The following is a 57,671-nucleotide window of genomic DNA, read 5'->3' on the forward strand; positions in this document are numbered from 1 at the left end:
TAATTTACCAGAAACAAAAGAGTCACGTCATAAAAAAGGTTGGGGCAATGGCTACATTGTAGATATAGACGGCGAACGTATTTATATATCTGGAGATACCGAAGACATTCCAGAAATGCGCCATTTAAAAAATATAGATATTGCTTTTGTATGTATGAATTTACCTTACACTATGACTATTGAACAAGCAGCTAGTGCAGTATTAGATTTTAAACCAGATAACGTTTACCCTTTCCATTTTAGAGGAAAGAATGGATTTAGTGATGTGGCTGAATTTAAACAAACGGTAGAAAGTAAAAACCCCGAGATTAAGATTATTATAAAAGACTGGTATCCAGAAACAGATAGAAACTAAAAAAACATTCAAATGAACATTTTAAAAATTACCATTTTGTCTTGTATCACAGCATTGAGTCTTGTATCGTGCACAAGACATTCAGAAGATAAGAAAATGAAACATAATAACGAAGATATATTGAAAATTGAACAGCTACGTGTAGATGCTTTACTAAATAATGATATAGAAACATTAACAAAAATAATGCATCCAGATGCAGTACACATCTCATCTAATGGTAGTAGAAAAACAACATCAGAATGGTTAGAAGGACGTAAAAATAGCACTGTTCCTTTTGAAACTTTTACACTTAATGATGATCAAACTATTCGATTTTATAAAAATATGGCATTTGTAGATGGTTCTTATACAAATTCAAGACGTATAAAGGATTCAGTTGCACCTTTAAAACATGCGCGTTATACCAGGGTTTATAAAAAAGTACCAAAACAACCAGAACCAACTAGAAAAGGCAATAGATATAAATGGCAATTAATTACACACCAAGCAACAGAAATACAATAACAACTAAAAATAAAACAACATGAGGAAAATAATCATTACAACAATTTTAATAGTTGCTACATTACAAGCATGTAAAGCGCAACACACTCACTCACATAACGGTACTACACATACACATGAAGAAGTACCTACTGCCTCTAAAAGTGCAGCTCAAATGACAGTAGCAGGTACATCTTTTATCAATAGTTTAAGTGAGGAACAAAAAAAGTCACTCATTTATAATTTTGAAGATGATAATGCACGTACTTATTGGACAAATGCACCAACACATAGTCAAAGTAGGAATGGGTTACCTATTGGTAGATTTAGTATAAAGCAACGAGAACTGTTCCATAAATTATTGATTGCTTCTACCAGTTCTCAAGGTTATTATAAAATTTGGGCAGCTGTACAAGGAGATGATGAGCTCAAATTAGAGGGTGAAAATAGAGAGTTGACCAGTGAAAAATTCTACGGGAAGAATCAGAGTCTAGGAGCAATAGGTTATTATATATCTTTTTACGGAAACCCAGTAACAGATAGTAAGTGGGGATATATGATTACGGGACATCATTTAGCAGCTAATTTTACTGTAATAGATGGGAAAACAACCTTTGTACCTATGTTTTATGGTTCCGATCCTGCGCATATTAGTCACGGAAAACATGCAGGATATACCTTTTTACCTCAAGAACGTAACCGTGGTTGGGAACTATTTAATAGCTTGAATGATAAACAAAAGACTAAAACCGTTATTGCAGCCGAATACCCATCAAATAAATTTGGCCCAATAGATTTTAAAGGGCCAGGTAGTAAAGATCGAAAAATAGAAAACCGAGGTATTCGTGGTGATGAATTAACTTCATCTCAACAAAAACTATTATGGGTACTTATTGAAGAATATGTACACAACGCTGATTTTGATGTAGCAGAAGATTGGCTGGCAAAAATAAAAAAAGACGGAATCCAAAACCTCTATTTTATGTGGATGGGACCAACAGATGGAAGCGAAAAAATATTCTTTAGAGTAAATGGTCCATCTATTTTAATCGATTTTGCGGATCAGCGTACAGGTTTCGATTGGAATACACATCCACATACCATTGTTCGTGATCCATCAAATGATTATGGTGAAAATTGGATGCAACGCCATATAGAAGAGTTTCATAAAAACTAGATTTAGTTTTTTAGTTGTTTTGTTTGAATAGTGAATTGGGGACTGACTGATAGTAAAAGTCCCCAATCCTAAAACAAAAATCCATTTAGCATATCTAACTATTGATTTTCAATTGATTAGCAATTGAGAACAGGGTTTTTTATGGCTAGAATAAAATAAAGCCTATGTGAAATCTACATAAAATTATAAAATAGATGAATACAGATTTTGAATTAGCGATTGTAATTCCATGTTATAATGAAGCCAAAAGACTTAAAATAGAACGTTACAAAAGTTTTCTTAATAGTTACAATAAAGTGCTGTTGTGTTTTGTTAATGATGGCTCTAGAGATAATACTATTGAGGTAATAGAACAGTTAAAAACAAACTACCCATTACAGGTTCACTTAATGAGCCTAGAAGAAAATAAAGGAAAAGCCGAAGCCGTACGAACTGGTGTTCTTGAATGTTTAAAGGGGTTCTATTTTAAAAATATAGCCTATTTAGATGCAGATCTCTCTACGTCACTTGAAGAATGTGTATCTATCAGTGAGCAGGTAAACGTTACCACAAGTTTTGCTTTTGGTTCTAGAATTTCAAAGTTAGATACTACTATAGACCGAAAACGCTATCGTTTTTTTATCGGAAGATGTATTGCTACACTCATTTCAAGACAATTAGATTTAAAGGTATATGACACGCAATGTGGATGCAAGGTTTTTAAAAGAGGATTAGCCTCATCCGTTTTTCAGGAAGAGTTTGTATCCACATGGTTATTTGACGTGGAATTATTTCATCGCCTAATAGCCATGTATGGAAAAAATCAATTGAAGTATATCGCCAAAGAAATTCCACTACAATCTTGGTATGATACTGAAGACTCTAGAGTACCCTTGAGTTTCTTCTTTAAGTTATGGTATGACTTATATAAAATTGGAAAAGATTATAAAACACCTATCAAATTTTTAAAGCCAATAAATGAAAGAGTATTTGAGTAGATATTCATTTTTTAGTTATGCTGTTCTTGGGCTGTTGCTTTTAAGAGGCTTCTTAAATGCTGTAATTCCATTAATGGATAAAACGGAAGCACGTTATGCAGAGGTTGCTAGAATAATGGCAGAAACTAATAGTTGGATAACGCCCCAAATAGATTATGGAATTCCGTTTTGGGCAAAACCACCTTTGTCAACTTGGTTATCAGCAATGAGTTTTGAGGTATTTGGAGTTAATGAATTTGCAGCAAGATTGCCCTATCTACTATTAGCAATAGTATTAGTATTCTTAACTGGTAAATATGCAAAAAGAGAACATTTGCCCTTTTTTCTACCAGGCTTTATTTTACTAACTCTTCCAGAATTTTTATTACATGCAGGAGTGGTTTCGACTGATACGACTTTGGCTTTTTCAATTGCACTCGTGATGCTTTCCTTTTGGGAGATGTTTCAAAACAATGCCAAATTTTATTGGAAGTACCTCGTTTTTGTTGGTTTCGGATTGGGCTTTTTAGCCAAAGGTCCCATTGTTGTTATTCTAACATTACCACCTATAGTAATTTGGGTTCTCTTATGTGAAAATTACAAAACAATATTTAAAAGAATACCTTGGATAGTAGGAATAATTATTACGATAGCAGTAGCACTTCCTTGGTATATTTTGGCAGAACAAAGAACGCCAGGATTTATAGACTATTTTGTTGTAGGTGAACATTTTAAACGGTTTTTCGATAGTAGTTGGGCTGATGATAAATATGGGTTTCCAAAATCACAGCCTTTAGGGATGATTTGGATATTCTTACTATTATTTGCTTTGCCTTGGATTCAGGTTTTACTTCTAAAACTATGGAAAAACCGAACAAGTTTAACAAAAAATAAATGGGTTGTTTTCCTGTTGTTATGGCTTCTATGGACTCCTTTATTCTTTACTATATCAAAAAGTTTAATTCATCCGTATATAATGCCAGTTATGGTGCCTTTGGCTTTACTTATAACACACTGGTGGAAAAGCATAAAACAACAAAAAGCACTTATTCGGTTAAGTCTATTTGTACCTGTACTTATAATAGGGGTTTACGCTTACGGAAGCATCAGTAAGCAACTTCAATTTTATAGTAATACCGATAAATATTTTATAGAAAAAACTAACACCCAATTTGATAACATTTATCATTTAGGAAGTAAAAGTTACTCCAGTCAATTTTATTCAAAAGGAAAGATTAAAAAAATGACAATAGGTGGTTTGGAAGAAAAAATCAGAAAAAAAGAGGAATCATTTATTATCATAATAAAAAACAGAGATTTCAAGAGAATACCTTTTGAACAGAGAAACTGCTTAAAGCCGCTTGATAAAAACAATAATAAGAGAATCTATAAGTATGCCAGATATTAGAATAGCAATAGTCATGTCGATGTTATTACCAAGTTTAATATTCTCACAAGAATCAAATATTTCAGAGACGAGTAGTAATAGTCAAAATATAGTACATGATATAGATAGTTTATCTAACCATAAAACAAGATTTAATTATTCCTCATTGATAGTCCCATCTGTATTTTTAACATATGGACTTCTTGCTGTGCAAAATGATGGTTTAGAGTTTTTAAATAGAAGAGTTCAAGAAGAAGTTTTAGAAAATATTGATAATAAAACAACGATTGATGATTTTACTCAGTATACACCCTTTGTTTCAGTATATGCTTTAAATCTTATGGGAATAAATGGAAAAAATAACTTTAAAGATAGGACCATAATTTTAGGTACAGCATATTTAACCATGGGGATTTCTGTGAATAGCCTCAAGTATTTAACAAATGAAAAAAGACCTGATGGTTCTACAAATAATACGTTTCCTTCTGGTCATACAGCTACAGCCTTTATGGGAGCAGAATTTTTATATTAAGAATATAAAGATAAATCTATTTGGATTGGACTTTCAGGTTACGCTATAGCAACCTTAACAGGGTATTATAGAATTGTAAATAATAGGCATTGGTTGAGTGATGTTATTGGAGGAGCTGGTATAGGGATTTTAAGTACAAAATTAGCGTATTGGATACATCCATTTTTGAAAAAAAAAATATTTAAAAGAAAGGAAAATACAAATGGAATGCTGATGCCATTCTATGATGGCAAAGCATATGGATTAAATGCAACTATTTCTTTTTAGAGAGTGGTTTATTAAAAAAACAAATAATTTATTATGAAAGCAAAAATAAAAATACTTTTAACTCTTTTAACGATTGTTTGCCAAACAACTTTTGCACAAGAAATTAAAGTGAGTGGTAAGGTGTTGGATAAATTAAATAGCGAGCCTTTAGAGTATGCTACTATTATTTTTATTGCTGTAGAAGATGCTAGTAAGATTTCTGGTGGTATCACTAATGAAAAAGGAGGTTTTAATATAACCATAGCAAAAGGATCTTATGATATTAAAGTTGAATATATTGGATACACACCTTATGAAATCAAAAACAAAACATTAACAGAAAATACTTCGTTAGGTACTATTTCTTTATCTGAAGATGCTCAAGCCTTATCAGAAGTAGTGATAACTTCTGAAAAAAAATTAGTCAGTACCAAGTTCGACAAGAAGATTTATAATGTTAGTAAAGATTTAACCACACAAGGAAGTAATGCTCTTGAAGCCTTAAATAATGTTCCCTCTGTAAATGTATCTACAAATGGAGGCATTACTTTAAGAGGTAGTGGTAATATTAGGATTCTAGTAAATGGTAAACCATCTGGTTTGGTAGGGATTAGCAATACTCAAGCCTTGGAACGTTTACAAGCAAATTCCATTGAATCTATTGAAGTAATAACCAATCCTTCGGCACGATACGACGCCGAAGGTGCATCGGGAATCATTAATATCATACTTAAAAAAGGGCGTGTACAAGGTTTTAATGGTTCTGTTCAGGCAGTTGTTGGAAATCCTACCAATTATGGCATATCAGCAAACATTAATTATAGAAAAGAGAAATTCAATGTTTTTGCAAATGGTTCTTATGCCTATGTAAAAACACCTGGAGATGGGTTCGCAAATACAGTTTATAAAGATGAAAATAATATAACTACAGGTTTTTTAAACGAACGAAGCACACAAAAAAGAGGTGGGCATAATTTTATGTTCGCTTTTGGTAGTGATTTCTATTTTAACGATAATAATACCCTAACCTTTATGGGGCTTGTCACCAAGGAAGATAATGATAATGTTGGTGATATTATATTCGACACCTATGGTTCGGATAGCAATTTATTACACACACGATTAAGGACAGACAATGAAAATGAACAGGATGCCAGTAACGAGTTCTCCTTGACTTATGAATCGTTTTTTGATGAAGAAAAAGAACATGTTTTAACCGTTGCAGCCAAATACGATTCTAATAAAGAAGATGAGCACTCCTTTTATAACGATACTTTTATTTTTGGAACAGGAGCAGATGCAAAAGATAGAGCAACCACTCTCGAAACTCAAAGCAATCTATTATTTCAAGCAGATTATATTTTTCCTTTTACAGAAAATGGAATGATAGAAGCAGGCTATAAAAGTAATTTTAGAGATGTTAGTTACAATTTTACAGTAGAGGAATTTGATAGCAATGCCAATATATGGAATACCAATACGGACCTTTCTAACCAATTAGATTATATAGAAAATATTCATGCCATATATGGGCAATATGCCAACAAGTTTGGTAAGTTTAATATATTGGTAGGAGCGCGAATAGAAGTATCTGACATTGATATAAATTATTTTACAACCAATACTTTTCTAAAGAAAAACTATACCAATATATTCCCAACATTACATTTAGGTTATGAGTTATCAGAAAACGATGAATTAAAAGCGAGTTATAGTAAGCGTATAAAACGACCAGGTTTTTGGGAACTCAATCCGTTTTCGAGTTTTACCAATGATCTTAACCTAGAATCCGGAAACCCTGACTTAAATCCTATGTTTACTAATTCTTATGAATTAGGGTATTTAAAAAATTGGGAACAAGTAAACTTAAATGCGACAACTTATTTTCAGCATTCTACAGGTTTAATGCAAACTGTTACTACCCAAACAGGACGTTTTACAGAAGACGATATTCCTATTTTAATAAGTAAACCCTTAAATATTGGTACTGAAAATCGCTATGGGTTAGAAATTTCAACTACCTATAAGCCCAATTCATGGTTGCAAATTAATGCCGATGCCAATGTTTTCGGATATCAGCAAAAAGGGAATTTCCTAAATAAAGTAGAAGACCCTAACAATCAAGGCAGTTTTATTGATGTTCCCGAAACAATTGATTTTTCATCATCAAGTTGGTTTGCTAGAGTTGCGCCTAAATTTCAATTACCTAAAGATTTTGATATACAATTGAGGATGATTTACAACGGTGATTTTAAAGAAAGTACCTCATATAGAAAATCTGTTTTTGTTACCAATATAGCCGTAAACAAAGAATTGTTTGATGGCAAAGGCAGTTTGAATTTAAGTGTATCAGATTTGTTCAACAGCAGAATTAGTAGAATAGAAAATTATAATACCAGTTTTTCATCGTATGGTAAATATCAAAACGCTAAAAGACAAGTAAACCTCACATTTACTTACCGTTTCAGAAACTTTAAAGAAAAATCAATTGATGAAGAAGAAGATGACGATGATGAATAAAATAAATGTACTTATGACTTAATAAAAACAGCCCTCAAATAATAAATAACCCTTGAAGTAAAGTATTGGGTTATTTTTTTTAATCTATTAATTATAATTAGTCTAAATAAAAATAAATACAATGAGATCATTACCAATCATCATACTGCTACTAATAAGCAGCATGGCAATTGCCCAAGAAAAAACAACTGTAAAAAAAGATACCACTAAAACAAATTATTTAAAAGAGGTGGTAGTTACTGCAACTAGGACAAAAAAGAAAATTGAAGATTTACCAGTTCCTATAACATTAATAAAACAAAAAGATATTGAGAAAACAAATAATAACCGAATAAGTGAGGTGTTGGAAGAGTATGCTGGCATTTCTACCCAAGAAGGAGGTGGAGGTACTCATGATATACAATTACAAGGACTTAATGGAGAATACGTTTTGTTTTTAATTGATGGTGAACCCATAGTAGGACGAAACTCTGGAGGAATAAATATTGATAGATTAAGTGCTAGCAATATTAAACGCATAGAAGTTGTAAAAGGAGCGGCATCTAGTTTATACGGTTCTGAAGCCATAGGTGGTGTAATTAATATTATTACAAAGAAAACCAAATCTGGATTTCATGGTAATGCTGTTTATAGAGTTGGTAGTTTTTCCACACACGATGCCAATTTTAATTTAGGGTATAAAAAAGATAAATTTAGAATTTCAGGTTATGTAAATAGATATAGTACAGAAGGTTATGATTTAACACCGAATTCATTTGACTTAACCAGAGGTCCTTTTTCAAATTACACTTTAGGAGCAAAATTAGTTATAAAATAACGCCAAATACAGATGCTTCATATACAGCCAGATACTATACGTCTAACAGAGATAGTAGAGTTAATAAAGGAGGAGATAATAAATTAGGAAAAGACAATGTTGATGAACTATCCAATTTCTTTAAAATATCTCATAAGTTCAATAATTATTGGAAAGCAGAAGGGCAATTGTACATTTCTGATTACAAGAGTAAAAGCATAGAACATATTTTTGAAACAGGAGAGTTGGATAGTGAAGGTTTTTTAAATCATAATTTTTTACGACCAGAATTTAAGATTTATTTTACCCCAAATAAAAACCATACAGCTATTTTAGGTTTTGGTACAACAAGCGAAAAAATAAATCGTGATGATACAGGCAACAATAGTCTTAATGCCCAATTTGTCTACGGACAATATGATGCAACATTTGGTAAACTAAATGTGATTTTAGGAGCAAGATATGACAATACTAAAGATTTTTCTTCTCAATTTAGTCCTAAACTCGCAGCCAGTTATCAAATTTCTAATGAAGTAAAAATTCAAGGATCTATAGGAAGGGGGTTTAAAGCGCCAGATGTAAGACAATTGTTTTTTGATTGGCCTAGAAGCAATGACCATATCTTAGGTTACAATGCAGTATTAGGTGCTTTTGAACAATATCAAAACGATATTGCTCAAGTTTTTGTTCCTGCTTCAGAATTTACAGGGACTTTAAAACCAGAACGTTCAGTTAGTTATAATTTAGGGTTAACCTACAATCCAAACCGTCGTTTTAGTGCAGATATTAACTTTTTTAGAAATAATATAAAAGATATGATAGTTAGTCAAGTTGTAGCTGTATTGAATGATGGTTATAGATTAAGAGCATCAAACAATGTAAGTTCGGCATACACACAAGGAGTAGAAGTTAATACTAGAATCAAGGTATCTAATAATCTTCGATTTAATCTTGGATATCAATATTTAGATGCTGTAGATAATGACGCCTTAAATGCGTTTAAAAATGGAGAAGTCACCACTATAGTAAATGGTGAGGAAATTACTTTAACAGAAAGAGATTATAAAGGCATGTTTGATCGTTCAAAACACATGTTCACTGCCAAATTGTTTTATGAACTCCCACAATATGGTTTAGATATGAACATAAGAGCCTCTTTAAAAAGCGATTACGGTTATGAAGATAACGACACCAACGAAAATGGATACTATGATGCTTACGATGTATCCATTAATGGTTTAGGATTAGTAGATTATGCCATTAACAAAAAACTTGGTAAATCATTTGTTCTTGGTGCTGGTGTTGATAATATCTTTGATTATACAGACCCTCTAAACAACCAATTTGTCGGCGGTAGAATTTTCTATACCAAACTAAACTATTCATTTTAATTATTTGAACTAATAGGGGCAGGAATTTTTTCCTGTTCCTATTTTAAAACAAAACTTATGAAAACAATTAATAAGATGCTACAACATATAAAGAAACTTTTAGAATTCAAATACCTTTTATGGCCTCTATTAGCACTACCGCTTATAGACTTTGGGATGCAAATATTTGAAACACCATATGATGAAGAACAATTTGGACGTTTAATGCATGAAACAGGGATTTTAGCCACTCAACTTCTAATTCTAAGCCTTGCGATAACTCCTGTACGATTTATTTTTAAAAAAGGAATACTGATTCCATTCTTATTAAGAAATAGGAGATATATAGGTGTAGCCGCCTTTATTTATAGTGTATTTCATTTTATTGTTTACTTGTTGTATAAAGACATGGCTACAATTGGGGTTGAACTAACTACAATTAGATACACTTTTGGCTGGATAGCATTTTTGATAATGATACCATTAGCGTTTACAAGTGTAGATACAATTATTATAAAAATGGGCTATCCTAAATGGAAAAAATTACAGAAATGGGCTTATGGGGCTGGTCTTTTTACACTCTTACATTATGCGTTATTAGAAGGTGAATTTGAAGATGCTTTAACCCTTTTTACTCCATTAGTCATATTACAAATAATTAGGGTAATACTAGAGTATAAAGATAACCAAAAGAAAAGAAGGCGAAAGGAACGACGATTAAAAAAGAAACTAGCAACTGCTACCAATGTATGACTTTTATGAAAATATAATAAGAAACTTAGAGGATGCTTTAGAAACCCTAGAATCAGAAAACGAAGACATCATCTATATTGCCGTGCAAGGGATTAAACTGTCAAAACAAGCCTTAAATAAATTTAGGAATAAAGTATTGGAAGATGGTTTTAATTCTAGAACTGAAGAGATAAGTTTTTTTAAAAGTGTTAAACCACAAGTATATAGTAAACTTATATACTATGCTACATTATTCAATTTAGAAAGTAGGCGACCTAGAGGAAGTTATAAATCGCAAATCAAATATTTTTACAAATATATAGATAAGTTAGACTCTTATTTTAATGAGAATTTAGAATTTTATCACTACTATCGTAGAGGAGCTTCTATGTTTGATGAGTATTATTTTTTAAGGGGAAAAGAAGATATTCATTTATTTCTAAATACGTATCACTTTTATGCAGATGAACAATTTTCTACAAGCCATGATAGTACTGTTGCTACTATTTTAGCTTATGATTTACTAATTATACATTTAAAGAAAGAGATTGATAAGTTAGAGGGTAATGGAAATCAAAATCGAGTAAATCAAAGTCAAGTAAGTATTGCTTGGACAGGACATAAAATTGATTTAATTGAACTTATTTATGCGCTTTATAGTAGTGATGCAATAAATAATGGTAACGCAGAAATAAAAGATATAGCCCGCATTGTGGAGCGCATTTTCAAAATTAATCTAGGTAATTATTATCATAAATTCATCGAAATTAAGTCTCGTAAGATTAATCAAACGAAATATATTGATAAGCTTAAAGAATCATTATTAAATTATATAGAGAAATCTGACGAATAATTTTCAATAGCTATACCCAACTTAGGTGTTTTTAATTTCACACTATTACCATAAATTTTGACGGCATTTGTTATAAACACCTCTGAATTAAAGGTCTAAATGAATTCAAAATCCTTCACAAAAAATAAACATAAAAATAACCCACTGTAGGTGCAACTATTGAACAAATCCCAGTAATCTGCTTCAACTTTGTAGAACGAAAGTCAAATCATGGCAAAACCGCCTAAAGTCTTTTTGATGGAGGGCGGTTTTGTTTTAAATCGTTTACAAATGAGCGCAACAATTATTACAACCGAAGACCTTTTGGAGTTCAAAATGGAACTACTAGAAGACATTAAACACTTATTACAAAACCAAACAGGACAACCAGTTAAGAAATGGCTTAAATCCCCTGAAGTGAGAGAGCTTTTAGGAATTTCACCAGGTACATTACAAAATCTCAGGATTAACGGCACACTACCATATACCAAGGTTGGCGGTGTATTGTATTATGATTATAAGGAAATCATGAAAGTGCTAGAGCAAAACAGGGTTCATAACAAATTTTAAATCTGTTTTGGAAGACATCAACTACATCAAACACCTCAATGGGGTGTTTCTTCAATTTTCAAAAGATAGCCGTTTGAATCCAACCCATATTAGTTTGTATGTGGCCTTGTTTCAATTGTGGAATACTAATTTCTTTAAAGATGAATTTTACATTAACCGAGAGGAGGTTATGGGCTTTTCTAAGATAGGCTCAAAATCAACCTATCATCGTTGTATTAAAGAATTGAGCCATTGGAAATATTTACTCTATACACCATCCCATAATCCATTTAAGGGAAGTAGAATCAAGATGTTCGATTTTGGGACAAGTACCGAACAAGCTCTGTACCCAAGTCGCACCAATATCGAGACAAGCAATGGACAAGCATTGGTACCTATAAACAAACATATACAAACTATAGAAAACAGTAAAAACTTAAACAAACGACAAAATTTTAAAAAATCAAATTTTAAGAATCCTGAAACTAAAGAAAAACAAAATTCAACTGTACCATATCAGGACAACTTAAAGACCAGTTCAGATAAAAACTATGATGAACCTTTATGAGCAATTCAAAACCACATATCATAACCGAAGGTGTTACGCAATATCGTTTGGGTGAACTAAATGGTAACTGTATTTCGTATGATTTTGATAAAATATTGGTTTATCTGGATGCTAAAGGGAAATTACTTTTTGGAAAGAAATTCAAAATTTACAAAGATGATCGGGAGATATTATACAAGCTTTGCAATTATTTCATACGCAACCGTGAGGTCTGCGAAAAATTTAACATTGATGTAAATAAAGGCTTGTTACTTAGTGGACCAGTTGGTTGTGGTAAAACAAGTTTAATGAAATTATTTCGATACATTGTACCTCACCAAAAGCCGTATAAGATTATACCAACACGTAACATTGTTTTCTCTTTTAATCATATAGGCTATAAAACCATAGAAGATTATGGTAATGGTCAGTATTTCTGTTTTGATGATTTAGGTGTTGAACCTACAGGAAGGCATTTCGGGAAGGATTGTAATGTGATTGGGGAAGTTATACTTTCTAGATATGAACTGTTCGTTAATCACAAAGTGAAGACACATGCTACTACAAATTTAAATGCAGCAGAATTAGAAGAACTTTATGGTAATCGTGTTCGTTCTAGAATGCGTCAACTTTTTAATTTAGTAGCTTTTGATAATAGGAGTAAGGATAAAAGAACATAATCTAAAAAGTGGTTATTTAATTACGGAAATACGTAAGAAATTATGTTAAAATTTTAATATATTTATAGACGATTACACAGGGAATAATGTTTGAGAGAGCTAATGAGTATTCATTGGCTTTTTTGTTGTCTAAATACTTAAGAATGTACGTATCAAAACTAGAAATTGAAAACTATAGAAATTTTAAAGAATTTTCCATTGACTTAAAACCACTTACACAAATTATGGGTGAGAATAATATTGGGAAATCAAATTTGCTTGATTCTCTAGGGCTCATTTTCAGCCAAGAAGTTTCCTTTTTCAAAAGGCGAACTTTAGAAATTTCTGATTTCAACTATGATAGTATCATAGCTCTTAAAAAGGAAATCATTGATACAAGTATAGTTGCAGATAAAATATCGTATCCTACAATTAAAATTAAAGCTACCCTAACCGATTTTGATGAAAAGCAAGAAGCAGTTGTTACAGAATGGACAAGCAATGATGAATTTACAGAAGCAACCCTGACATACTCTTTCGCTCCAATATCTTCTTTTAATTCAGTTGAAGAGATAGAGCTGCAGAGAAAATTTTTAAAAGAGTATGAAGAAGAAATCGGCTCTGATGCATATATGAAAATCCCAGAAAGTGAAATACTAAATCTCTTAAATTTTCCCATTTCTAAATATCATTATCGTATATATGGTGGAAATCAAAATGAGACATTAGCGAATACATATCACCTCAATCAATTGAAATTTGAACTTTTAGATGCACTTAGAGACGCTAAAACCGAATTATCTGCAAGCCGCAATAGTGGATTACTTTTTAGAGTACTTAACGCCAATGAGGAAACAGATTATCAAGATTTAAAAAAACAACTAGTTGGATTGCAAAAAGCAATTGAAGATAACAAAGCAATTTCTGGAATCAAAACTAGAATTTCAGAACAGTTGGATAAAATATCCTTAAGTACAGAAAACTCTAACAATATAGTAGACCTTATTTTTGCTTTACCTAATGTAGATGATTTACTACGCAAGTTAAGCCTTATTTATAATGATAATCCAATCAAGATAGAAAGAAATGGAACAGGTAGAAATAATCTTTTGTTTATCTCTTTAATGCTTTCTTTTATTGAGGACCCAAAGCGACTTCAATCCACTTATTTTAGAATTGTTGGTCTTGAAGAACCTGAGGCACATTTACATGCCAATCTTCAAAATCATCTCGCTCAAAACCTAGAAACCCTTATTAAAAATGGTGATGGAAAGTATAGAAAAGATATACAACTTATAATCACTTCACATTCAAATCATATTACAACCAAAATTGATTTTGAAAATACTGTAGTATTACATTATAAAGAGAATAAAGTACAACCTCATTATATACTTGAAGGGTTTGGTAATACTGCCGAGGAAAAGAAGCAAATTAGTTATCTAAAAAAGTACTTAGATTCTGAAAATATAAATTTATTTTATTCAAGAAAGGTAGTTTTAGTAGAAGGTATTTCAGAAAAATTACTATTTCCGGTATTTTATAAAATTCATACAAAAGAGACTATCGAGCAATCTTCTTGCGCTGTTATAAATGTAAATGGACTTGCATTCAAAAATTTCCTTGGGATTATTAAAAACGGATTCCACTCTAAATGTTTAGTATTAACAGATAGAGATACAGGAACAGCGAGTGAAAATCGAGGAGAAGCATTAAGGGAAGTTTATAAATCAGTACCTGAAATAGAAGTTAAAATCACCACTTTATCAACCTTTGAGAAAGATTTGATAGCTGCAAACAGTACTGAAAAAGGTAAAGCTATTTTATGCTCAGTTATAAAAATAGTGAGACCAATTGCTGGAAAAGCATTGGTTGAAGGAATAGCGGAAAACCCTATAGATATAGAATCTTTTTTTGCTTTGATAGAAGGGTATAAAAGCGAATTTGCGCTGCAACTTGCATTGCATATTAATAATGATAATATAGGTTTTAAAATACCAGAATACATAACAGAAGGCATAGATACTATTCACCCACCAAAACCAATACTAAATGCCAGCAGTTAATCCAACTCTAGTGATAGCAGGACCTGGTGCAGGGAAAACTCACGGAATGGTAGATGAGATAATAAAAGCTCTTCCAAATCTTGAGAATCACCGTTATATGATAGTTATTACATATACCAATTCAGCAACTCAAAATATAAAAAAAAGGCTATCTAAAAGGATATCTATTCCCCCAAACTTATTTATTGGTACGACTCATTCGTTTTTAAACAAGTTTATTGTCATACCCTATTCTAGTATAAATAATCAAGGCGTAAAAGGAGAAAAACTATTTATACAATGTGATACAGGTAATGTTTTGGAAAGGCTATTTAAAAGCCAAACAAAACCGGACGATTTTAAAATTGTAAATGCCATAAAAGGTAGAATGAAACGAGCACTTCTTAAGGATGGATATATAACATATGATCAAACTCTTGTGCTTGCAGAAGAATGTTTTAAAAATAAACGGATAAAAGAAATTATTAGTAATCGAATTCAATACCTTTTTGTTGATGAATTTCAAGACACTAATAATAAGATATTTGGAGTGATTGAACATATAAGAAAGCAGAAAAAGACTATTATTTATTGTGTTGGTGACCCTGAGCAATATATTCAAAGTTTTGATTCTTCAATTAAAGATTTTAATAATCTTCCTATTTTAAAAGCTTCTAGAAATTCTAAATACACTACCACTCTTAATAAATCAAATCGTAGGTCTGCACAGCCTATTGTGAGCTTTTTAAACCATTTTAGCAAAAGGGAGTATAACTCAGAAACATTTGAACAACAAAGGGTTAATTCTACTATTGGGGAAAGAGTGAAGTTTATTAGTAAATCTGCTGATATAACAACAATGTTACCTGCTTTTTTCGAAATATGTGAAAGGCATAATATCCTTTATAAAGAAAGAGGAATTATTGCTAAAGAAAATTATGTTGTAAAAAAAGCTATTGCTGCATTGAAAGGAAATGTTTTATCTCCAGATAGGTCAATAAACATTTCACCAATTAATGAGATTAGAGACACCCTATTATCTGTGTTAGATATAAGTCAATCAAAGTATTGCGAAACATATAAAGAGACTTCTTTTGATTTACGTGTAAAAAGCATACAGATTATTCGAGCTATCAGAAAAGGTGAAATTAATAATGAAAATACTTTTGTGAAATTTGTTACTGAAACTCTTAATCTACAAGTGAAGAACCGTATTCCTTTTAAAATAGATAATTTGAGAATGAGTATTGAAGCACAACGAAGTACAGATGCAGTCATGGTATCAAACATACATAGGTTTAAAGGCTTGGAAGTTGATGCTGTATTAGCTGTTGCTAAAACGGAAAAGGAACTCAACTTATGGCTAGAAACTGATACAAAAATTCGAGATGCGCATAAAGATAAGGCTACAAGTGATTATCCTAGATTGGGTTATGTAGCTTTTAGTCGTGCAAGGAAAATCCTTTGTATTTCTTGCATAGAATCTATTGGCGAGAAAACGAAAGAAAAATTAATGAATTTAGATGTTGATATAATATGATATTTCTCGAAATGAAGTTTATCGTTAATCACTTCTTTTAAAAAAAACTGTGGTGATAGATAGTTAGTATTATATAAATAGCGTGGTGTGACAAAATTAGAAAGATATATAAAGAAAAAGGGAGGTGTTTTATCTGGTGATTTAGCTCGGTATATAGAGAGAAATCAGGGTGTGTCAAATGATGCTGCTCGTAAGCGTATTCAAAGATTGACCAGCCCTATTCATAAATTAACGGGGTTGTTTTCAGGCAAAAAAGCTTTTATTTATCACGCTGATAATTATCAAAATTCAGAATATTTTGATGATTTAGTAGAGGCATTTAAGTCTGATGGTAAGAGGTGTTATAGCATAATTAATGCAATCAAATATCATCATGGATTAATTCCTGTAGATGAATTACCAAACTATTCTATAAGCCCTGTTAGATTGATATCAGGTCATATGAAATTCTCTTCATTAATTGAGAAACTAAAAAAACACAATTTAATAAGGGAAACAAGAGAAGGAGAATATGGTTTAAACATATCTATTGCTGAACAAGCTGCTCCAAATTTCAGACATATAAAAGGAATTGAATTATCAAAAAAACTGATACTTCAACATTTTGAAACTTGGAGCAAAAATATCGGACTTGTTTCTTTCAAGAAAGGTAAAAACAACCACATCGTAGGAGGGTTTCAATTTGCGTTTACTGCGCCTACCTATATTGATGGCTTAATAGGGTATAATAATCAACAAAAGAAACCTGGATTTTTAGTTGCCGATATTTTAATCGGTAATGTTACTGATGAAGATGCAATAAGCTTTTTTATTAGAAAATTGGCTGCGATAAAAGCATCTAACCCAACACTTAGGCTATTCCCAGTTCTTTTAGTGGATGGTATAGGTGTAAAGGCCCTAAATCAGTTAAAAAGTAATGGTGTTCTTGTGGCATCCATAAAAGAGTTATACGGAAAAGACTATAGTGATTTAATAAAAAATCTTATTAATACAGTAACAAATGCTGGCGCTATATTAAAAACCGAACCTGAAAAATATCTCTCTTTAATGAGTAAGCTCACAAAGCTTATCGATGGCAAAACCAATAATTTAAGAGGTGACTTATTTGAACTTGCCGTTGGTTTTTACTTTGGTAAATATTCTTAATCTATCAATATTGGAAAACGAGTACCTGTTTTAGATAGCATTAGAAGTAGAGAAATAGATGTTCTTGCAATTACTGAGAATGAGGTTTGTGCGGTTGAATGTAAAGGGTATAACTATCCAGTAGATATTGATTACATAGAAGAGTATTTATCTAAAAAAGTTAAAGAAATCAGAGGTTGGTTATCCAGTAGATATCCAGAAAAAAGACAACGCTTTGAAATATGGAGTACTGGAGGTTTTACAAAAGAAGCGGTGAGATTACTTAAAGAAACAAAATCGAAAGTGAGAAAGTATGACTTTGATTATCTAAGTCAAACGGAAATTAAAGAACGAGCTAACCGCTTAAACTCTGACAAATTCAAAGAAATTTTAAGAGATTATTTTTTAAAGGAGCTTGTATAATATGGATAGCTTTAACTTATATAGAGAGGCAAAAGACTAATATGAAAAATTAATTCCAGAGAAAAATGATGGATTGATTCTTCTGTCTCTATATGTAAAATATAAGGATAAAGACTTTACAGAAGAGAATATTATTACAACTATTACCAAAGTTTTCAAAGACCAAGGCAATGAGAGTTCTCGGACAGAATACAATAGGAACAATTCAATAATACTTAGGTTTCAAGAGTCTTTCTTGTGGCGTAATGCCTCAAAAAAAACCTACCAATTCAAAAAATATGGATTAGAGCTTTGTCAGAATATTGAGAAACGATTAATCGAAAAATATAATCCTGCCAAAATTAAACGATTTTTTGCTGAGTTACATAAAAGCCTAACAGAAAACATTGAAAACAATAGAGATTTTAATGAATGGATAGAGGACCATTTTGACATAAGACTACCAGAACTTACTTCTCAAATAGAAATACTAGACCAGCAAGTAAACGAATCTGTAAAAGATTTTAAAACTGGAATAAATTCTGAAGACCAAGACATACTCAATGCTTTAAAAGAGATTGAAATTCGTCTAGAAGTCATAAAAGAACAAGCTTTTGAACTTAGAAATGCATTTCAAATTTCTTACGATATCGATGACCTTTTGATTGGTATTCTTGAAGAAAATAAAGGGCAAGATACCACTTCGAATATCCTTAGGGTTCAGAATTTTCATGATAATTCTAGAAGTCAATTAGAACAAGTTAGTAAACGAATCGAAAAAATAAAACCAAGAATAAGAGAGTTTATTTATGATTTCAACAAAAAGAATTTTGATAGAAAAACTAACAAGTTCATTAATTATCTTTTACAATATTCTATTGTAGGTAGTTCTAAAAGCATCCTACTTCCTGATAACCTTCCTAGATTAATCATAAAGTCTACCGTTCACAATCCTAAATTTAATGTTATACCCAATAGGCAAATAAGCCCGAAACTACCTATGGAGGTAACTAAAAGAGAAGTCGATATAGTTAAAAGAAAAGAAGTGCTTAATAAGACCCTAAAATGGAAGCAAGATAAAGAGAGAATAACTTATTGGACTAAGTTGGCATTTCAAGAGCTAGAAGCAAAAGGTATATTGGATTTTACACCTTTCTTTTTTAAAGTACTAAAAGATGACCAACTTACAATTGCGGTCAAAACAGCTCATAATATTATCAGAAAAAATAGTACGTATGGGAATAAATATAAAGTAAAAGTTAAAAAAGAATCGGTGCATGACACCTCAAAAAAAGGAATATCCTTATGGCAGATGACGCTACAGAAAAAATAGAAACATATAGTTTTCTTCACGATAAAAAAGCAAAAAACATATTTGCAAAACTTGACTACACGCTAAGAAATGGTATTCACATTCAACGAGAATATCCTAAAAACGTGAACCTCTATCGATTCTTGAACGACTCAGACAACTACGAATCACTTAAAGATTATTATAAAGATTTTTTCAATTTAAATCTTATAAAAGAAGGCAGCGATTTTAATAGTTACTATTATCTCAGTTTAAATGAAGACGGCAAAAGCAATGTTCCTTCTGACAGTAGAGATTATTTAAGAAGTGAGTATATAATTATAGGCATGTTGTTCTTAAAAATGTTCAAATTGGATGGAAACATTGAATTAGAAAGCGTTTCTGAATTTACAGCACTACTTTATGAAGAATATGAGGAGCAGAAAAATGCACTTAGGAAATTGATAAACGACAATTCTTCTGATAAAAGTACAGATTTGGGAGACAAAAGGTTTGAAACAGTAATAACTAAGTCTTTTGAAAAATTCGGTGATTTAGGATGGTTAATGTGGGATAGAGAAGATGAAAAGAACAAGTTTAAGGTTATGCCATCCTTTGAACGCTTACGCATTATCTATCAACCACAAATTGAAACAATTGACGATTTAATAACTGAAGTAAACAATGCAAAATAACTATCCTCGTATACATAGCCTATCTACCATAGGTGTTAAACAGCATTTTAATGCTGATTATCTCTTTCATCCATATAGAACTGACTTTAGTGGTGAAAGCGGTAGTGGAAAGAGTATGATTGCTGATATGATACAGTTGATTCTTGTCGGCTCAAGTGAATTCAAATCGGCAACCGAAGGAAATAAGCAAAGAGACGTTAAAGGGATGTTGATTTCTCAAAAAGGTAATTCATCATCAAGAGGTTATATTTTTCTGAACATTGAAGTTAAACCAAAAAACTATTATGTAATTGGTGTTTATATTGAGGGTACAAGTAATGCAGCAGAAATGTTTATTATTCAAAATGGTTATGATTGGGATGATTTGATAGCATTAGATAGACCTGTTCTCAATAAAGATTTAATTATAGATAACAAGGTTGAAACCTTAAAAAACCTTTGTGAGAAGGTTGAGTTCGCAAGAATGAAATTCTTCAGACGAAAGAACTACCACAAAATCCTATATAACAATGATATCCTGTCCTTAGACTTAACCAAAGACGAAACACTTAAAACATATGCTAACATTATAAGGTCTTTTTCGAGAGGGAAAGGATTCAAAACAGAATCTGAAAATTTAAAAAAATTCCTTTTTGGGGACGATGAACAAAATGCGATATTGAATAAATATAATGAAGAAGTCAATAATATTAGTAATGACTTTCACGAGCATAAAAGGTATTCTGACGAAATAAAATTAATAAAAGAAAAGCAAGTTTTATTAAAAACTGTATTAGAAAAACAGAAAGAATACAAATCCATCTATGCAGAATATTTTACTAAAAAATTCAATTACTGGAACAGTTTCAAAAAGACAACGAGTATAGATAAACTGAAATTAGAAACAGAACTAAGTGAGAAAAAAAATGAACTTCATTTTGTGGAGAATGAAATTTTGAGATTACAAATAAATGATCTACAAGAGCTTTTAAATACGAAGGATAAAGTTGTAAAGCTAACTGAGAAGGATAAAGATAAAAATGACATAGCCAAACAATTCTTAAACATCAGTCAGACCAAACTACAAATAGATATCACAGAAAAATGGCTGGCATCCTTCAACAATAATATAGAAAAAGTAGATAAATGGTTTTCTTCTCAAAGAGAAGAAAATGACAACAAATTAGCTTTACAAAAATTCCTAAAGCATCTCTCTACTCATAAGATTCTAGATGCTTTTGAGAAGTCTGATTGGTTGATAGATTATCAAAAAGAAAATAAAGAGTATCCAAAAAAAATTGACAAGCTAGAAAAGGAGATTACAGAACTAGAATCGTTATCTAAATTTTCAGATTTAAATAATCCTGAATCTTTAGTAAACTGGGCGTTAGATAATTTAGAATTCCCGCTATCACCATCTTTAGAAAGTGTTTTAAAATATTTTCAAAAATACGGCAAAATTAAACCGTCAGAAATTAAATCTAACAGATATGTTCCGTTTCCAGAGCAACTGTTTCAGAATATAAATTCTAACATTAAAGATAAAAATAAAGAAGGCTTTTGGCTGAACCTAGACGGCGTATATGAATTCATAACGTATTCAGAACATCAAGTTCTCAATGTTGAGAATCCAAAGGACATAATAAATTCCCTATCTGATTATAAGGAAGGAATTGAAGAAAAATTATCTAGGTGTATTGCAGAAAAGAAGAATGAAGAAAGCTTGAAAAATTTGTTGTTTGAATATACAAATCTTGAAAAGCACATTGAACTTTTCAAAAGAAAGGATAAGCTATTGAACTTCAAAATTGACGATAGCTTAAAAGTCCTTACCAAGGATTCCTTTAATCTTCATTTGGAAGCATATAAGAATAAGGACGATATATTAAAGCAATACGAATCTTTGCAAAAACAATTTGAGGAATTTACAAGCAGAAAAAGTCTATTAGAAGGATATCAAAAAACAATAAAAGAATTAGAGACCAATCTTTTTGAAAATAAGACTTCTGTAAATACACAACATATATTAGAAAGAATTACTTCGGATAAACAACATCTGGTTGAACAAGAAGAAATCTTAAAAGAAAGGAAGTTTGATAATAAGTTATTTCTAAAGGCTAGAACCAAAGGTGTTATTACGCCAAAACTACTTATTGAGTTAAAATATGAGCTTTCAGGTAATATAAAAGAGTTTAAATTAAACATCGAAAAAAAAGAAGCGCAGCTTTCTGTAGCTGAACAGGAAATAGAACAAACAAAAGAATTAAATGAGCAGCTTTTTAAATCGGAAATTAAGTTTAAAAAGAATATTGAAGAAACCGTAAATCCAGATATTGGCGGACACAATTCTTTTCAAAATAAGGCTAATAGAGCACAACAGGCTTATACTGCATATTTAAAGATAATTACTAAAGACCTTCCGTATGATGAAACTGCCTCAATTGGGCAATTAGCTAACTATCTTTTACCAACTGTATTTCCTTCATCAAAAGTGGATGAAGATTTAATTTCAAATGATATAGTGGATAGATTAAGTAAGCTAACTCAAGATATTCAGGAAATCGGCTCTAGAAAAGTAGATATAATAGGAAGTGTTTTTAACGATGTTTACAATGTTTATCGAGGTTATTTAACTAAAATTAATGACATTAACGATTATCTAAAAAAAGACAACAAAGAAATTACCGGAGGTAATAAAGCATCCTTGACGTTTAAAAAATCCATTCATTACCCAGAGAATTGGCTCAGTACTTTTAGAAAACAGCTTCAAAACCAAATGAACTATACAGGTCTTTTTAGTGACCTTCGAGACGAAATTGATATCAATAAAATGATGATTAAAGCATTTCAAAAACTTGGTGGAAGTACTAAGGTTGAACCTGAAGATTTAATGAATCCAACCTCTTATTTCGATTTGGTTTTTGAGTTAAAACTCGAAAATGAAGATGTTAATTCTGGTAGTAACGGTCAAACATACGCAGCAAATGCTTTATTGTGTTTGGCTAGGTTATCTCTCATTGAAGAAAAAGATAAGGATGGACTAAAAATTATGCCAATCGATGAAGCAGAAGGACTAGGAAGTAATTATGATATGCTTCATGAATTGGCAAAAAAAGAAGAATATCAAATTATTACTATGGCTATTGAGACCGCAGGGGAAATTACTCATGATGGGCAGTATATTTATATTATGAATGAAAATAACTTGGCGAATGTCGATAGTTTTGTTCCACCTCTTGGAATATTTTCTGATGACGTAACTGAAGACATCGAACAATACATACAATCATTATCAGATAATGAATAAGAATATTACTTGGAAAGAATTAAAAGCTCTTGATGATATATATCGTTTTAAGAAATCGCGAGCTATCATTCAAAGTCATCCGTACATTAAGCACCTTATTTATGAAAAAGGCATTCTAGACTTAAAACCAGATAATATAAAGGTTATAATTTCTACTGATAGATTCGAAGAATTCTATGAAAGGGAATTTAAAAAACCTTATGAAGAAGCTAAAAGGTTTCTTATCGAAAATGAAATCAAGCCTACCGCAAATAAAGCCTTCACATTTGAAGAAGTCAGAACTCTTATGTTCATTGCAGAGAATAAAGTAGAACTTAGAAATAACCCTACTACAATAGAAGATTTTTCAAATGAATTTTTTGATATTTCAAAATACCTTAAAAATAGAAAAAGCGTAAAAGATGCTGTATTCAAAATATTGAATATTCAAAGGTTTTCTTTAGATGAAAAAGTAAATCAATGGCGTTTAGTTGTCGATAATAAAAACCCTAAAGGGGTAATAATGTGCGAGAATAAGTCTTATCTCAAACAACCTTGGATTGCAGAAGAAACACAAACTAAATTATGGTATGTAGGCGGAAATAACATAGCTATTATTGATGATATAGATGAATCCGACTTGTCAAAACCCATCTACTATTCTTGTGATTGGGATTTAGCTGGATTACAAATTTTTTCAAGAATAAAGGCTAAGCTCAAAGAGCGAAACAAAAAAATTTGCCTTTTATTTCCAAATGAACCACATAAAAGAATAAGTACCTATATACCTTATCACGACAGTCATTGGAGTTTAACAAAAACTTTATCAGGACTGATATTGGAAGATTTTACTAAAAAGGAACTAGAGCTTATTAAATCTCTTATTGATAAAGAAGAATGGATTGAAGAAGAATCATTTGATATTATTAAAATGATTAAAGACGTTCTATAAATCCTTCTTTCCAAAAAACAGTTTGTACAATTCAATTATAAATTTCTTAATCAACTTAAAAATTTAAATACTGAACTCTTTCATAATCCAGTATTTAAATAGTTAGTAATCCCTATTAAAACTGCCAGCGCCATAGCCTTGATATTTTTTGCTTCCAAAAAATAATCAGCTTCATCAGTATTGGTCATAAACCCCATTTCCACAAGTACAGAAGGGCAATGTAGAATAGTTTCCCTTAATACTTGAAAATTGGCAACCTTCACACCCCGTTTTTCAAAACCAAGTTTTTGAGTGCTTTCTGTCAGAATTGAAACACCAAATGCAATTGCAGTTTTGTTGTTTGGATTTTCGGAATTATGTACATAAACCTCAATACCTCTAGAACTGTTTTGAGAGGCATTACAATGTAACGACACGAATACATCTGCATTTAGTCTTTTGGCCAATCGACTTCTATCGGATAGTGAAATGAGTGTATCGGTATATCGGGTCAGATAGATGTCTAATTCATTATCAAAAAGGGATTTGTTCAATTTTAGAATCTCTTCAGCAATATTTAGAACCAGACCCTTTTCTTGAATGTTGTTTATTCCAATTGCGCCTGAATCAATTCCACCATGCCCAGGATCAATTACAATGACTTTTTTTTGACCATATCCTAAACACATTTGCAGCAGTAAAATCGCAAAACTGACGTTTTTGAGCTTCCTTAGGTTTAAAGATATTTGAGTTATTAACATACGAACTTCATTTTCTCATACAATTTGATGCGAATTTGAATCATTGAAAATCAATTGGTTATAATTAATATTTTATTAACAAACTACTGGTAATCAGTGATTTGAAATGCAATATACAGTATTTTTCGAATAACGAAATCCAACAAATTTTAAATTAATTTCGATATGAAAAAACAACTGTATCTAACCGTAATTTTATTACTAATTTCCAAAACGATTTTTGCACAAATTGGAGGCATTGAAGATTCTGTAAACGATGTTTCCGATACCGTTCGAGCCATCTTTCCCATCATCTTAGGAGTCATCTTTTTAATAGGTTTTCTATTTAACGCAGGTCATTTCTTTGGAGAAAATGCAGACCTTAAAAAAGGGATTACTCGCGTATTAGTCTTTGTGCTAATAGCAGGAGCTGTGGTAGGCATCTTTACTTACCTAATTGGAATCGTAGTGTAATGAAACGTTTCGAGATTTATAAGGATATTCGAAAGCGAGCAATGATTATGGGATTACCCATTTCATTGTTTGCTTTACAGATGACATCGGTAATCGGGTCGTTATTATTTATCATTTTTTCCTTCAGTTTATTGGTCATCATTTTGGTGTTTCTATTCAACGGATGCCTATACGTGGTATTAACACAACTGACCAAACATCCTGCTTTACTGCATTTCAAAAAAGTATTCCCAATAAGTATCAGTAACAAAAAGGCCTGCATCGCAGGCATTTTGGTAAACCATGATAATGCAAATAAAATATGAATAGAATTAACCTTTCTGTATACCATCCCATTCTGAGTATAGAAAATCACATTGTTTTTGCTAATAATAGCAATGTGGTACTGTGCTATAAAGCAGAGTTGCCGGAAATCTATTCCCTATCGGAAAAAGACTTTGAGGACTTGCATGGTTCCTGGTTTAAGGCTTTTAAATCGCTACCTATAAGTACCGTAATCCATAAACAGGATATTTACAAGAAAAGCAACTATAAAGCAGACAAGCTTCCTAATGAAAGCTTTTTAGAAAAAGCCACATTCAATCACTTTAAAGGACGAGAATGTTTAACCCATGAATCCTATCTATTTTTTATTCTTCCGTTAGATAAGGCACTGAACGCATCCAAGTTTACTAATCCGTTTCGAAAAGTTGAAAAAGGTATCCATAAGCAATTGGATCATCATGTGAAGGAATTTATTGCTTCTGTAAATGATGCCGCGTCCTTTATCAATAACAGTCGAAGGGTGTCCCTGAGACAATTAAAAGAGAATGAAATTTTAGCGCTTACAGATGCTTACTTCAATGGTTTTAATGAAGGTTTTGATACCGACATTCAATTGAAGAAATCCGATATAGAAATTGGAGATAATCATTTTGATGTACTGGCCGTAAATAGTGAACTCTGTTTTGGAGATGCGGTACAAAGCAGCAAGACCAATGATAAATTCACATCTGATGATTTTGTATTTCATCAAGGGTTTATTGACGGATTAGGACTAAACCTAAACGAGAACCATATTATCAATCAAATTCTTTATCTGGATGACAAACACAAATGGAGAAAATTACTGGATAAGAAAATTGAAGAACTCAGCAAAAGCTCCAATTTCGGAACCCAAAACAAGGTCATTCAAAAGAAAATTGAGGCTATTGTTGCTAAAATTAATGAAGACGACAGTTCAAGAATTATACGTGGGCATCTCAACATTACTTTCTGGTCGACGGAAGCCGAACAACTAAGTCATATAGCTTCAAAGATAAAAACCGAATTCAAGGAATTGGATATTGTACCTTATTATCCAAAAGGAGAAGAACGTAAGCACTATTTTTTAAATTCCTATTGCTGTTTTACTTCCAATTTCTCTAATGACGATTTATATGTTACCGATTTAAAACATGCGCTGTGTCTGTTTATCAATAACAGTAATTATAAATCAGATGAACAAGGTGTCATTTTTAATGACAGGCAGTATAATATTCCAGTGCTTAAAGATGTTTGGGATGAACAAAAGAAACGCATAAAAGCTAGAAATTTTGCCATTTTCGCACCAACAGGTGAAGGAAAATCTTTTCTAGCGAATAATATACTCCGACAGTATTTTGAGCAACAAGTACGACTAGTAATTATTGACCTAGGAGGCTCGTATTCTAAGTTCGCCAAGCTTTATCCTGATGACCATATTATTCTACGTTACGAGCAAGGAAAAAATCTAGGAATAAATCCATTTTATATTTCCAATGAAGCAGATTTAACTCCTGAACGCTTGGAGGACTTATCCATATTCCTTCTGGAACTTTTGGCAGAAGGCAAAGTATCAAAAGCCAAAGAAGTAGCCTTAAAGAAGGTACTACGCTATTATTATAATAATAGCATCGATGATGCCTCATTGGCTTCCTTGTATCAATTTATAGACGATAAAAAAGACACCCTTGTTCAAGAGCTTAATATACAGGAAGAGCACTTTAGTGTTTATAATTTCTTGCATATTCTTTCGGAATATGTAGATGACGGATTGTATAGCTTTCTGTTTAGCATTAGTGAAGACCAGACCTATAAGATTGAGGATAAAAAGATGATTGTCTTTGAATTGGATGAAGTTAAAGACAATAAAGAGATTCTTTCCGTGATGCTCAAACTTATCAAGTCAGCCATCCAACGTACCATATGGAGAAACCGTTCCGAAAGAGGTATCATCCTATTCGATGAGTTTGCCAAACAGCTCAAGTTCGATAATGTACTGGAGAGTGTAGAATTCTACTATCAAGCTATTAGAAAACAAAACGGAGCGATCGGTATCATTCTGCAATCCATCAATCAATTGCCTAATAACTCCACTTCCGCAAGCATACTGGAAAACACGCAGGTCATTTATAGCCTACGAAATGAAAAAGGCTATGAAGAATTAAAAAACAGGTTGAATCTGTCCAGTCATGATTTGAACCAATTAAAGTCCATTCGAAACAATCTGACGGGAAATAGAAAGTATACAGAGATGTTTATCAAAATCGGGAAAGAGAGTAACATCTTTCGATTAGAAGTTCCTAAAGAAGTCTATGCAGCTTACCTCACCGACGGTAAAGAAAACGACCGCATAATACGGATTTATGAGAGGACAAATAATATGGAAGAAGCTATTAAAACATTCATTAAACAACTATAAATCTTAAAAACGAAAATCATGAAATCAAAGATTCACGAATACCAAAACAAATTTTTAGCAATGAGTAAACACAAAATCAAAATTCTAGTATTAGCACTAACCTTTGCTTTTTTATTGCCGAGCGGTGCCACTGCCCAAGGAATGCCGGTATATGATAACACGAACTTTATCAGTTTAGCCAAATCACTTATTGAATCAGCAAAACAGACCTCACAATTACTGAAGACCGTACAATTCTTAAAAACTCAAAAAGAGAATATTGAGAAGGTCAATAATGTAATTCAGCAGTTAAAAGCAGTTCGGGAATTGGCTAGAAACAATCAAAAGTTATTTGATATTGTTCAGGACGACCTACGAGAAATTCTCAATTCACCTTATATCAAACCTGATGAAGTCAATCGAATTTCAGAATCCTTCAATGCCATTATAGAGAACTCTTTAGAAGGTTTGGACTATATAGACCAAATTCTGTCTAACAACAACCTTAAAATGACCGATGCCGAACGTGCTGAAGTTCTAAAAGGAATGGAACAGCAATCCAAGGAAATGGTGGCAGAAATAGAAGCCAAAGCCAGACGTTATCGAGAAATTATTGCTTTTCGCGAAATGCAGGATAAAATCAATAACAGAGAAACTAATTATTAATGGCAGGTATTTTTTTAGGCATAGGATTGGAATACGTTGATGCAGTTTTTACCACCATCAAGAATAGTGACTTTTCTCAATACACCATTACGGGAATGAAGACATTGGCTATACTGTTCTTTCTTATCAATATCCTAAAAAAGTACAATGAAGGCGTTGCCAATAACGAAGGGTATACTTGGGGATTGACCCCTGCGGAACTAGCAAAGAATTTTGCAGTGGTCATATTAGTTATTTTTTCAACACAGGTATTGAGCGTTTTTGACACTATTTTGGTGGCCATTGAAACCCAATACCGAGACACGGCTCCTGCGCTCCTCCCGTTACAAATGCAAGACATCGATTTGGAACAGGATGTGGGCGCATTGGAAGCCGCCAAAAAAGCAATGGCCATGCTATATGAAGCATTGGTAACACCGTTGTATGGATTAAAGATGCTGGCTTTCATTGCTGGGATATTCCTATGGTTATTGGACTTGTTTATATACCCATTATTTCTAGCGGAACGATATTTTTTACTAGGGATTATGCAAGCCTTTTTCCCTTTGGTCATTAGTCTTGCTGTGTTTGAAAAATTTCGCTCATTGGCCTATAATTTCTTCAAGCTATATGCAGGAGTTTATATGCTAGTGCCTGCGTTTTTCCTAGTGAATGTTTTTGTAAATAACCTTTATACAGAAATCAATACCAATTTTTGGAATAGCTTTTTTGGAACGGATTGGGGCAGTAGTTTTTTTGCGCCCTTACTTCAGTTTGGCTCTATAGGATTTATAGTGCTACTAAAATTTAAACTCTATCGCAGAGCTACATCATTTGTATTCAAATTATTTACCTCCTAATCAATTATGAAAACACCATATCAAAATATTTACAAAGTACTACGCCTAAATCGATTTATTGTTTTGGTTGTAGTTATTGGAGCTGTACTTACCTGTATTACCTCCATACTCTTTGTGATAAAACTTCACAAAGAAACAATCAATAATGCCTTTGTGGTCAATACAGATGGGAGTGTAATACCGCTTAAAATGGTACAACAGCAAGAAAATCTGGAAGTAGAAATATTATCGCATTTAGAGCTGTTCCACACCTATTTCTATCATATCGATGCCAGTAACTATGAAAAGAATCTGGAAAAGGCTTTATGGTTGGGAAACAGTTCTGTTGATGCTTTGTATAGACAGAAAAAAGCAGATGGAGTTTTTAACCGATTACTGCAATATTCCTTAGTTCAGAAAGTATTAAAAATTGAATCGAAGATTGATATTCAACAAGAAACTTATCGCTTTGAAACAACTGTCATTTTTGAAATCAACCGTGGATCTATAATCGATACTTACGAATTAACCACATCAGGAAATATAATCCACGTAGACCGAAATTTTCCAAAAAACACTCATGGACTTTTGATTACCAACTTCTTTGAAAACAAACTTAAAAAGATCCATAATGGACAGTAGAAATTATGAAGCCCATAATGGGCATTAAAAATATCACGATCATGAAAATTGAAAAGAATAAAATCGTTTTTGCTCTGGTTATTTTGTGTGTAGTGCTTTTTATTGGAGCATACTCGGTAATGACATTTGGAGATAATGAAGAACCAACCATTGAAAACAATCAAATTCCTGTTCCGGAATTGGAAGATGAACAAAAAGAATATGATTCCAAATTAGAAGCGTTGGACGACTTAAAAGAAGTACGACAGACCAACGTACCCAGTATCTATGATGAGCGTCTGTTGGACTCTACAGGGGTATACGATCCTGATTTATTGGATAAAGAAAAGATGCGGATTGTAGATAGTATCTATAATGAAGGACGTATTAGTTATTCAGACAGAAGTTATAGAAAATCAAAGGTTAAAAGTGAACCGATAATATCTCAAAAAGATTCCATATTAGAAATTGACACAAAGGAAAAGGATATAGTTTCAAAGGAATTAGGCTTAGAACATCAACTGTTTTTTGCTTCGAACCCCGTTGAAAATGAAAGTTTAATTAATCAAAAAACTGATCCCTTTATTTATGTTCGGGTGGATGGCACACAAACGGTACGAAATGATTACCGTTTGCAAATGCGCCTGACCAAAGATGCAGTTATTAATGATGTTACTGTTCCAAAAAACTCATCTATCTATGGTTTTGTAAGTTTTAAGCCCAACCGCACCATCATAAAAATTGAGAATATCAATCACAAACCTGTAAAGCTAAAAGCCTTCGACCTTCAGGATGGTAGTGAAGGGATCTATATCGAAAATAGTTTTAGAGCCGGAAGCCAGACAAGAAGTAGTCGGAGATATTGTAGATGACATCAATATTGTAGGTGTTCCTCAAGTAAGTGGTATCAAGAAGATATTTCAACGTAATAACAGAACGGTAAAAGTTACCGTAACCGATAGTTATCAACTCATCCTAAAACCAACACTATGAAAACAATTATCCTAATCATACTAACAGTATGCTCAAACTATATAATAGCACAACAAACTTTAGATACCATTTATGCCAACGATAAAAAGAATGTGGCTCTGTTTTTTCCAGAACCTATTCGACAGGGCATAACCGGAACTTCTAATTTTGTCTTTACCTATAATCGTGAAAAAGAACAATATTTTGGATTGCTGCAAGCTACTCCAGGAATGGAAAGCAACTTGTTAGCTGTTACAAAAAAGGGTCAAGTCTATTCTTATATTTTAAAATATAAAAAGCGGCTTACAAAACTGAATTATTTCATTACCCAAAAAGAAAGTATTGGGTGCGAACAACCCAAGGAAGTAAAACAAAATCCAATTACCAAATTACAGAATCCTTACGAAGATAGAATCGCTTATTTTGAAAAATTTAGTAAGTATTTATTGAAATCAAAATATGAGGTTATAACTACCAAACGAAAGAAAGGTGTCAAGTTGCAATTACAAAAAATAGTTTATAATGCCTCAGAAGTTTATATGGTATTGGAAATCAAAAACAGTTCTGAAATAGATTTAGAGATTGATTATCTGAATGTTTACAGGACTAATGGAAACAAGAAACGCAAAGCTTCTTTTCAGAGATTAGAACAAAAAGTGATTTATCAACATAGCATGCCTAAACAAGTTAAATCTGGAGAGAAAAAGAGATTTGTTTATACACTTCCAAAATTTGTTCTTGGGGATAATGAAAAATTACAGATTGAATTAAAAGAATTGAAGGGGAATAGAAAGGTTACTTTAAAGGCTAAAAATTAACAACGCTATCCAAAGCATCATCAGCTTCTTTATGAATAAAATTAGCTTGATAATTTAGTGTTGTCTTTAGGTCGCTATGCCTGTATAGTTTTTGCAACATTAATGGGTGAATAGTATCTCCTGCGATATTTCCAAAACTATGCCTTGCAATATGCATTGTAAGTTTCTTTTTTATTTCCGCCTTTTGAGCAATTGATTTTAAACGATCATTGAATTTTTTGTTAGCTGTTTTAATTTTATTATAGACATCTTTAGCATTGCTTAAATCTGCGAGCTTCAGTTCAGGGAAAATAAAATCATCAGAGCTTCTTTTATCTTTTTCATAGTAACTTAAGATTGAAAATATTTTATCAGGCACTTTTAAAGATAATAGCTTCGAATTTTTACCCATTCTATAATGAAATCGATTATCATAAATGTCTGACCAACGCGTTCTTAAAACATCTGAAACTCGCATACCCGCAAAATTAAAACTGTACAGCCAAATATTTCTGGCATGTATTTCTCCAAAGGTCAAATTATTTAAGGCTTCAATCTTTCTTATTTCTGATATGGTTAAACCAACCTTAGTAGTTTCGGGAAACTTAATTCGTATTTTGTCAGAACCGAAAGGGTAAAGATCTTTATCAGCCATCTTTAATTTAATGGCTCTATTATACAATAACCTAACAAGTACTAGGATGTTCATAATTGTGGTATCCGACAAGGAGTATTCAGATTTAAGAGATACCATAAGTTTTTTTAGAAACCGTTCATTAATTTCTTGAAAAGACAGCTGTTTTGATTTGTGAAACTTTAAAATAAATCCAACCCAGGCTTTATCAGATGATAGTCTATTTAGTTTGTTTGACCTTTCCAAATCATCAAGGTGTTCTTGAGCTAATTCAAAAAATGTTGAATTACCTTGAGGATTATAAATTTCCTTTTTTATTTGATTGGCTGAGGCATCCTTTTTATCAGACTGTAAGGCAATTAAAGCTTTGTTGGCTTCAGATAATTTTTGTGTTAATAAACTATTTAGACTAGTTGAATTAAGATGAGACTTTCTAACACGAATGTTTTTTTCATCCCAATCTTCTAATTCAATATAGTGTCCAACATATTGGTAAGTTGAACGGCGATTTTTTGTGATACGAATAGCTAAAGGATATAGTCCCTCTTTATTCGGTTTCTTTCGTAAAATTATCTTTGCATTTGATGACATAATTGACCTGTTTTTCTCACGAAAGTCAAACCAGGTACAACATAGGTACAACATAGGTACAACATTCTAAAATGAATGCTTTTCTTGTTGGAAAGTCACCCTAAATATACGGATTTATTAGACTTTCTGGGTACAACATAGGTACAACAAATGTTGATTTTAATTGATTTCGTTTGATTTTAGATAAAATTGAAAAACACATAAAACATTGAAAATGAGTTGTTTTGTGTTTCTTTGGTCAAAGGTACGCTAGACTTAGGATCTAGTGCCTTGCGGTGTGAGAGTTCGAGTCTCTCCGCCTGTACAATAAAAGCCTTTCAGGAAACTGAGAGGTTTTTTTTATGCCATAAATTTATTGAGAATTTTATTCAGAGAGATATGAAGCATATGGTGAGCATGCATCATCATATAATATTGATTTTAAATGATGTGACTAAAAGAAAAGAGACCGTCCAATTAAATTTAGACAGTCTCTTTTTTTATTTATACTAGTTTTAAAAAGAATCTTCTTTCTTGTTAAAATATAAACCTCAAGAATAGTTCATTGGTATTTTTAACACTGGCCAGTTCGCTTCTGGTACTCACTTCATACGCATAGCCCAAGATTAGTCGTTTTTGAAGACTAAGATTAACCAGTCCGGCAAAAGCAGAATCGGTCCTGTAGCTGGCTCCTAATTCAAAATCGTTGTTAAAGGACAGCATAGTGTTAAAATCTATAGATAACGGTGCTCCGCTAACCTGTCGCATGATTGCGGAAGGCTTTAGCATAAGGTTGCCTTTGCCCAGTTGCAGGTCATAACCTACCGTTGCATATAGATGGGGCTTGGCTACGGTAGCAGTGGCTGTACCGTTATTGTTCTCTGCCCTGTCAGTGCTCAATATTCTGGGCATAGCCAATGAAAGGAACAGTGCCTCTCTTTTAAAAAGAATCCCGACCCCTACATTAGGGTTAAAATCTGAGATGGATGCTATACTGGGATCCGATTGAATATTATAGGTCTCTAAGCCAGCTGTGTTTACGGAATAACTATTGCCACCCGCCTTAAGACCCAGATACAGTTCTGTTTTTTCTGAAATCTGAAGCTTGTACGAGTAGTCGATACCGATAAATGTCTGACTCTCTACAAAGGTCTTGCCGTTCATAATTGAAACTCCTAAACCCATTTTTTCGCCCATTCGGGTACCAAAGGAGATGACCATGGTCCTTGGTGCCTCTTCCACTCCCGTCCATTGCTGGCGGAAGGTAGAAGTAATGGCCGTCTCTCCCTCTGGAGAAACATAGGCCGGGTTGTAAGCGTTCATATGATAGCGGTAGTTGGTCAATAGTCCTTCTTGTTGAGCACTGAGAGCTCCAAAAATGAGGAAGGATGCTATAGTTACTATATTCTTGATATTCTGCATTTTATTATATTTTAATTCTTATGTATTTCGATTATTGTTTAACTAAAAACAACCATCCGTCCATATTAACCTTACCGTTGCCATTGAGGTCTATTTGATAGTAATAAGACCCGCCGTCTGGTAGTTTATTGCTTAGGTTCTTATAGTGTCCGTCCCAATTGTTCTGGTAATTCTTGGCAGAGAAGACTTCCTTGCCCCAGCTATTAAAAACCCGTACTATAGCATTGGCGTGGTTTTCTATACCGTAGATGATCCATGTATCATTTACTCCATCACCATTAGGCGTGAAGACCTGAGATACTTTTAATGTAGTGGTATCATCTTCTTCGCCAGTCTCACCATTACCATCATTGTCGCCATTGTCCGTTCCGTCTCCAGAATCATCATCATCATCATCATCATCATCTTCATCATCTTTTTGACTATCGGAACAACCGTTGGCATCGGCCGTTTCTCCAGCTGGGGTATTGGGACACGTATCCACATCATCCATAATACCGTCATTATCGCTATCTTTTTGACTAATAGTACATCCGTTGGTATCTACAGCCTCGTCTTCAGGAGAATTTGGACATTGGTCATCGGCATCGCTTACTCCATCAAAATCACTATCTTTTTGACTATCTGAACAGCCCTCTGTATCTACGATTTCACCTACTGGAGTATTGTCACAAAGATCTATATCATCGGCTACTCCGTCATTATCACTGTCCTTCTGGCTATCCGAACATCCGTTGGCATCTACGGTTTCTCCTACTGGTGTATCCGCACAAGTATCTATAGAATCCTCAACACCATCATTATCGGAATCCAGACATTTTTGTCCAGCATCGAAAATACTCCAAGCAAAGTCATCTATGATTCTCTGTCTTGCATCGCTTGCACTGCAATAATTGGCGGCATAGTTGCCAAAATTCACCTCCCTCTGCAGGTTTAATGTACTCCAGCCCAATAATAGCTTATCGTAATTTTTAATGGATAGATAACCGAAACTTCCGAACATATCCGACATGTCGGTAACATTACTTACATTCCATCCACCCAGGTCTTGGTTCAAAGGACAATCAAAAAACATGTTTTTCATATTTGTTACTTGACCTACCTCCCAAGAACCAATATCTTGGTTAAAGGCTCTTGCAGAAAAGAACATTCCATTCATGTTGGTGACCTTATCAACGTTCCAACCGCTAATATCTTGATTGAATTTCCAAGCATATCCGAACATACCAACCATATTGGTAACCAGATCAACTTCCCATGAATCTATTTTTTGATCAAAAGTTCGTGAATCATAAAACATGCTCTCCATATTCGTTACTTTACTTACGTCCCAGCCACTTATATCTTGGTTAAAAATATGGGTGCTATCGAACATATGAGCCATGTTGGTTACTTTAGACACGTCCCAATCACCAATATCCTCATTGAATAATGGAGCACCATTAAACAAATAACTCATGTTGGTTACATTACTCACATCCCAACCACCTATATTAAAGTTAGTGCCATATGTAAATTGGAACATTGCACTCATATTAGTTACACTTGATACGTTCCAACCACTTAAATCTTGATCAAACCGTGATACCCAGGCAAACATTTCACTCATATCGACCACCTGGCTTACATCCCAACCGCCAATATCTTGGTTGAAGTATTCCGCACGAAAGAACATTCCTTTCATAGAAGTTACCTTACTAACATCCCATGAACTAATATCTTGATTAAACTGTTCTGCATAGTAGAACATATTTGTCATGTCGGTAACATTACTTAAATCCCAATTACCTATATCTTGGTTAAATTTTTCTGCATAGTAGAACATCTCGCTCATATCGGTAACATTACTTACATCCCATGTGCCAATATCCTGGTTGAAATTTTGATTTACGTTGAAGAACATTTGTTTCATACTGGTCACTTCTGAAAGATTGGGTACATCGGAAGTATTGATGTTTAAGTATAAACAATACTTAAACATTTGCTCCATAGAACCCCAAACCTGATCGCCCCATTGTTCTACCGATAACAGTTTTCGATTGTCCTCTTCTTGATCATCAAATTTCAGATGTGGAAAATCGCCGCTGATGCTCACCGTATACGTACCCGGTGTTGCATAGGTATGGGTAACATCTCCGGTATAAACCGTAGTATCCGTAGTGCCATCACCCCAGTCTACGGTATAGGCAAAGGTTCCAGCGCCCGTAGGGATAGTGATTTGGTTGTCATCAGAGGCTCCATAATTATTGGTTTTCCAGGTAGTGATAAAAGGTTGTTGAGGACAACCTTCGCCCGCATCGATAATAGTCCAACCGAAGTCATCTATAATCTTTTGTCGGGCAGTGGCTCCATCACAGTAGTTACTATTACCCGCGTGAAAAGAAACATTGCTCTGTAAACCTAACGCACTCCAACCGATTAATGTTTTGTCATAGTTCTCTGTTGATAATCCAGCACCTTCGAACATTCTTGACATTTCTGTTACATTACTGACATCCCAATTTCCTAAATCTTGGTCAAAAGATGTAGCAAGAAAAAACATGCTATATGTTTCGGTGACCTTAGAAACGTCCCAACCACTAATATCTTGATTAAAAGAACTAGCTTCTTGAAACATCCTATCCATATCAGTTACATTACTTACCAACCAAGTACTCAAATCTTGGTCAAATGAAGTAGCAGAAAGAAACATATTACTTGTATTGGTAACATTGGAAATATCCCAACCGCTAATATCTTGATTAAAAGAACGTGCCTGTTGAAACATTGAGGACATGGATGTTACTTGCCCTACATTCCACTTTGTAATATCTTGATCAAAGTCAAGAGCTGCTTGAAACATCCAACGCATGTCGGTCACGTTACTTACATCCCAATCACCTATGTCCTGATTAAATATGTAGGCGCCTTCAAACATAGCCGTCATAGTGGTGACATTACTTGTGTTCCACACACCAATATCTTGATTGAAAACACGAGCAGAATAAAACAATCTATCCATATTAGTTACATTACTAACATCCCAACCACTAATATCTTGATTAAAACTTCTTGCGGTAGCGAACGTTGAATTCATATTAGTTACATTGGATACATCCCAATCACTAATATCCTTATTAAAGGAAAGTGCTGACGAGAACATCTTTGCCATACTTAGTACCTGAGAAAGGTCAGGGACATCAGTAGCATTGAGTACTAGATTTGTACAAGCATTGAAAGTGCTATCCATTGATTCCCATACTTGGCTTCCCCACTGTTCCACGGACAATAGCTTTTTATTGTCTTCCTGACTAGAAGAAAATTTTAAGTGTGGAAAATCGCCACTGATGCTTACGGTATATGTACCCGGTGTTGCATAGGTATGAGTAACATCACCCGTATACACTGTATTATCGGTAGTACCATCACCCCAGTCTACGGTATAGGCAAAGGTGCCATCACCTGTTGGGATAGTAATTTGGTTGTCATTTGACAATCCCGGATTATCAGTTTTCCAGGTGGTGATAAAGTAGGCTTTAGAACAATCTTCACCAGCGTCGATAATATTCCACCCAGAGTCATCTATAATCTTTTGACGGGCAGTAGCCCCGTTGCAATAAGTACTGTTGCTGACACCAAAGGTTATTCCGCTCTGTAAGTTCAGGGTGCTCCAATCAATCAATAGTTTGTCATAATTAGTTGCAGAAAACCCAGAATTTACAAGCATAGGCCCCATTCTGGTAACGTTAGATACATTCCAGTCACTTATATCTTGGTCAAAATTTGTTGCAGCAAAAAGCATAGCAAACATATTGGTAACTTTAGTTACTTCCCAGCTCCCAATATCTTGATTGAAAATAGGATTCAAATGAAACATGCCCTCCATATTGATAACATTGGACACATTCCAAGAATCTATTTCTTGATTAAAAGCGGAAGCTTGGCTAAACATAAAAGACATATCTGTAACATTGGACACATTCCAAGCACCTAAATTTCCATTAAAATTAGAAGTTTGTTGAAACATGTACCTCATATTGGTTACATTGCCCACCGGCCACAAATCAAGGTCTTGATTAAAAGCGGATGCCCTTTGAAACATGGAAACCATACTGGTTACATTGTTTACCTGCCATGAACCAATATCTTGATTAAAAACTGAGGTATTGGAAAACATGTACTCCATATTGGTAACATTGGACACATCCCAATTACCTATAGCAGCATTAAATTTGGTGGCTCCTAAAAACATGTAAGACATATCGGTTACATTACCTACCTGCCATGAATCTAGTTCTTGGTTGAAAGCTTTAGTCTCAGCAAACATGAAGTTCATCTTGGTGACATTGCTAACGTCCCAGCTCCCAATTTCTTGATTAAAAGTAGAGGCTCCCCCCAACATATTAGACATATCGGTTACATTGCCAACTTGCCATGAACTTATATCTTGGTTAAAAGAAGAAGCAGAATTGAACATAGCAGCCATATTGGTGACATTACTTACATCCCATCTACCAATATCTTGGTCAAAATTAGTAGCTCTAGTAAACATGTTGCTCATATCGGTTACATTACCTACCTGCCATTGACCAATATCTTGATTAAAAGCAAGGGCACCATTGAACATACCCTTCATGTTGGTTACGCTAGATACATTCCAAGAACCTATATCAGCATTAAAAACAGATGCCGAAGTGAACACTCCGGACATGTCCGTTACATTAGATACGTCCCAAGAACCTATGTCGTTGTTAAAGGAACTTGCCCCGTAAAAGCAATAAGCCATACTGCTAACCTGCGAAGTGTTAGGTAGATCGGGAGCATTGAATATTAGGTTGGTACACTGATTAAAACTACGCTCCATAGATTCCCATACTTGATCTCCCCACTGTTCTACAGATAGCAGTTTTTTATTGTCCGTGCCGTTGTCAAATTTAAGATGTGGGAAATCACCACTGATTTTTACAGTATAGGTATCATTCGTGGCATAAGTATGGGTGGCATCGCCTGTGTAGACCGTATTGTCCACAGAGCCATCGCCCCAATCTACGGTATAAGCAAAGGTGCCATCACCGGTAGGGATGGTAATTTGATTGTTATTGGAAATCCCTGGGTTGTCGGTTTTCCAAGTGGTCACAAAAGGTGCTTTTGGGCAACCTTCCCCGGCATCGATAAATGTCCAACTGAAGTCGGTTATAATTTTTTGTCGTGCAGTAACCCCGTTGCAATAGGTAGTGTTATCCGAACTAAAATATACATTAGACTTTAAGTTCAAGGTACTCCAGCTGTTTAATAGCTTGTCATAGTTATTGGTAGAGAGTTTGGCGCCATTGAATATCTGAAACATGTCAGTAACATTGGATACATCCCAGTTCCCAATATTTTGGTCAAACGAAATTGCTTTAAAGAACATTGAGTTCATGTTGGTAACATTTCCAACATTCCAAGATGCAAGATCTTGATTAAAAGAGCTAGTTTCATAGAACATGCCCAGCATATTGTTCACATTACTTACGTCCCAGTCTCCAATATTCTGGTTAAAGGAAGAAGCTCCACGGAACATATAGCTCATGTCTGTAACTCCTGTCAAATTTGGAGTATCAGTAGCATTGATGACTACATTAAGACAATCCTGAAAACTAGATGCCATGGAAGCCCATATTTGGTCTCCCCATTGCTCTACGGACAGTAGTTTTTCATTATCCTCTCCAGATTCAAATTTTAGATGAGGAAAATCGCCACTGATTTTTACCGTATAGGTGTCATCTGTTCCATAGGTATGGGTAGCATCACCGGTATATACCGTATTATCGGTAGAGCCATCTCCCCAGTTTACGGTATAGGCAAAGGTGCCATCACCTGTTGGAATGGTTATTTGATAGTCATTGGAAGCCCCTGGGTTGTCAGTCTTCCAGGTGGTGATGAATTCACCTTGAGCCACAATACTGCTAAAACTGAGACAGCAAAGGAGCAAGAGAATAAACTTGTGCGTACTTTTCATAAGGTTTGATTGGGTTAGTTTAAAATTGATAGATTTAATTAGTATATGTTTGCCACCTTTGTATTGTAAGGATGTAATTTTTATGCATAAGAATTATTTGGAATTCATTAACACGCTATTTCTTACTTTTAGCTAAATAACAGATGGAAAAATAACTATGGTTAGTATGTTGTATTGTTTAATATTCCTACAAATAGGTGTCCAAATTAAATCTTGACACCAAGTTTTAGCCCTTCATTAGAAATAGAAAAGCACTAATAATTCATTAACCATTGTTAATCAATGTGTTAGAGTGTTATTTAGGAAGGGTGCTAAATTGCAGCAACTTTATTGCTAAAATTGTTATTTGTACCGTATTCTATGGAAGGTTTGAGTATGAAAGAGAATTATGCAACTAAAATAGAGTTGATTTAAGCATAGAAGAATGGCGCAGGTTTTTCCATGCCATAAAAAAAGCCTTGGCGATTTATTGATTTTGGCAACAAAAAAATTGGTGTGGAGAGGTGGTCTATCTTAGTAATTAAAGGCACTTAACATTGTATTTTAACCAATGTCTTTTTTCTTGTCCTTTGTGGAAAGACTGAGTTTTCAATCTCTTTTACATGATACTAGAGATTTAAATGCAAAGACGTTTGGGTGAAAATATTAATTATGTTTTGCATTCTATGCCTGTAGGGTCAACTTCAAGGTTATTTACTGAAATCAAAATAGGTATAAGTGAAGAATAAGGTACTGTAAAAGAGTATTCAGCAACCAGCGTATTATTTGTTGCCCTATTTACCAAGCTGTATATATTCGCTTGGACTATGATTGGTAGCTATTTTAAATACTTTACTGAAAGAACTTCTGTTGGCAAATCCACAGGTCCATGCCAAGGCTTCCATAGTATTTTCATTTAGAAAACCTGTATCCATTAACTCTTTGGCGTGTTCCATGCGCAGATTGTTCTTATAAGCCGTAAAGCTAATACCGTAATATTGTTTGATAAAATAGGATAAATGATGTGACGGAATATGTAATTCACTAGCACATTTGGTCACGGTATAATCTTGTTGTAAAAAAGACTTTCTTTTATTCAAGACTTCTAATTTGCTCCTTATTTCTGGTTCTTCTAATCCGTATTTAAGATCTGTAACGTTATTGGTTTCTATTGCTTCTTCTTGGGTAGACTTTACAGGTTTGGGAAATCCGCGTAGGATGGTAGGGAAATAAATTGGAAAAACCCCAATAGAGAACATGACCAAATACAGAATTATAGGAAGTAAGGATCCCCATTCAAAAATATTTACCGCTAACATGTTTACCACGGCATAAAAAATTGCAAAAATTGCAAACAAAGATAAACCCGACCAAAAAATCAATAACCATTTGTTTAAAATAACCTTTAAACCATCTGTAGTGCCTACCTTAATGAAAACCAACAACTTTGGAAGTATTACTAATAAGGCACCCAACTGCCATAAATGGCGCATAAGCATGTGCTGATCTAGATCAAGGAGCCAATAGCTTACATGCAGTCTATTTTTTGGGTCAGTCAAGGCATTATGTAACATATTTTCATAAACCCCGTCTGGTTGCAGGTAAATATACCCGGCATCGATCATACTTAAAACAAATGGTATAAATAGTATCAGGTATCTTTTTTTCCACTTAAATTCATCGGCTATAATGGTTTCAAAATAAAAATAAATAGGCACGGCAAACAGATTATAAAGCATAAGCGGCCATAGAAAAAACCAACTGCATAATGTTAAATGTCCTCCATCTATAATATAGGCCTGTAAAGCATAGACCGAAAGCAAAAAGTAAAAGCTTCCTAGAAAAATAGTGGCTTTGGGTTGCGTAGATTTTTTTAAAAATAACAGGGTGGTAAGTACAAAACCAAAAATGGAGGCAATCAATAAAATATTATACACAATGTAATTTTAGTAAGTCTGGAAATATAAGTTTAAAATTGGTCAGTTCTATATTTTGTCAAGCTGCCTTTTACTTGACATTATCTCAATAATAGGCTTTATGGTTTTAAATCAATACTCAGTACTTTTTTCTAAAATTATTTTATACTAATTAGGTATATCTTGGGTCAGTATATTTTGTTTAAAAAAATATACTAGAGTATAATCATAGAAAATTGAACCTATGCCTCAATGGTTTTGCGACAAAAAAAATAAAATAATAAACTAAAAGCAAATTTAAATTCTCTTTTGAAAAAGAGATGTATTCAATACTTAGGTTTTGCGTTATAGGAAAGTTAGGGTCTTATATTTATTATAAAGTCAATTGTTGCCATAAGGAAATCTATGTCGTCTGGTAAGCAAGGTATAAGTGGAGTTTAAGTAAGTTACGGACAGTGCTTAAAAGGCACAATGAAACTTTCCTCAATGAGGTGTTTTTTTTTAGCAGTTGTTTTTTACTGACTTGCGACCTAGAAGTACTATTAATTTTTATAATAAACGTTAACAGTTCTACAGCCATATTAAAACAGCTGAGGTCAATTATATTTTTGTATGAGTTTTTTTATTCAATAATTGAAATGCATTGACGTTTACAAAGAAATATAGTTGAAATTTTCTATTGAATGCTCGGTGGGTTGATTCTTGAGGTGGTTTATTAGCATTTTCCTTATAAGAAAACATAATTAAATATTGCCCCAGCACATATATTTTATCTCCATGAAGTCGTCCATTCCATATTTAGAACCTTCACGACCAAAACTACTTTCTTTAATCTCTCCAAAAGGAGCAACAGTTGTTGAAATGGCTGCCGTATTTATGCCCACCATACCAAATTCCAAGGCTTCTGCCACTCGCCAAAGTTTTGCGTAACCTTTACCATAAAAGCACGAGGCTAAACCATAGGATGTGTCATTGGCTAAAGCGACAACATCTTCTTCTGTTTTAAATTTAAAAATAGGGGCCACGGGACCAAAAATTTCTTCGCTATGGATTTTCATTTTTGAAGTAACATTGGCTAAAACAGTGGGTCTATATAAATTAGAATGATCTAGAGAACCTCCTAAAGCAATAGAAGCTCCATTTTTGACTGCATCTTCTACCAATGAGTTTACGTCTTCTACCGCTTTTCTGTTGATTAAAGGACCAATTACTGTAGTAGCCTCTAAACCATTACCTACGATAAGGTTTTCTACGGCTTGCGAAAATTGTTTTACAAATTGGTCATATATACCTTCTTGGACAAAAAATCTATTCGCACATACGCAAGTCTGTCCGGTATTTCTATATTTTGCCAATAGCGCTCCTTCAACCGCAAGGTCAATATCTGCATCATCAAAAACAATAAAGGGAGCATTTCCTCCAAGTTCTAATGATAGTTTTTTTACTGTATGGGCACTTTTATCATTGATTTTATAACTGGGTTTAACAACCAAGATTATCAAGCATATCTGAAATTTCAAACACTTATTATCATTTTGTTTTTTTTCATTTTTGCTTATTCTATAATGCATTTTCCGGTATTTGCTATTACAGGCGATTTTGAAGATTTACACCCTACTATTAAGAGAAAATATGCTAACTCTTCACTGGTAGATTCGTCAAATCTTTTTTATAAAATAAACAGTTTGGTTAAAGACGAGCAGCTATATTTAGAGAGCGAGATCAAAATTAATAGCTTAGCAGAAAAACTTAATAAATCCGTACATCATATTTCTCAGGCAATCAACCAAAATACAGGTAAATCGTTTCCTGATTTTATTAATAGTTTTCGGATACAGGAAGCTAAAAAGAAGTTATTACAGCCTAAACCAGATACTATTTTTACAATTTTACTAGAAGTTGGTTTTAATAGTAAAGCAGCTTTCTATTCTGCATTTAAAAAAAACACACAGCAAACACCTTCTCAATTTTTAAGGCGCATAAAAAATGATGTAATTCGGTAAAATGAGAATTACTTGATAACCCAGGTGCAAATACTCTAATGCTTGCGTAGAAATTTAAATACAAGTTTTAGGTCAATAATATAGAAACCTTGTCTTGGTGGGTACTGCATTTTTAATAAAAATCTCCGACTTTTTTATACCTAAAAAGACATGAAAACTTTTCCCGTTAAATCAAGACATTTTTTTTGTTCGGTTTTATAGGGGGAGGCATTTTACAGATAATTTCAAGATACATTTGGTCAAGAAAATAACAAAACATGAAAATTTTAAAAAAAGTTGTATTAATACCATTGTTCGCAATTTTTACGGTAACAACTCAAGCGCAAAATAGTAAAGACCTTAATGGTAAATGGGAAGCTTATTATGAGCAAGACAACGAGAAAGGTTATGTTACTTATGAATTTAAAACTGAGGATAAAAAATTAAAAGCATATAGTACTTTGCTAAAAGATGTTAATGGTTACAAGGTAAAGGACAATACACTTACATTAAATGAAATTAAATTTAGTAAAGGAAAAGGGAAATGTAAATATCTTATTAAGTACAAAGAAAAAGTATATAATGTCCCAGCTAAGCTAATCCTTATAGATGAGAATACATTGGAAGTAAGCTACTCCTATTATGGCTATTCTGACACTGAAACTTGGAAAAGAGAATACTAAAAACGATATAGATTTTATACAAATTAAGCATGAACACTTTTAAAAAAGCAATTTTAGCATTAACACTAACTGTCTCGGCAATTTCAATGACCAATGCACAATCTGGTAATGATTATAACCAGTTAATTAGCTATGGTTTAAAAGGCGGGGTCAGTTTATCAAATTTAAGAGGTGATGTGCCTGGTATTGAAAGTAAAAATAAAAAAAGTATTTCTATAGGTTTCTTTGCAGAATAACCTATATCTGAAAGGTTTGCGGTTTTATCTGAAACCAATTTTTCAGTACAAGGAGCCAAAATAAAAACAGGTAATGAAAAATTGAAATTAAACTATATAAATTTACCTGTTCTAGCTAAGTTTTATGCTACAGATGCTTTTAGTATTGAAACGGGACCACAACTAGGTATATTATTAAGTGGCAAAGGCGGATATTTACCTAATAGTAGGTCGTATAGAACATTGGACTTTGGTCTTGGTTTTGGCCTTGGGTATAAAATCACCGACAAGTTAGAACTGGGTGTACGCTACACTATTGGCTTTACAGATGTAACTAAAACGAATACAGAAAATCTTAAGAATTCAGTAGGTCAATTTACACTTGGGTATAGCTTCTAAATACATAGAATTCTAATGGAGCTAGATAAACATCATAACAGGTTTGTACTTGTAAATGACAGCAGCTCTGAAGTTACCCGTATTTTCAAATTCACCGGTCAAAAGGCTTTGGTGAAAGAACACAATCTTACGAATGGTCTGTGGTTGAAATCTCATAACTAGTATGCCATTTTTCTCATTAAAAAAAAGTGTTTTGCTAGCCTTACGGGCTAGAGGAACCTATAAAAATATAAGTCTTAGTTGTTTTTGATATATATCAAAACTTATTGAAAATGTTAAGACGAATTTTGAAAAAAAATTATCAGTATGACTCTAAATTATAAATTCCTTACCATATTCGGCATCGTATTGGTTGCCTTATCTGTTATTAGTTTTACATCTAAAAAATCCTATGAATCAATTTCAAGAATAGAGGTAGTAGATATAGAAAAAGAAGGCTTTGGGCTACTTGAAAATATTCAAGGACAATGGCTAGGTATAAATAGTGTGGCAGGAATGGAATTTAACTGGTTTGCATGGGATTATCGTCCAATATCATCAGCTCATGTTCATGGTATTTTTGAAGGAGGATCTATGGGTAATTTATTTACCTCATTTTTTATTGCAGATTTTAAAGGAACAAAAACAATCATGGCACGTAACGGTGGTGTTCTTAATGGTATTTACCGTACCAGTTATTTTATTTTGGATAAGACCGTAGAAGATGAAGAAGAACAATATTATAGATTAGTTGATGCGGTTGGAGGTAAAAATACAATGTATATGGAGCTACGTTTTAAAAGTGATAGCCTGTATTGGAATACCTATACAAGTCAATTAGGACATAAAAAAATGCCCACAAGGCATATGACTTATAAAGGGAAAAAACATTCAGATAGTTTAGCCAAAATTACAGCTGAAAAATTTGAGTTCCCTAAGAAAGAAATAGTGTATGAATTTCCTACAGGATTTGATGATTCATATTTATATATGGAAAAATCAGCAACTTTTTTATGGCAGACAGATTCGAATACGAATGTTTTAGAAATGGCAAAATCAGCTTTAGACCCCGTAACTATTAAAGATTACCCCTATATATCATCTTTAGATATAGAATTAGAAAGAAATAAAAAGATTAAGGATGAACAAGTGCTGCTCTATGTCTCTACCAAATCATTAACAAATGAACAAGGTAAACTCTCTAATGACGTTAAGGATTATAATGATAATATACTGTTTTCAATTTTGAGTAATGGAGAGGAGAATTTTAAATATACCTATGTACACCCTGGTAATTATTTTGTTACGGCCATTGTAGATATGGATAAGAACTTCGTGATTTCTCCAGAAGACATCGCAGGTAAAAGTGTTGCTGTAATGGTTGAACCAAATTCTGAAGCTTTAGTACGTATAAATGACATTGTACATAAGAATTCAGCATTTATTTTTCAAAATTTAGGTGATGATTTCTATAAGGAAGATAGAATAATAGAAGAGAAAGAAGAGGAAATTCCTGTTATTGATTGGACGGTTACCTACAATAGCGATGTAAAACAAATTATTCATAACAATTGTGTTACTTGTCATGGCGGTCCAAGTCCCAGTGCTAGATTAGATTTAACCAGTCTAAGTAAATTAAAAGAAGCTATGAAGCATAAAGATCTTATTAAACGTATCAATGATAAGAACGATCCTATGCCACCAAAAGAAATGCTATCGCTTAAAGAACGGTTGTTAGTATTTAAATGGATGAAAGATGGGTTGTTAAAAGAGTAAACCTATGAAATAAAAGAAGTATAAAAATGAATTCAGTAATTAACGCTTTATCATCATTGCTATAATTATAATTCAACAGTAAGCATTGGCCACACCCAAATGGATCTATTGGGTATATGGCAGATTACATATGAATAGGAAGGTCAAAGTTATAACGTAAAGGCTTAATTTTTATAAATTGATAAGAATGTTTAATTGTGTTGTGTGGCTTTTATGGATATTTAGAAAAAGAAATTGGGAAGAGATTTCAAAAGGATTTTTCTAAGACTTTCCTATAAAGTATGTAGATAGAAAATAGCGGGACAAACCCGCTATTTTTTTGTTTAAATGTATTTAGTGTGGTCCTAGTCTAGATAAAAAAATACTGATACCAATAATCTTACCCGTAACCTGAATGAAAAAAATAATAGATACACCAAAATTAGGTGTTGATTTCTGACAACTGTTAGGATGATGGCATCTGTAAATCTTGCAACTAAAATAGCTGCCCAATAAGTAATCTATATACGTGATGAACTGGGGTGTCATACGAAATAGGTTCCTTGTGAACTATAAAAGAAAGATTCTAGGTTTTATAAGAATCAAATCCCTGCAATTTTAACTTACAATTAGTAGTAAAGTGGCGCTCTTCTTTTACTAAATGTAAAGGAGTAACGGTTTTTTAATAACTACATTTTTTAGTGGTTTTGATTCGTTGTAGTTCGTTAATTTGTTTACCAACAATCTATATAATAACGTTAATACTTGTTACGGCAGTGTATTATTCTATTGCCTTTGAAAATGCATTCTGTTTTTACATTGTTACCTGGTCATCATCTTCTTAAATGCTTAAAAATTTCGAATTTGATTTGTGTCAAAATTTGTCTTTAGACTAATGAAGATATTTGCACTATATAATAATATAATTAACAAAAAAAGAAAAAATGAAAACACTGAAAGTTTCACTAGTGGTATTGGTAGTCTTACTATCGAATTTAAATATTTTGGCACAAAACAAACAAGATGAAATACTTTACGCTATTGAATTGGCAGATGAGGAGTATAAAGATATTATTCGTTACAACATGAATTTCTCCGAGAGCGAAACAGTGGAGTTCTGGTCTAAAATGAATGATTATTTAGCAGAAAGAAAGGAAGCTTTTACTGAAGAAGTAAATTTTTATGTTACCGACTATTCTAAAATGACAGATGAGGAAGTAAAAAAATTGACAAAAAAAATGACTCATGCCGAAGAAAAAAAGAAGCGGATTAAAGACAAGCATTTTAGTAAAATTAGAAAAATACTCCCTTCAAAAAAGTTTTTACGGTTTGTACAGATTGATTATTACCTGGAAGCGGCCCGTAATTTCAATATATCTAGTCAAATGCCTCTTATTAAAGGTTGATATTAATTGGTTTAGATGCTAATTGAAAGCGAAATTAAAATGGTTTAACTTTTTAGTTTCGCTTTTATTAATTGAAGTGATTGCAGATTATTTTTTTCTATGACTAGAAAATTATAAATTAAGACGGAGTAAAATACTTTTAGTTCTCCTTTAATTGAAAAAAATTCCCAAATAAAAAATGGTAATTGCATTTGCGGGTAAATTTTATTACAGTTTGTTCATTTTTGATGTAGGTCAAAATATTATAGAACACTGTTACGCATCTTTGTAAAATAGAAATTAAAATATGAAATGGATTTATTTATTAGCGTCAATAAGCTTTGAGGTATTAGGAACAACAGCTATGAAAATGGCTTCTCAAGGGGGTAAAAATGCCATGTATTGGAATATTACTGTTTGGGTAGCTTACATTATCTGTTTTGGACTTTTGCAATATGCAATGAAATATTTTGAGTTGGGGACCGTGTATGCCATTTGGTCCGGAGTTGGTATTTCAATTTTGGCGGTTATAGGGTATTTTGTTTTTGGCGATAGCTTTTCACTGTTAAAAATTGTTTCTATTGCCTTGATTATTATAGGTATTGTTGGTTTGAACATGAGCGGAGCTCATTAAATTGTTAGAGTTATGAAAAAACAAAATATAATGCACGAACTGCCTGTAGATGCATACACTTCACAAGAATGGTTTAATTTAGAACAAGAGCACATTTTTAGTAAAACATGGCAGTTTGCAGGCTTGGTAGAAGATGTAGCAAATGCTGGTGATTACATTTCCGTGCAAGCCGGGTTAAATAATATTTTTATTGTAAAGGGGAAAGACAATCGTCTGCGTGCTTTTCATAATATGTGTCGCCATAGAGGTACTCAGTTATTACGTGCAGTTGGTAAAGGAAAAAAGGCAATTACCTGTCCTTATCACGACTGGACCTATAATTTAGAAGGAAAATTAGTAAGTATACCTAAGAAAGAAGAAGAGTTTCCAGATTTATGCAATAAAGAATTACATGATTGTGGGTTAAACCTGCATGAAGCATCCGTTGATATTTTTAAAGGTATGCTATTTGTACATCCAGAAAAAGATGCACCGAATATTATGGAGTTTTTTGGAGAAGTAGAACCATACCTTGGTCCACATATTCCAGAAGAACTAATTGAATATCAAGAAAAAAAAGACGGTGCATTTTACACTAAGGAAATCAATGCAAATTGGAAAATAATAGTTGAAAATTATATTGATCAATATCACTTGGCACATTTGCATGAAGATACATTGAATATGTATGATCATGCTAAAGCAGAATTTGGTTGGGCCGGTCCACACTATTACTTTTTTGAACCTTTAGTTCCTGAATATCTAGCAGATGTAAAAAATGCATCCCCATATCCTTTAATGGATAAAATGCCAGAAGATAAAATGGGCGCGTATGTCCCTTGGCTATTCCCAAATATTGGTATTACCGAAAGTGAAAGTGCTTGGAATACATTTCACGCTATTCCATTAGCTCCTGATCGTACTTTGGTGGTTATTCGTTCAAAAACTATGAATGTTAGTGAATGGGAATATACCAAACAATATACAAAATCTATGTCAAGCAAGGTATGGCAAAATATAGGTAATAAGGGTAAATATGAAGGTGATGCCAGTGACCCTATGGCTTCAGGAAATTTTATGGAAGAAGATGTTTATGCTTGTGAACAGCAACAAAAATCTTTAAGCTCTCCACTATTTAGTGTTGGGGCACAAGCAAAAAATGGGGAATTTGCCGTACGTAAGTTTCAAAGTGTTGTTAAGGAATGGGTAGAAAAATATAGAGACAATGACTGATTTTTATCAACTAAAAGTTTTAGAAGTAAAAAAGGAAACAGCTGACGCTACTTCTATTGCGTTTGATGTTCCTTTAGCGCTTTATAAAACATTCAACTATAAACCAGGGCAATACCTAACCTTGAAATTTAATATTGGCGGTGAAGAAGTTCGACGCTCTTATTCGCTATGTAGTTCTCCTGCATTAGAAGAACCTTTACGTATAGGAGTTAAACGTGTTAAAGATGGTTTGGTCTCTAATTATATAAACGACAATATAAAAGTAGGAGACCTTGTTGACGTAATGCTTCCTAATGGTCGTTTCTTTGCCGAGTTAAAAAAGGATAATTATAAAACCTATTATTTATTTGCTGCGGGTAGTGGTATTACACCCATACTTTCTATTTTAAAAACAGTACTATTAACTGAAGAACGAAGTTTTGTTCATATGTTGTATGGCAATAGAAGTCAAGATTCTATTCTGTTTAATGAAGAGTTAGAAAAACTTCAAAAAGAATATGCAGATCGTTTTATACTTGTACATACCTTAAGTAGGCCAAAAAGTAATTGGAGTGATTTATGGTTAAGCGGCAAAAAAGATAAAATACATAGAAAAGGACGCGTAGATACTCTGGCAATAGAATGGTTTATAAATGAATACCCGCCTTACGCTCAAAATACGGAGTATTACATATGTGGACCGGGAACTATGATTGAGAATACTAAGAAAGCACTACAGGATATAGATGTCCCAAACGAGCGTATATTTATTGAAAGTTTTGGTGGAGTAACATCTTCAGATGTAACAGAAGGAATTGATAATGCCAGTTTAGTAGCACAATTAAATGGTGAAACTATTAAAACAACCATTTCTAATGGTAAAACCATATTAAGAACTCTTATTGATGCCGGTAAAAATCCGCCATATTCATGTGAGGGCGGGGTTTGCTCAACGTGTATGTGTAAACTAAAATCAGGGAAAGTACACATGAAAAATAATTTAGGCCTAGATAAAAGTGAGGTTGATAAAGGTTATATTTTAAGTTGTCAAAGTATACCGTTAACAGAAAAAATAGAGGTTATATACGAGTAAGAATTCTTACCCTAATTTTAAAGAGGCTTTAGCCTCTTTTTTTTGTTATAAATGAGAGGCCTACATTACAGATAAAATAGAACGGTTCCTTTTTGGGGCGTTTTTGTAATTCTTGTGCTCACAATCTACATTGTTTTCAATTGCAGATAAGGCATAAGATTTTCTGTAGTTGTATTAATAGCTTACAAATTTCTGTAATAAACATCAAAAAGCTACTGTAATTTAGATTGGCGTCAAATAAAATAGTTTTAATTATAAAACGTCTTTCCTCTATTCTTTTGTTGTAGCTGCAAGGTTTTAAACGGGAATAGGGTATTTCTGCAATATGTTAAGAAGTTTAAAATTCCTGAAAAAGCAATATCGAATATAAAAAAATGAAGTCGGTGGGCACTGAATGTAATAAAGTAAATTTTGATTTCTTTAAAATGCTTCTGAAATATTGATTGTTAGAGAATTGAAGTATTTGAATATAGAACCAAAGTATGTAAAATTATCTTTTAAAGAATGTCTTGTTCTCAGTATTTATAAATGCTAAATATGGTTTGTAAGCTTTGGTTTGTCCTTTGGGTATCTTTAAAAAGCAGGTACGGTCAATAATTAGATTTGCTTCCCAGGTATAAGATAATATAGTATTCTTGGCTAATTCACTAGTGTCATTAGCTATTAGAAAGTGTGATTTTTAATTAATCTCTTATCAAAATATTTTTAAATAGGAATATGACCTGATAGTACAGGATGGTATTCAATACCAGTACATGTAAATTGTGAACTTAATAAATTTTATAAGCAAAAACAGAATGAATAATTTTATTGCAAATGTGGTTTTTTTTCTAATTATACAAACTTGTTTCTCGCAGCTGCCACCTGTTTTTGGTGACGAGTACAATGATAAAATTCGGTTTTCTAATATGGCAAAAACTTATATCACACCGCAAAAAATAATTTGGAAATCAGATAGTACAGGTCAATACATTCAAAATTCTTCTAAACTGCTAAAAAAGGGAAATGGACAAGTGGCCGTGAACGATCAAAACTTATTTAGATTTATTAGTAATGATGAGCATAAACCTGCAATTCTATTAGATTATGGTAAAGAAATTAATGGCGGAATTAAAATTACTACCGGTATTAGATCTAACAAATCTACTTTAAAATTACGACTCAGGTTTGGAGAGTCTGTAGGGGAGGCCATGTCTGATATTGGTGGTAAACAGAACGCTACCAATGAACATTCCATGAGAGATTTTATTATTGAAGTACCTTGGTTAGGGTCTGTTGAAGTTGGTGAGACCGGGTTTCGGTTTTTGCGGATCGATGTGGTAGATGCTAATGAAAATGCTACTATAAAATCTGTTGAAGCGGCATTTGTTTATCGCGACATACCTTATTTAGGTTCATTTGAATGTAGTGATAAACGATTAAATGAAATTTGGGCAACGGGTGCTTATACGGTGCATTTAAACATGCAGGATTACTTGTGGGACGGAATTAAAAGAGATCGTTTGGTTTGGGTTGGAGATTTGCATCCTGAAGTTATGACGATTAATACTGTTTTTGGAAAACAGAACGTGGTTCCTAAAAGTTTAGACCTAGTACGGGATCAATATCCATTGCCTCAATGGATGAACGGAATTAGCTCTTACTCAATGTGGTGGATTCTTATTCATAAAAATTGGTTTGATTATCACGGGGATTTTGAATACCTAAAGGAACAACAAACCTATATGGTTGCCCTATTAGAACAATTAAGTACATTTATTGACAAGGACAATAGAGAGGTCTTAAATGGAACACGCTTTTTAGATTGGCCAACAAGTGAAAACCCCAAAGCCATTCATGCAGGACTTCAGTCTATGATGATTCTAACATTTGAAGCAGGTAGTGAACTAATGGCGACCTTAGGAAACAATATACTTGAAAAAAAGTATAAAAAAATAGCAAAAAAGTTAAGCAAACATCAGCCCCAAGGCAATACGTCTAAACAAGCCGCTGCTTTGATGTCTCTTGCCAATCTTGCTGACCCACATGAAATAAACACTGAGGTCTTAAAACAGAATGGAGTACAAGGTATGTCCACTTTTTATGGTTATTACATTTTAGAAGCCATGGCGAACGCCAAAGATTATAAAGGAGCGTTAAATGTTATAAAAACATATTGGGGCGGTATGCTTGATTTAGGTGCTACTACTTTTTGGGAAGATTTTAATATCCTAGACGCTAGTTATAGTGATAGAATTGATGAACTAGCTACTAAAGGTAAATTTGATATTCATGGAGATTTTGGAAAGTATTGTTATGTTGGTTTTCGTCACAGTCTTTGTCATGGTTGGGCAAGCGGACCAACGCCATGGCTTACACAGTATGTTCTTGGTATTCAGGTGATGAACGGCGGAAAAACTATTAAGATAGAACCACATTTAGGGGACTTAAAATTTGCCAAAGGTACGTTTCCTACTCAATTTGGGATTTTGACTGTTAGTCATGAAAAAGATGCTCAAGGTAGAATTAAAACTATAATTGATGCACCAGATGGTTTAAATATTATTAGATAAAAATCAGCTAGGGTTCATGATATGTTTACTTACTGATCATAACTCTATATTTATATTTTAAATCGGTAATGTATAATTTTTGTTTAGGTCAAAAACTTTTCTTAGAACTATTTATTCCATTCATAAGTTTACAAATGAATAATTTGTAGGTTGTAACAGTAAAAGCGTTAAACTAAAAGTCATAGCTGAACTTGCCAAAAGACAACCATTTTAAAAGACAAATGGTATTAGGTATATAACATACAAGCCAATACTATTAAAGAATGGATTTAAAAGTTGGAACCTATAGGTTCTAAAAAAAAACGATTAACTGATTTACCGCGTAAACAGCAGATGAGTTGTCTTGTTTTAAAGGTCTTTAAAAAATATAAAAAGGTGAAGGGTAACTTGTAAGAAAAAGTATTTAGAGTAGCTATTTTAAGATGACCATCTTAAAATAGTTGCCCGAAAACTTGGTTGTCAAGGTATAATGGCGTTGAATAATAGCTGAAGGAAATTGAATTGATAGAACGTTTTCTATGGAGGCTATTTGTGTTATTTGTTAATTAGAAAGATCAACCCTTATAAATGCCAAAAAAATAGTTGTACAAAAAAGAAAAGCAAAAGAGGTCATTTGCAAACTACTAAAATCACTCAAAAATAAGCTTGACAAAATCAAAATTAGTGAAGGCCTAGTATTTTATATTTTAAGAACGATCCAACAACTACCTAGGATAAGAAAAATGCCGTAATATCTACAGTTCATATGACAAACATATAGATGTAAGGTATAGGCCACATCCAATCTTGGCGCTAGAAGCGACCTATACCTGAACCATTAATAGTTTCTGCTACTTGACTTTCATTACTGTATTGTTCTCATGTGAAAATAATAGCTGTAACGCTCGTGATAATTTAAAATTTACCAAAAGCTTAAGAGCGTTTAATAGCAAATATTTTATAAGAACGTAATCTTAAGACGCATTTTATTGCGTTAGGGTATTACCGATTTTTTCTAATTTTTAGCGGTATCTTTTAAGTCTAAAATGAATTCATATTCTGGAATAAGTGTTATATTTTTTAAAATAGCACCGTCAGTTTTCACAAAATTTAAATCTGTATTTTCTTCAAAATATATGTTATCTGTTGATGTCAACGGAGATATTTGAAAAATAAATTCTCCTTTTTGTAGTTTGCTTTGATGTCTTTTTAATCCAAAAGGCATGGGAGTACCATTATAAAAATTGTCTGCAATAATGATATCATCTGCATATAACTGTGCTGTATTGCCTTTATAGTCAAAGTTTAATAGGACATCATTTACTCCCTGTGGTAGTTTTTTTGGAAGATTCACTTTATAACTTGCAAATAATTTTTCCTTTTCAAGTTTATGGCTATAAGGCAGTTCCGTTGGGGTTTTTAAATTGATCCATTTATTTTTTAAAGAATCGTTAAATGTAGGTGTGAATGATATTTTTGGTGTTTCCCAATTTTGAAGGGTTATTTCATAAGCGGTAAAAATGCCATCTGAACCAATTTTAAACTTGGTGTTGGGTAATTCAGGATAAGACCAAAAATTAATTAAATTATCTCCTAAAGATCTTAATGTCAAAGCTCCCTTATTTGAGTCAAGCATTGAAAATTCCTGATTTAAAAATAACACTTCTTCCCCGTTAATTTTAAACTCATATGCCTGTAATGCTTCATTTTTAGATAAGATTATTATTTTAATTCGTTCATTATTTTTTTTGATAATTTCAATACTACAATCTTTACCTGATTTTAGGTTTGTAACGATCTGTGCACCATTTTCATGTGTCAGCTTTCCTTTCGTTATTATTTCTTTAATGTGCTCATTTTTAAACTTAAACTCTGGGGTAACACCTTCCATTTCATAGAAAAAGTAGGTCTTTTCTTTATTATCTAAAATTGAAAAGGGGTGGGCAGTAGCATAGGCTAAAGTTATGCCCTCTATATTCATATTGAAAGGTATGATGCCATATGATCCATTGTTGATATCTATACCTTTTTTAGGAAGTTCAATGGTATCTTTGTCATTGATATTTATTGAAAATTGAACATTTTTATGGTCCCTTAAATCTAATTGACGGACATAATTGTTGAAAAATATATAACCTGCTCCATCTTTATTTCGAACGGAATAACGTAAAGCAGTGTTATTTGCTGGGTTTTTTGGTGCATCATTGGGTAAAGTAGGATACATTGGCGCTAAGTTTTCTCCAAAATTTTCAATGAACAAATGTGTTAGCTTAAAATCATTATAGTACGGTCGGGCAAACCCCCATTCTGAAATTGGAGCCAAAAAATCGTAAGAAATCATAGGGTAGTCGTTGGCATAAGGATATATTTGATTTTTACTTTCTTGCGTTGGGTATTCGTTCCCATTGCTCAATGGGTGCTGAACTCCATGGTATATATAGTATCCTATAGTATTTGCTCCAACACCTAATCTAGTGTATATTAATGAAATCATATCCGCTGCTTTTAATAGCGGTCTTCTATGATAAGTCATTTGGTTGCCCGCACCCATTTCTACAGTTAAATATGGATGTCTATAAATTGGTCTTTTATTGGATTGTTCCTTCTCATAAAAATCCATGTCTGAACCAATTTTTTTATCTAATCTTGTAGATATAAACAGATAGTTATCTATTGGGGAAAGTTTATTTGCATGACCGGTCCACGGGGCAGCAGGGTAACCGCCCCATAATGGTAGTAATTCTGTGTCTGGAAGTTCTTTTCCTGGCCACCCGGTTGCGGTATAAAAGGGTACATCGATATTAAAAGATTCGGCTAATTTTCTAAGTCCTGATAAAAATTCATATCCTTCACTGCCCGGTCCACCACTCCATACTTCATTGTCTACTTGAATAGCGAATATTGGACCTCCATCTTTATAATAAAGGTCTTTAAATTGGTCACTTAACGCTTTATACCAATTTGAATAATGTTCAGTAGAGAATTCATCAATTCTATTATATCGGCTACTTGATAATCCTGCTTCTTTCATTTTTTTAACAAACCACTCAGGGTATCCGCCATTTCTAGCTTCTCCATGTGCCCAAGGACCAATTCTCGGAAAAGCTAGTAAATCAT

At 33.0% G+C, this 57,671-nt stretch carries 50 protein-coding genes (2 of these 50 running past the window's edge); 43 read left to right on the top strand and 7 right to left on the bottom strand.

The features are described from left to right. The 23 genes from BW936_RS04980 to BW936_RS05085 form a co-directional block, all read left to right on the top strand. On the top strand, positions 1-355 hold the 3' portion of the coding sequence (locus tag BW936_RS04980) for an MBL fold metallo-hydrolase (RefSeq protein WP_076547192.1). 470 nt of this gene lie to the left of the window's left edge; only the last 355 of its 825 coding nucleotides appear in the window; its start codon lies beyond the left edge, outside the window; it ends in the stop codon at positions 353-355. A gap of 12 nt (positions 356-367) precedes the next feature. Next, complete coding sequence (locus BW936_RS04985) at positions 368-862, top strand: nuclear transport factor 2 family protein (protein ID WP_084181978.1); 495 nt, start codon at positions 368-370, stop codon at positions 860-862. 19 nt (positions 863-881) lie between these two features. Next, a complete protein-coding gene (locus BW936_RS04990; protein WP_076547194.1) occupies positions 882-2,018 on the top strand; it encodes a DUF3500 domain-containing protein in 1,137 nt (378 codons plus the stop codon). 194 nt (positions 2,019-2,212) lie between these two features. Beyond that, on the top strand, positions 2,213-2,995 hold the full coding sequence (locus tag BW936_RS04995) for a glycosyltransferase (protein ID WP_076547195.1): 783 nt from the start codon (positions 2,213-2,215) through the stop codon (positions 2,993-2,995). A 73-nt stretch (positions 2,996-3,068) separates the two neighbouring features. Next, complete coding sequence (locus BW936_RS05000) at positions 3,069-4,382, top strand: ArnT family glycosyltransferase (RefSeq protein ID WP_159438998.1); 1,314 nt, start codon at positions 3,069-3,071, stop codon at positions 4,380-4,382. After that, positions 4,369-4,893 carry a phosphatase PAP2 family protein gene (locus BW936_RS19855; RefSeq protein ID WP_244156168.1) on the top strand — a complete coding sequence of 175 codons (525 nt, stop codon included), beginning with the start codon at positions 4,369-4,371 and terminating at the stop codon, positions 4,891-4,893. The genes BW936_RS05000 and BW936_RS19855 overlap by 14 nt, the downstream gene beginning before the upstream one ends. A gap of 24 nt (positions 4,894-4,917) precedes the next feature. After that, a complete protein-coding gene (locus tag BW936_RS19860; RefSeq protein ID WP_262493995.1) occupies positions 4,918-5,160 on the top strand; it encodes a phosphatase PAP2 family protein in 243 nt (80 codons plus the stop codon). Between the two features lie 33 nt (positions 5,161-5,193). Beyond that, complete coding sequence (locus BW936_RS05010) at positions 5,194-7,659, top strand: TonB-dependent receptor (protein WP_076547197.1); 2,466 nt, start codon at positions 5,194-5,196, stop codon at positions 7,657-7,659. Positions 7,660-7,780: 121 nt separating this feature from the next. Continuing rightward, the gene (locus tag BW936_RS05015; RefSeq protein WP_084181979.1) at positions 7,781-8,476 is read left to right on the top strand and encodes a TonB-dependent receptor plug domain-containing protein; all 696 of its coding nucleotides are present in this window, start codon (positions 7,781-7,783) and stop codon (positions 8,474-8,476) included. Next, entirely contained in the window at positions 8,473-9,846 is a 1,374-nt protein-coding gene (locus BW936_RS05020) for a TonB-dependent receptor domain-containing protein (protein ID WP_244156187.1), read from the top strand. The genes BW936_RS05015 and BW936_RS05020 overlap by 4 nt, the downstream gene beginning before the upstream one ends. 57 nt (positions 9,847-9,903) lie before the next feature. Continuing rightward, positions 9,904-10,578, top strand: a complete 675-nt coding sequence (locus BW936_RS05025) for a protein-methionine-sulfoxide reductase heme-binding subunit MsrQ (RefSeq protein WP_076547200.1) — start codon at positions 9,904-9,906, stop codon at positions 10,576-10,578. After that, on the top strand, positions 10,571-11,410 hold the full coding sequence (locus BW936_RS05030; RefSeq protein ID WP_076547201.1) for an RteC domain-containing protein: 840 nt from the start codon (positions 10,571-10,573) through the stop codon (positions 11,408-11,410). Before BW936_RS05025 ends, BW936_RS05030 begins: the two co-directional genes overlap by 8 nt. Before the next feature lie 270 nt (positions 11,411-11,680). Further along, positions 11,681-11,959: a helix-turn-helix domain-containing protein gene (locus tag BW936_RS05035; protein WP_076547960.1), complete on the top strand. Its 279-nt coding sequence runs from the start codon at positions 11,681-11,683 to the stop codon at positions 11,957-11,959. A gap of 7 nt (positions 11,960-11,966) precedes the next feature. Next, on the top strand, positions 11,967-12,506 hold the full coding sequence (locus tag BW936_RS05040) for a hypothetical protein (protein WP_076547202.1): 540 nt from the start codon (positions 11,967-11,969) through the stop codon (positions 12,504-12,506). After that, positions 12,503-13,165, top strand: a complete 663-nt coding sequence (locus BW936_RS05045; protein WP_076547203.1) for an ATPase — start codon at positions 12,503-12,505, stop codon at positions 13,163-13,165. The genes BW936_RS05040 and BW936_RS05045 overlap by 4 nt, the downstream gene beginning before the upstream one ends. 143 nt (positions 13,166-13,308) lie before the next feature. After that, positions 13,309-15,210 carry an ATP-dependent nuclease gene (locus BW936_RS05050; protein WP_076547961.1) on the top strand — a complete coding sequence of 634 codons (1,902 nt, stop codon included), beginning with the start codon at positions 13,309-13,311 and terminating at the stop codon, positions 15,208-15,210. After that, positions 15,197-16,729: a UvrD-helicase domain-containing protein gene (locus BW936_RS05055; RefSeq protein WP_076547204.1), complete on the top strand. Its 1,533-nt coding sequence runs from the start codon at positions 15,197-15,199 to the stop codon at positions 16,727-16,729. The genes BW936_RS05050 and BW936_RS05055 overlap by 14 nt, the downstream gene beginning before the upstream one ends. 87 nt (positions 16,730-16,816) lie before the next feature. Beyond that, complete coding sequence (locus tag BW936_RS05060) at positions 16,817-17,875, top strand: hypothetical protein (RefSeq protein ID WP_076547205.1); 1,059 nt, start codon at positions 16,817-16,819, stop codon at positions 17,873-17,875. 54 nt (positions 17,876-17,929) lie between these two features. Further along, positions 17,930-18,277 (top strand): restriction endonuclease, encoded by a 348-nt coding sequence (locus BW936_RS20165; protein WP_394333580.1) that lies wholly within the window; start codon positions 17,930-17,932, stop codon positions 18,275-18,277. A 73-nt stretch (positions 18,278-18,350) separates the two neighbouring features. Then, complete coding sequence (locus BW936_RS05070) at positions 18,351-19,589, top strand: hypothetical protein (RefSeq protein WP_076547206.1); 1,239 nt, start codon at positions 18,351-18,353, stop codon at positions 19,587-19,589. Beyond that, positions 19,562-20,242 carry a condensin complex protein MksE gene (locus BW936_RS05075; protein ID WP_076547207.1) on the top strand — a complete coding sequence of 227 codons (681 nt, stop codon included), beginning with the start codon at positions 19,562-19,564 and terminating at the stop codon, positions 20,240-20,242. Before BW936_RS05070 ends, BW936_RS05075 begins: the two co-directional genes overlap by 28 nt. After that, entirely contained in the window at positions 20,232-23,528 is a 3,297-nt protein-coding gene (locus BW936_RS05080; RefSeq protein ID WP_076547208.1) for a rhoptry family protein, read from the top strand. The genes BW936_RS05075 and BW936_RS05080 overlap by 11 nt, the downstream gene beginning before the upstream one ends. Then, positions 23,521-24,459: a hypothetical protein gene (locus BW936_RS05085; protein ID WP_076547209.1), complete on the top strand. Its 939-nt coding sequence runs from the start codon at positions 23,521-23,523 to the stop codon at positions 24,457-24,459. The genes BW936_RS05080 and BW936_RS05085 overlap by 8 nt, the downstream gene beginning before the upstream one ends. 80 nt (positions 24,460-24,539) lie before the next feature. Here the strand turns inward: BW936_RS05085 and BW936_RS05090 are convergent, their stop codons facing one another. Continuing rightward, a complete protein-coding gene (locus tag BW936_RS05090) occupies positions 24,540-25,199 on the bottom strand; it encodes an N-acetylmuramoyl-L-alanine amidase family protein (RefSeq protein ID WP_084181982.1) in 660 nt (219 codons plus the stop codon). 165 nt (positions 25,200-25,364) lie between these two features. On the opposite strand from BW936_RS05090, the gene BW936_RS05095 reads away from it, so the two are divergent. From BW936_RS05095 to BW936_RS05130, 9 genes are read left to right on the top strand one after another with little or no spacing between them, the layout of a single operon-like run. After that, on the top strand, positions 25,365-25,652 hold the full coding sequence (locus BW936_RS05095) for a hypothetical protein (RefSeq protein WP_076547211.1): 288 nt from the start codon (positions 25,365-25,367) through the stop codon (positions 25,650-25,652). Then, a complete protein-coding gene (locus tag BW936_RS05100; protein WP_076547212.1) occupies positions 25,652-25,957 on the top strand; it encodes a hypothetical protein in 306 nt (101 codons plus the stop codon). The genes BW936_RS05095 and BW936_RS05100 overlap by 1 nt, the downstream gene beginning before the upstream one ends. Then, positions 25,954-28,353 (top strand): TraG family conjugative transposon ATPase, encoded by a 2,400-nt coding sequence (locus tag BW936_RS05105; protein ID WP_076547213.1) that lies wholly within the window; start codon positions 25,954-25,956, stop codon positions 28,351-28,353. Before BW936_RS05100 ends, BW936_RS05105 begins: the two co-directional genes overlap by 4 nt. A gap of 18 nt (positions 28,354-28,371) precedes the next feature. After that, on the top strand, positions 28,372-28,998 hold the full coding sequence (locus tag BW936_RS05110; RefSeq protein ID WP_208611106.1) for a TrbJ/VirB5 family protein: 627 nt from the start codon (positions 28,372-28,374) through the stop codon (positions 28,996-28,998). Further along, positions 28,998-29,837 (top strand): hypothetical protein, encoded by an 840-nt coding sequence (locus BW936_RS05115; RefSeq protein WP_076547214.1) that lies wholly within the window; start codon positions 28,998-29,000, stop codon positions 29,835-29,837. The genes BW936_RS05110 and BW936_RS05115 overlap by 1 nt, the downstream gene beginning before the upstream one ends. Positions 29,838-29,843: 6 nt before the next feature. Further along, positions 29,844-30,458: a conjugal transfer protein TraK gene (locus BW936_RS05120; RefSeq protein ID WP_076547215.1), complete on the top strand. Its 615-nt coding sequence runs from the start codon at positions 29,844-29,846 to the stop codon at positions 30,456-30,458. A 5-nt stretch (positions 30,459-30,463) separates the two neighbouring features. Beyond that, the gene (gene traM / locus BW936_RS05125) at positions 30,464-31,309 is read left to right on the top strand and encodes a conjugative transposon protein TraM (protein WP_317042876.1); all 846 of its coding nucleotides are present in this window, start codon (positions 30,464-30,466) and stop codon (positions 31,307-31,309) included. Beyond that, positions 31,230-31,430: a conjugative transposon protein TraM gene (traM, locus tag BW936_RS20215; protein ID WP_449405326.1), complete on the top strand. Its 201-nt coding sequence runs from the start codon at positions 31,230-31,232 to the stop codon at positions 31,428-31,430. Before traM (BW936_RS05125) ends, traM (BW936_RS20215) begins: the two co-directional genes overlap by 80 nt. Then, complete coding sequence (locus tag BW936_RS05130) at positions 31,427-32,227, top strand: DUF4138 domain-containing protein (RefSeq protein ID WP_076547216.1); 801 nt, start codon at positions 31,427-31,429, stop codon at positions 32,225-32,227. The genes traM (BW936_RS20215) and BW936_RS05130 overlap by 4 nt, the downstream gene beginning before the upstream one ends. On the opposite strand, the gene BW936_RS05135 is transcribed toward BW936_RS05130, so the two are convergent. The 5 genes from BW936_RS05135 to BW936_RS05155 form a co-directional block, all read right to left on the bottom strand. Continuing rightward, complete coding sequence (locus tag BW936_RS05135) at positions 32,217-33,431, bottom strand: site-specific integrase (RefSeq protein WP_076547217.1); 1,215 nt, start codon at positions 33,429-33,431, stop codon at positions 32,217-32,219. The genes BW936_RS05130 and BW936_RS05135 overlap by 11 nt on opposite strands. Before the next feature lie 516 nt (positions 33,432-33,947). Continuing rightward, positions 33,948-34,832, bottom strand: coding sequence for a PorP/SprF family type IX secretion system membrane protein (locus BW936_RS05140; RefSeq protein WP_076547218.1), 885 nt, complete (start codon positions 34,830-34,832; stop codon positions 33,948-33,950). Between the two features lie 31 nt (positions 34,833-34,863). Beyond that, positions 34,864-40,812, bottom strand: coding sequence for a BspA family leucine-rich repeat surface protein (locus tag BW936_RS05145; RefSeq protein WP_084181983.1), 5,949 nt, complete (start codon positions 40,810-40,812; stop codon positions 34,864-34,866). Between the two features lie 773 nt (positions 40,813-41,585). After that, complete coding sequence (locus tag BW936_RS05150; protein WP_076547220.1) at positions 41,586-42,728, bottom strand: helix-turn-helix domain-containing protein; 1,143 nt, start codon at positions 42,726-42,728, stop codon at positions 41,586-41,588. Between the two features lie 722 nt (positions 42,729-43,450). After that, entirely contained in the window at positions 43,451-44,227 is a 777-nt protein-coding gene (locus BW936_RS05155; protein ID WP_167368342.1) for an aldehyde dehydrogenase family protein, read from the bottom strand. A gap of 45 nt (positions 44,228-44,272) precedes the next feature. On the opposite strand from BW936_RS05155, the gene BW936_RS05160 reads away from it, so the two are divergent. From BW936_RS05160 to BW936_RS05205, 11 genes are all read left to right on the top strand, one after another. Next, positions 44,273-44,710: a helix-turn-helix domain-containing protein gene (locus BW936_RS05160; RefSeq protein ID WP_076547222.1), complete on the top strand. Its 438-nt coding sequence runs from the start codon at positions 44,273-44,275 to the stop codon at positions 44,708-44,710. A gap of 257 nt (positions 44,711-44,967) precedes the next feature. After that, positions 44,968-45,372, top strand: a complete 405-nt coding sequence (locus BW936_RS05165; RefSeq protein WP_076547223.1) for a hypothetical protein — start codon at positions 44,968-44,970, stop codon at positions 45,370-45,372. Positions 45,373-45,401: 29 nt separating this feature from the next. Then, the gene (locus tag BW936_RS05170) at positions 45,402-45,608 is read left to right on the top strand and encodes a hypothetical protein (protein ID WP_076547224.1); all 207 of its coding nucleotides are present in this window, start codon (positions 45,402-45,404) and stop codon (positions 45,606-45,608) included. 3 nt (positions 45,609-45,611) lie between these two features. Then, positions 45,612-45,986, top strand: coding sequence for a porin family protein (locus BW936_RS05175; RefSeq protein WP_084181984.1), 375 nt, complete (start codon positions 45,612-45,614; stop codon positions 45,984-45,986). Between the two features lie 15 nt (positions 45,987-46,001). Next, positions 46,002-46,148: a hypothetical protein gene (locus BW936_RS19595; protein ID WP_159438999.1), complete on the top strand. Its 147-nt coding sequence runs from the start codon at positions 46,002-46,004 to the stop codon at positions 46,146-46,148. A 144-nt stretch (positions 46,149-46,292) separates the two neighbouring features. Then, positions 46,293-47,741 (top strand): hypothetical protein, encoded by a 1,449-nt coding sequence (locus tag BW936_RS05180; RefSeq protein ID WP_076547226.1) that lies wholly within the window; start codon positions 46,293-46,295, stop codon positions 47,739-47,741. A 923-nt stretch (positions 47,742-48,664) separates the two neighbouring features. Beyond that, the gene (locus BW936_RS05185; protein WP_076547227.1) at positions 48,665-49,126 is read left to right on the top strand and encodes a hypothetical protein; all 462 of its coding nucleotides are present in this window, start codon (positions 48,665-48,667) and stop codon (positions 49,124-49,126) included. A gap of 286 nt (positions 49,127-49,412) precedes the next feature. Next, a complete protein-coding gene (locus BW936_RS05190) occupies positions 49,413-49,739 on the top strand; it encodes a DMT family transporter (RefSeq protein ID WP_076547228.1) in 327 nt (108 codons plus the stop codon). A 12-nt stretch (positions 49,740-49,751) separates the two neighbouring features. After that, a complete protein-coding gene (locus BW936_RS05195) occupies positions 49,752-50,951 on the top strand; it encodes an aromatic ring-hydroxylating oxygenase subunit alpha (protein ID WP_208611108.1) in 1,200 nt (399 codons plus the stop codon). Beyond that, the gene (locus BW936_RS05200; protein ID WP_076547229.1) at positions 50,944-52,023 is read left to right on the top strand and encodes a ferredoxin--NADP reductase; all 1,080 of its coding nucleotides are present in this window, start codon (positions 50,944-50,946) and stop codon (positions 52,021-52,023) included. Before BW936_RS05195 ends, BW936_RS05200 begins: the two co-directional genes overlap by 8 nt. Positions 52,024-52,820: 797 nt before the next feature. Next, complete coding sequence (locus BW936_RS05205) at positions 52,821-54,575, top strand: alpha-L-rhamnosidase-related protein (RefSeq protein WP_076547230.1); 1,755 nt, start codon at positions 52,821-52,823, stop codon at positions 54,573-54,575. A 994-nt stretch (positions 54,576-55,569) separates the two neighbouring features. Here BW936_RS05205 and BW936_RS05210 read toward each other — a convergent pair. Then, positions 55,570-57,671, bottom strand: partial view of a beta-galactosidase gene (locus BW936_RS05210; RefSeq protein ID WP_076547231.1) — the 3' portion only. It continues 406 nt past the right edge of the window; only the last 2,102 of its 2,508 coding nucleotides appear in the window; its start codon lies beyond the right edge, outside the window — the gene reads right to left on this strand; it ends in the stop codon at positions 55,570-55,572.

It is taken from the genome of Maribacter ulvicola (assembly GCF_900155985.1).
In the GTDB taxonomy this organism is placed as follows: Bacteria; Bacteroidota; Bacteroidia; order Flavobacteriales; family Flavobacteriaceae; genus Maribacter; species Maribacter ulvicola.

Coding starts and splice junctions, on each gene's coding strand:
- BW936_RS04985 (WP_084181978.1), top strand. CDS start 368: ATGAACATTTTAAAAATTACCATTTTGTCTTGTATCACAGCATTGAGT.
- BW936_RS04990 (WP_076547194.1), top strand. CDS start 882: ATGAGGAAAATAATCATTACAACAATTTTAATAGTTGCTACATTACAA.
- BW936_RS04995 (WP_076547195.1), top strand. CDS start 2,213: ATGAATACAGATTTTGAATTAGCGATTGTAATTCCATGTTATAATGAA.
- BW936_RS05000 (WP_159438998.1), top strand. CDS start 3,069: ATGGATAAAACGGAAGCACGTTATGCAGAGGTTGCTAGAATAATGGCA.
- BW936_RS19855 (WP_244156168.1), top strand. CDS start 4,369: ATGCCAGATATTAGAATAGCAATAGTCATGTCGATGTTATTACCAAGT.
- BW936_RS05010 (WP_076547197.1), top strand. CDS start 5,194: ATGAAAGCAAAAATAAAAATACTTTTAACTCTTTTAACGATTGTTTGC.
- BW936_RS05015 (WP_084181979.1), top strand. CDS start 7,781: ATGAGATCATTACCAATCATCATACTGCTACTAATAAGCAGCATGGCA.
- BW936_RS05025 (WP_076547200.1), top strand. CDS start 9,904: ATGAAAACAATTAATAAGATGCTACAACATATAAAGAAACTTTTAGAA.
- BW936_RS05030 (WP_076547201.1), top strand. CDS start 10,571: ATGTATGACTTTTATGAAAATATAATAAGAAACTTAGAGGATGCTTTA.
- BW936_RS05035 (WP_076547960.1), top strand. CDS start 11,681: ATGAGCGCAACAATTATTACAACCGAAGACCTTTTGGAGTTCAAAATG.
- BW936_RS05045 (WP_076547203.1), top strand. CDS start 12,503: ATGAGCAATTCAAAACCACATATCATAACCGAAGGTGTTACGCAATAT.
- BW936_RS05050 (WP_076547961.1), top strand. CDS start 13,309: ATGTACGTATCAAAACTAGAAATTGAAAACTATAGAAATTTTAAAGAA.
- BW936_RS05055 (WP_076547204.1), top strand. CDS start 15,197: ATGCCAGCAGTTAATCCAACTCTAGTGATAGCAGGACCTGGTGCAGGG.
- BW936_RS05075 (WP_076547207.1), top strand. CDS start 19,562: ATGGCAGATGACGCTACAGAAAAAATAGAAACATATAGTTTTCTTCAC.
- BW936_RS05080 (WP_076547208.1), top strand. CDS start 20,232: ATGCAAAATAACTATCCTCGTATACATAGCCTATCTACCATAGGTGTT.
- BW936_RS05085 (WP_076547209.1), top strand. CDS start 23,521: ATGAATAAGAATATTACTTGGAAAGAATTAAAAGCTCTTGATGATATA.
- BW936_RS05090 (WP_084181982.1), bottom strand. CDS start 25,199: ATGTTAATAACTCAAATATCTTTAAACCTAAGGAAGCTCAAAAACGTC.
- BW936_RS05095 (WP_076547211.1), top strand. CDS start 25,365: ATGAAAAAACAACTGTATCTAACCGTAATTTTATTACTAATTTCCAAA.
- BW936_RS05100 (WP_076547212.1), top strand. CDS start 25,652: ATGAAACGTTTCGAGATTTATAAGGATATTCGAAAGCGAGCAATGATT.
- BW936_RS05105 (WP_076547213.1), top strand. CDS start 25,954: ATGAATAGAATTAACCTTTCTGTATACCATCCCATTCTGAGTATAGAA.
- BW936_RS05110 (WP_208611106.1), top strand. CDS start 28,372: ATGAAATCAAAGATTCACGAATACCAAAACAAATTTTTAGCAATGAGT.
- BW936_RS05115 (WP_076547214.1), top strand. CDS start 28,998: ATGGCAGGTATTTTTTTAGGCATAGGATTGGAATACGTTGATGCAGTT.
- BW936_RS05120 (WP_076547215.1), top strand. CDS start 29,844: ATGAAAACACCATATCAAAATATTTACAAAGTACTACGCCTAAATCGA.
- traM (WP_317042876.1), top strand. CDS start 30,464: ATGAAGCCCATAATGGGCATTAAAAATATCACGATCATGAAAATTGAA.
- traM (WP_449405326.1), top strand. CDS start 31,230: ATGGTAGTGAAGGGATCTATATCGAAAATAGTTTTAGAGCCGGAAGCC.
- BW936_RS05130 (WP_076547216.1), top strand. CDS start 31,427: ATGAAAACAATTATCCTAATCATACTAACAGTATGCTCAAACTATATA.
- BW936_RS05135 (WP_076547217.1), bottom strand. CDS start 33,431: ATGTCATCAAATGCAAAGATAATTTTACGAAAGAAACCGAATAAAGAG.
- BW936_RS05140 (WP_076547218.1), bottom strand. CDS start 34,832: ATGCAGAATATCAAGAATATAGTAACTATAGCATCCTTCCTCATTTTT.
- BW936_RS05145 (WP_084181983.1), bottom strand. CDS start 40,812: ATGAAAAGTACGCACAAGTTTATTCTCTTGCTCCTTTGCTGTCTCAGT.
- BW936_RS05160 (WP_076547222.1), top strand. CDS start 44,273: ATGCATTTTCCGGTATTTGCTATTACAGGCGATTTTGAAGATTTACAC.
- BW936_RS05165 (WP_076547223.1), top strand. CDS start 44,968: ATGAAAATTTTAAAAAAAGTTGTATTAATACCATTGTTCGCAATTTTT.
- BW936_RS05170 (WP_076547224.1), top strand. CDS start 45,402: ATGAACACTTTTAAAAAAGCAATTTTAGCATTAACACTAACTGTCTCG.
- BW936_RS19595 (WP_159438999.1), top strand. CDS start 46,002: ATGGAGCTAGATAAACATCATAACAGGTTTGTACTTGTAAATGACAGC.
- BW936_RS05180 (WP_076547226.1), top strand. CDS start 46,293: ATGACTCTAAATTATAAATTCCTTACCATATTCGGCATCGTATTGGTT.
- BW936_RS05185 (WP_076547227.1), top strand. CDS start 48,665: ATGAAAACACTGAAAGTTTCACTAGTGGTATTGGTAGTCTTACTATCG.
- BW936_RS05190 (WP_076547228.1), top strand. CDS start 49,413: ATGAAATGGATTTATTTATTAGCGTCAATAAGCTTTGAGGTATTAGGA.
- BW936_RS05195 (WP_208611108.1), top strand. CDS start 49,752: ATGAAAAAACAAAATATAATGCACGAACTGCCTGTAGATGCATACACT.
- BW936_RS05200 (WP_076547229.1), top strand. CDS start 50,944: ATGACTGATTTTTATCAACTAAAAGTTTTAGAAGTAAAAAAGGAAACA.
- BW936_RS05205 (WP_076547230.1), top strand. CDS start 52,821: ATGAATAATTTTATTGCAAATGTGGTTTTTTTTCTAATTATACAAACT.